The sequence below is a fragment of the Vibrio sp. Y29_XK_CS5 genome, assembly GCF_024181835.1.
GTDB classification, from domain to species: Bacteria; Pseudomonadota; Gammaproteobacteria; order Enterobacterales; family Vibrionaceae; genus Vibrio; species Vibrio harveyi.
This window is the reverse complement of record NZ_JAMZAM010000002.1, coordinates 561,243-618,913: the sequence shown is the minus strand read 5'-3', so window position 1 is coordinate 618,913 and position 57,671 is coordinate 561,243. Positions and strand designations below refer to the sequence as shown.

At 45.2% G+C, this 57,671-nt stretch carries 52 protein-coding genes (2 of these 52 cut by a window edge); 29 read left to right on the top strand and 23 right to left on the bottom strand.

The genetic code is table 11. The annotated features are described in order from the left end of the window. Positions 1-631: the 5' portion of a 16S rRNA pseudouridine(516) synthase RsuA gene (rsuA, locus tag NL647_RS13035; protein WP_009698137.1), read on the bottom strand. The gene continues 71 nt to the left of window position 1, outside the view; only the first 631 of its 702 coding nucleotides appear in the window; it begins with the start codon at positions 629-631; its stop codon lies off the left edge, out of view. Between the two features lie 74 nt (positions 632-705). On the opposite strand from rsuA, the gene NL647_RS13030 reads away from it, so the two are divergent. The 4 genes from NL647_RS13030 (at position 706) to NL647_RS13015 (ending at position 4,984) form a co-directional block, all read left to right on the top strand. Next, positions 706-2,457 carry a DEAD/DEAH box helicase gene (locus NL647_RS13030; RefSeq protein ID WP_009698138.1) on the top strand — a complete coding sequence of 584 codons (1,752 nt, stop codon included), beginning with the start codon at positions 706-708 and terminating at the stop codon, positions 2,455-2,457. Between the two features lie 77 nt (positions 2,458-2,534). Beyond that, positions 2,535-2,954 carry a PepSY domain-containing protein gene (locus NL647_RS13025; protein WP_005450617.1) on the top strand — a complete coding sequence of 140 codons (420 nt, stop codon included), beginning with the start codon at positions 2,535-2,537 and terminating at the stop codon, positions 2,952-2,954. Between the two features lie 31 nt (positions 2,955-2,985). Then, a complete protein-coding gene (locus NL647_RS13020) occupies positions 2,986-3,645 on the top strand; it encodes a response regulator transcription factor (RefSeq protein ID WP_061065807.1) in 660 nt (219 codons plus the stop codon). Next, positions 3,635-4,984 (top strand): ATP-binding protein, encoded by a 1,350-nt coding sequence (locus tag NL647_RS13015; RefSeq protein WP_033008653.1) that lies wholly within the window; start codon positions 3,635-3,637, stop codon positions 4,982-4,984. Before NL647_RS13020 ends, NL647_RS13015 begins: the two co-directional genes overlap by 11 nt. 109 nt (positions 4,985-5,093) lie before the next feature. Here the strand turns inward: NL647_RS13015 and NL647_RS13010 are convergent, their stop codons facing one another. Next, positions 5,094-6,389, bottom strand: a complete 1,296-nt coding sequence (locus NL647_RS13010) for an LssY C-terminal domain-containing protein (RefSeq protein WP_061065806.1) — start codon at positions 6,387-6,389, stop codon at positions 5,094-5,096. Between the two features lie 14 nt (positions 6,390-6,403). After that, positions 6,404-7,138, bottom strand: a complete 735-nt coding sequence (locus tag NL647_RS13005; RefSeq protein ID WP_005450620.1) for a glycosyltransferase — start codon at positions 7,136-7,138, stop codon at positions 6,404-6,406. A 422-nt stretch (positions 7,139-7,560) separates the two neighbouring features. Between NL647_RS13005 and rplY the strand changes: the two genes are divergently transcribed. After that, positions 7,561-7,839, top strand: coding sequence for a 50S ribosomal protein L25 (gene rplY / locus NL647_RS13000; protein WP_005450622.1), 279 nt, complete (start codon positions 7,561-7,563; stop codon positions 7,837-7,839). Positions 7,840-8,063: 224 nt separating this feature from the next. Here the strand turns inward: rplY and NL647_RS12995 are convergent, their stop codons facing one another. Together NL647_RS12995 and NL647_RS12990 are read right to left on the bottom strand one after the other, a co-directional pair. Beyond that, the gene (locus NL647_RS12995) at positions 8,064-8,579 is read right to left on the bottom strand and encodes a GNAT family N-acetyltransferase (RefSeq protein ID WP_005450623.1); all 516 of its coding nucleotides are present in this window, start codon (positions 8,577-8,579) and stop codon (positions 8,064-8,066) included. 15 nt (positions 8,580-8,594) lie between these two features. Further along, the gene (locus tag NL647_RS12990; RefSeq protein ID WP_009698143.1) at positions 8,595-9,299 is read right to left on the bottom strand and encodes a GNAT family N-acetyltransferase; all 705 of its coding nucleotides are present in this window, start codon (positions 9,297-9,299) and stop codon (positions 8,595-8,597) included. Positions 9,300-9,648: 349 nt separating this feature from the next. Here NL647_RS12990 and ushA point away from each other — a divergent pair, with 349 nt between their 5' ends. Further along, entirely contained in the window at positions 9,649-11,343 is a 1,695-nt protein-coding gene (ushA, locus tag NL647_RS12985; protein ID WP_017188176.1) for a bifunctional UDP-sugar hydrolase/5'-nucleotidase UshA, read from the top strand. A 386-nt stretch (positions 11,344-11,729) separates the two neighbouring features. After that, positions 11,730-11,951, top strand: a complete 222-nt coding sequence (locus NL647_RS12980) for a hypothetical protein (RefSeq protein ID WP_047513633.1) — start codon at positions 11,730-11,732, stop codon at positions 11,949-11,951. A gap of 117 nt (positions 11,952-12,068) precedes the next feature. On the opposite strand, the gene NL647_RS12975 is transcribed toward NL647_RS12980, so the two are convergent. After that, positions 12,069-12,317 carry a DUF1289 domain-containing protein gene (locus NL647_RS12975; RefSeq protein ID WP_005450629.1) on the bottom strand — a complete coding sequence of 83 codons (249 nt, stop codon included), beginning with the start codon at positions 12,315-12,317 and terminating at the stop codon, positions 12,069-12,071. A gap of 220 nt (positions 12,318-12,537) precedes the next feature. Between NL647_RS12975 and NL647_RS12970 the strand changes: the two genes are divergently transcribed. Continuing rightward, positions 12,538-12,981, top strand: a complete 444-nt coding sequence (locus tag NL647_RS12970; RefSeq protein ID WP_005450631.1) for an META domain-containing protein — start codon at positions 12,538-12,540, stop codon at positions 12,979-12,981. A gap of 77 nt (positions 12,982-13,058) precedes the next feature. Here the strand turns inward: NL647_RS12970 and NL647_RS12965 are convergent, their stop codons facing one another. The 4 genes from NL647_RS12965 to NL647_RS12950 form a co-directional block, all read right to left on the bottom strand. Then, positions 13,059-14,549: a SulP family inorganic anion transporter gene (locus NL647_RS12965; protein WP_005450633.1), complete on the bottom strand. Its 1,491-nt coding sequence runs from the start codon at positions 14,547-14,549 to the stop codon at positions 13,059-13,061. Positions 14,550-14,871: 322 nt separating this feature from the next. Then, complete coding sequence (locus NL647_RS12960; RefSeq protein WP_005450635.1) at positions 14,872-15,540, bottom strand: hypothetical protein; 669 nt, start codon at positions 15,538-15,540, stop codon at positions 14,872-14,874. A gap of 156 nt (positions 15,541-15,696) precedes the next feature. Then, entirely contained in the window at positions 15,697-16,293 is a 597-nt protein-coding gene (locus tag NL647_RS12955) for a response regulator transcription factor (RefSeq protein WP_009698147.1), read from the bottom strand. Continuing rightward, positions 16,283-18,088: a sensor histidine kinase gene (locus NL647_RS12950; RefSeq protein ID WP_005450639.1), complete on the bottom strand. Its 1,806-nt coding sequence runs from the start codon at positions 18,086-18,088 to the stop codon at positions 16,283-16,285. The genes NL647_RS12955 and NL647_RS12950 overlap by 11 nt, the downstream gene beginning before the upstream one ends. Positions 18,089-18,389: 301 nt before the next feature. On the opposite strand from NL647_RS12950, the gene NL647_RS12945 reads away from it, so the two are divergent. The 8 genes from NL647_RS12945 (at position 18,390) to NL647_RS12910 (ending at position 27,118) form a co-directional block, all read left to right on the top strand. After that, complete coding sequence (locus NL647_RS12945; protein ID WP_050938054.1) at positions 18,390-19,373, top strand: sulfurtransferase; 984 nt, start codon at positions 18,390-18,392, stop codon at positions 19,371-19,373. A 21-nt stretch (positions 19,374-19,394) separates the two neighbouring features. Then, the gene (locus NL647_RS12940) at positions 19,395-21,191 is read left to right on the top strand and encodes an FAD-dependent oxidoreductase (protein ID WP_061065804.1); all 1,797 of its coding nucleotides are present in this window, start codon (positions 19,395-19,397) and stop codon (positions 21,189-21,191) included. Next, the gene (locus tag NL647_RS12935; protein ID WP_009698151.1) at positions 21,188-21,958 is read left to right on the top strand and encodes a (Fe-S)-binding protein; all 771 of its coding nucleotides are present in this window, start codon (positions 21,188-21,190) and stop codon (positions 21,956-21,958) included. Before NL647_RS12940 ends, NL647_RS12935 begins: the two co-directional genes overlap by 4 nt. Before the next feature lie 56 nt (positions 21,959-22,014). Continuing rightward, positions 22,015-22,692, top strand: coding sequence for a TVP38/TMEM64 family protein (locus tag NL647_RS12930; RefSeq protein WP_038898842.1), 678 nt, complete (start codon positions 22,015-22,017; stop codon positions 22,690-22,692). A gap of 335 nt (positions 22,693-23,027) precedes the next feature. Next, complete coding sequence (locus NL647_RS12925) at positions 23,028-24,185, top strand: ABC transporter substrate-binding protein (RefSeq protein WP_253650240.1); 1,158 nt, start codon at positions 23,028-23,030, stop codon at positions 24,183-24,185. 9 nt (positions 24,186-24,194) lie between these two features. After that, positions 24,195-25,904: an ABC transporter permease gene (locus NL647_RS12920; RefSeq protein WP_239923807.1), complete on the top strand. Its 1,710-nt coding sequence runs from the start codon at positions 24,195-24,197 to the stop codon at positions 25,902-25,904. Further along, the gene (locus NL647_RS12915) at positions 25,870-26,517 is read left to right on the top strand and encodes an ATP-binding cassette domain-containing protein (RefSeq protein WP_005450651.1); all 648 of its coding nucleotides are present in this window, start codon (positions 25,870-25,872) and stop codon (positions 26,515-26,517) included. Before NL647_RS12920 ends, NL647_RS12915 begins: the two co-directional genes overlap by 35 nt. Then, positions 26,510-27,118 (top strand): CDP-alcohol phosphatidyltransferase family protein, encoded by a 609-nt coding sequence (locus NL647_RS12910; RefSeq protein WP_239923808.1) that lies wholly within the window; start codon positions 26,510-26,512, stop codon positions 27,116-27,118. The genes NL647_RS12915 and NL647_RS12910 overlap by 8 nt, the downstream gene beginning before the upstream one ends. A gap of 70 nt (positions 27,119-27,188) precedes the next feature. Here the strand turns inward: NL647_RS12910 and NL647_RS12905 are convergent, their stop codons facing one another. Further along, positions 27,189-27,341, bottom strand: a complete 153-nt coding sequence (locus NL647_RS12905) for a hypothetical protein (RefSeq protein WP_017188183.1) — start codon at positions 27,339-27,341, stop codon at positions 27,189-27,191. Positions 27,342-27,611: 270 nt separating this feature from the next. Between NL647_RS12905 and norR the strand changes: the two genes are divergently transcribed. The 3 genes from norR (at position 27,612) to NL647_RS12890 (ending at position 32,485) form a co-directional block, all read left to right on the top strand. Continuing rightward, the gene (norR, locus tag NL647_RS12900; RefSeq protein ID WP_053050192.1) at positions 27,612-29,141 is read left to right on the top strand and encodes a nitric oxide reductase transcriptional regulator NorR; all 1,530 of its coding nucleotides are present in this window, start codon (positions 27,612-27,614) and stop codon (positions 29,139-29,141) included. Between the two features lie 562 nt (positions 29,142-29,703). After that, positions 29,704-31,365, top strand: coding sequence for a hydroxylamine reductase (gene hcp / locus NL647_RS12895; RefSeq protein WP_253650239.1), 1,662 nt, complete (start codon positions 29,704-29,706; stop codon positions 31,363-31,365). A 76-nt stretch (positions 31,366-31,441) separates the two neighbouring features. Beyond that, on the top strand, positions 31,442-32,485 hold the full coding sequence (locus tag NL647_RS12890; RefSeq protein WP_009701607.1) for a hybrid-cluster NAD(P)-dependent oxidoreductase: 1,044 nt from the start codon (positions 31,442-31,444) through the stop codon (positions 32,483-32,485). A gap of 140 nt (positions 32,486-32,625) precedes the next feature. Here the strand turns inward: NL647_RS12890 and NL647_RS12885 are convergent, their stop codons facing one another. From NL647_RS12885 to NL647_RS12870, 4 genes are all read right to left on the bottom strand, one after another. Further along, positions 32,626-33,558, bottom strand: a complete 933-nt coding sequence (locus tag NL647_RS12885; RefSeq protein ID WP_005450667.1) for a class I SAM-dependent methyltransferase — start codon at positions 33,556-33,558, stop codon at positions 32,626-32,628. Positions 33,559-33,589: 31 nt separating this feature from the next. Further along, positions 33,590-34,282: a TIGR01621 family pseudouridine synthase gene (locus NL647_RS12880; RefSeq protein WP_253650238.1), complete on the bottom strand. Its 693-nt coding sequence runs from the start codon at positions 34,280-34,282 to the stop codon at positions 33,590-33,592. Positions 34,283-34,331: 49 nt separating this feature from the next. Continuing rightward, positions 34,332-35,945 (bottom strand): methyl-accepting chemotaxis protein, encoded by a 1,614-nt coding sequence (locus NL647_RS12875; RefSeq protein WP_009701605.1) that lies wholly within the window; start codon positions 35,943-35,945, stop codon positions 34,332-34,334. Between the two features lie 261 nt (positions 35,946-36,206). Then, on the bottom strand, positions 36,207-37,634 hold the full coding sequence (locus NL647_RS12870; RefSeq protein WP_005450673.1) for a sodium-dependent transporter: 1,428 nt from the start codon (positions 37,632-37,634) through the stop codon (positions 36,207-36,209). A gap of 372 nt (positions 37,635-38,006) precedes the next feature. Here NL647_RS12870 and cls point away from each other — a divergent pair, with 372 nt between their 5' ends. The 4 genes from cls (at position 38,007) to NL647_RS12850 (ending at position 43,184) form a co-directional block, all read left to right on the top strand. Then, positions 38,007-39,464: a cardiolipin synthase gene (gene cls / locus NL647_RS12865; RefSeq protein WP_005450675.1), complete on the top strand. Its 1,458-nt coding sequence runs from the start codon at positions 38,007-38,009 to the stop codon at positions 39,462-39,464. A 457-nt stretch (positions 39,465-39,921) separates the two neighbouring features. After that, the gene (locus tag NL647_RS12860; protein ID WP_253650237.1) at positions 39,922-41,127 is read left to right on the top strand and encodes a cystathionine beta-lyase; all 1,206 of its coding nucleotides are present in this window, start codon (positions 39,922-39,924) and stop codon (positions 41,125-41,127) included. Positions 41,128-41,407: 280 nt separating this feature from the next. After that, the gene (locus NL647_RS12855) at positions 41,408-42,310 is read left to right on the top strand and encodes a triacylglycerol lipase (RefSeq protein ID WP_009698161.1); all 903 of its coding nucleotides are present in this window, start codon (positions 41,408-41,410) and stop codon (positions 42,308-42,310) included. A 13-nt stretch (positions 42,311-42,323) separates the two neighbouring features. Beyond that, positions 42,324-43,184 (top strand): lipase secretion chaperone, encoded by an 861-nt coding sequence (locus NL647_RS12850; protein ID WP_253650236.1) that lies wholly within the window; start codon positions 42,324-42,326, stop codon positions 43,182-43,184. On the opposite strand, the gene NL647_RS12845 is transcribed toward NL647_RS12850, so the two are convergent. The 7 genes from NL647_RS12845 to pspA all read right to left on the bottom strand — a co-directional run bounded on the left by NL647_RS12845 (position 43,181) and on the right by pspA (position 50,491). Next, entirely contained in the window at positions 43,181-43,741 is a 561-nt protein-coding gene (locus NL647_RS12845) for a DNA-3-methyladenine glycosylase I (RefSeq protein ID WP_009698163.1), read from the bottom strand. The genes NL647_RS12850 and NL647_RS12845 overlap by 4 nt on opposite strands. Positions 43,742-43,810: 69 nt before the next feature. Then, on the bottom strand, positions 43,811-46,918 hold the full coding sequence (vmeI, locus tag NL647_RS12840; RefSeq protein ID WP_253650235.1) for an efflux RND transporter permease subunit VmeI: 3,108 nt from the start codon (positions 46,916-46,918) through the stop codon (positions 43,811-43,813). Continuing rightward, entirely contained in the window at positions 46,915-48,000 is a 1,086-nt protein-coding gene (locus NL647_RS12835) for an efflux RND transporter periplasmic adaptor subunit (RefSeq protein WP_009698164.1), read from the bottom strand. Before NL647_RS12835 ends, vmeI begins: the two co-directional genes overlap by 4 nt. 1 nt (position 48,001) lies before the next feature. Then, complete coding sequence (locus tag NL647_RS12830; protein WP_005450692.1) at positions 48,002-49,033, bottom strand: efflux RND transporter periplasmic adaptor subunit; 1,032 nt, start codon at positions 49,031-49,033, stop codon at positions 48,002-48,004. Positions 49,034-49,189: 156 nt separating this feature from the next. Then, complete coding sequence (pspC, locus tag NL647_RS12825; RefSeq protein WP_005450693.1) at positions 49,190-49,579, bottom strand: envelope stress response membrane protein PspC; 390 nt, start codon at positions 49,577-49,579, stop codon at positions 49,190-49,192. Next, positions 49,572-49,805, bottom strand: coding sequence for an envelope stress response membrane protein PspB (pspB, locus tag NL647_RS12820; protein ID WP_005450695.1), 234 nt, complete (start codon positions 49,803-49,805; stop codon positions 49,572-49,574). The genes pspC and pspB overlap by 8 nt, the downstream gene beginning before the upstream one ends. A gap of 14 nt (positions 49,806-49,819) precedes the next feature. Beyond that, on the bottom strand, positions 49,820-50,491 hold the full coding sequence (pspA, locus tag NL647_RS12815) for a phage shock protein PspA (protein WP_005450697.1): 672 nt from the start codon (positions 50,489-50,491) through the stop codon (positions 49,820-49,822). Between the two features lie 233 nt (positions 50,492-50,724). Here pspA and pspF point away from each other — a divergent pair, with 233 nt between their 5' ends. The 6 genes from pspF (at position 50,725) to NL647_RS12785 (ending at position 57,442) form a co-directional block, all read left to right on the top strand. Next, on the top strand, positions 50,725-51,735 hold the full coding sequence (gene pspF / locus NL647_RS12810) for a phage shock protein operon transcriptional activator (RefSeq protein ID WP_253650234.1): 1,011 nt from the start codon (positions 50,725-50,727) through the stop codon (positions 51,733-51,735). Positions 51,736-52,212: 477 nt separating this feature from the next. Beyond that, positions 52,213-53,832 (top strand): ABC transporter substrate-binding protein SapA, encoded by a 1,620-nt coding sequence (sapA, locus tag NL647_RS12805; RefSeq protein WP_253650233.1) that lies wholly within the window; start codon positions 52,213-52,215, stop codon positions 53,830-53,832. After that, positions 53,832-54,794: an ABC transporter permease subunit gene (locus NL647_RS12800; RefSeq protein ID WP_005450705.1), complete on the top strand. Its 963-nt coding sequence runs from the start codon at positions 53,832-53,834 to the stop codon at positions 54,792-54,794. The genes sapA and NL647_RS12800 overlap by 1 nt, the downstream gene beginning before the upstream one ends. Continuing rightward, the gene (locus tag NL647_RS12795) at positions 54,781-55,668 is read left to right on the top strand and encodes an ABC transporter permease subunit (protein ID WP_005450707.1); all 888 of its coding nucleotides are present in this window, start codon (positions 54,781-54,783) and stop codon (positions 55,666-55,668) included. Before NL647_RS12800 ends, NL647_RS12795 begins: the two co-directional genes overlap by 14 nt. Then, positions 55,668-56,663: an oligopeptide/dipeptide ABC transporter ATP-binding protein gene (locus tag NL647_RS12790; RefSeq protein ID WP_005450708.1), complete on the top strand. Its 996-nt coding sequence runs from the start codon at positions 55,668-55,670 to the stop codon at positions 56,661-56,663. The genes NL647_RS12795 and NL647_RS12790 overlap by 1 nt, the downstream gene beginning before the upstream one ends. Further along, entirely contained in the window at positions 56,660-57,442 is a 783-nt protein-coding gene (locus NL647_RS12785) for an ABC transporter ATP-binding protein (RefSeq protein WP_005450710.1), read from the top strand. The genes NL647_RS12790 and NL647_RS12785 overlap by 4 nt, the downstream gene beginning before the upstream one ends. A gap of 103 nt (positions 57,443-57,545) precedes the next feature. Here NL647_RS12785 and NL647_RS12780 read toward each other — a convergent pair whose 3' ends face one another. Beyond that, on the bottom strand, positions 57,546-57,671 hold the 3' end of the coding sequence (locus NL647_RS12780; RefSeq protein WP_005437260.1) for a DUF2750 domain-containing protein. 264 nt of this gene lie beyond the right edge of the window; 126 of the gene's 390 nt are visible here — the last part of the coding sequence; the start codon falls outside the window, past its right edge; the stop codon is at positions 57,546-57,548.

The following is a 57,671-nucleotide window of genomic DNA, read 5'->3' as shown; positions in this document are numbered from 1 at the left end:
GCACAATTGAACCAATACGCTCACGGTGAAGGTGTTCAACCTTGTTGCCGAGCGCAGCAAACATACGCTTCACTTGGTGGTATTTACCTTCCACAATCGTTAACAGCACTTCGTTTTCAGCTTCGTTTACAATTTCAAGGTGGGCAGGCAATGTTGGTTCGCGTTCATTACGTAACTCAATACCTTCGGCAAACTTTTCAACGTAATCAGGTTGAATCGCATCCACAAGCCATACGCGGTACGTCTTTTCACATTTGTGTTTTGGCGACGTAATACGGTGGGACCATTGACCATCGTCAGTGATCAACACAAGACCAGTAGTGTCCACATCCAAGCGACCAGCAAAGTGTAGGTTTTCTACCTTTGGCTCATCAAGCAACACGAATGCGGTTGGGTTATGCCCATCTTCATGTGAACACACAAAGTCCGCAGGCTTGTACAACATAATGTAACGAGGACCAGGTGCACCAACTTCGCGCCCTTCCCACTCAACCACGCCACCTTCTGGCACTTTGAAAGCACCACTCTTTTGTACTTCGCCATCAACGGTCACTTCGCCACTTTTGATGATCTTCGTTGCCTGCTTGCGAGTCGCACCCAGCCCATCACACAAATATTTATCTAAACGCATGAATACCTCTAATGTTTAAGGTCGGGTATTATAGCGATCCTAATTCGAATAGTTGAGCAATTTCACAGATTTTCATGTACACCCTTCGACCATACCAAGCCGACTCTGTTAAAGCGGTGATTCACTATTTTCGTAAACACACCACACCAGCAGTCATTGTGCTGCCTACAGGTGCAGGTAAAAGCTTGGTCATTGCAGAGCTAGCAAGACTTGCCAAAGGGCGCGTCCTAGTACTTGCTCATGTAAAAGAGCTGGTGGAACAGAACCACGCTAAGTACGAAGGCTATGGACTGAAAGGCTCAATATTCTCAGCGGGTCTTGGACGTAAAGAAACCGATCAGCAAGTGGTGTTTGCTTCTGTACAATCAGTAGTGCGCAATCTGGACTCTTTCAAGAATCAATTTTCCTTGTTAGTGATTGATGAATGCCATCGCGTGCCAGACGAAAAAACCAGTAGCTACCAAAAAGTAATCACGCACCTAAGAGAACTCAACCCAGGCATTAAAGTTTTGGGGTTAACCGCAACCCCATACCGCTTAGGCATGGGCTGGATCTATCAGTATCACACCCGTGGACAAGTTCGCACGGAAGAGTCACGCTTTTTCCGTGACTGTATCTTCGAACTCCCTATCCGTTACTTACTGGATGAAAACTTCTTAACACCAGCTCGCATGATGGACGCGCCAGTCCTATCTTATGACTTCTCACAACTCAAACCAGCAAACACAGGTCGATACAAAGAAGCTGAGATGGACATGGTGATCGACAAAGCTAAGCGAGCGACACCACAGATCGTTGAACAAATCATTCAATACGCCAAAGAACGCAAAGGCGTAATGGTATTTGCAGCTACAGTTCGCCATGCACAAGAAATCCATGGTTTATTGCCTGAAGGCGAAACCGCGATTGTGATTGGTGACACGCCAACACCAGAGCGCGATGCCATTATTCAGTCGTTCAAGAATCGTGAGATAAAGTACTTGGTTAACGTGTCCGTTTTAACCACGGGCTTCGATGCACCACATGTGGATTTAATCGCGATTCTGCGCCCAACCGAGTCGGTCAGCTTGTATCAGCAAATTGTTGGTCGTGGTTTGCGTCTGTCGGAAGGCAAATCAGAATGTCTCGTACTGGATTACGCTGGCAACAGCTATGATTTATATCAGCCTGAAGTGGGCGATCCGAAGCCAGATTCCACTAGCGAAATCATCACCATCCCTTGCCCCGCTTGCGGCTTTAATAACAACTTCTGGGGAAAACTGGATAGCAATGGCTTTTTGCTGGAGCACTTTGGTCGTCGTTGCCAAGGATATTTTGAGGACGATGAGACCGGAGAACGTGAGCATTGCGGTTATCGATTTAGAGCTAAATATTGCGGCGAGTGTGGCGCTGATAACGACATTGCAGCGCGTATTTGTCATGAGTGTGATGCCACGCTGGTTGATCCAGACAAAAAGCTCAAGGAAGCATTGAACCTAAAAGATGCGCTGATCTTTGAATGTACCGAAATGGACTTGTCAGTATTTAAGTCCAGTGATGGCAAATCACAGTTGAAAGTGACGTATTCCGGTGAAACCTATCAAGGAGAAGGAAATGCATTGGTTCACGAATTCTGGTCACTGAATACCAAAAAACAGAAGCAAATCTTCAAAGACCAGTTTGTACGCCCTCACCTTGCTGACAAACATCGTCCATTTGAAGAGGCGTCGCCAACCAGAGTCGTGGCAAACCAGCATCGTTTCCGTCTGCCACAATTCGTGATTGCTAGAAAGTCAGGGCGTTTTTGGAAACTGCGCGATAAGATCTTTGACGACGAACTAAGATAAGCGAATGCTCACGAATTCACTTTCTGTTCATGTACAGCACGATATAATCGTCGTAACTCATTGAAAAAGGCTTTGCTATGTCTACCTCCTTCACTCCGCGCAAACTTCCCGTGCTGCTAGGCTTAGTGCCACTTTTATTGTCAGCACCAAGTTTTGCATCTCACCATGATCATCATGATGAAAAAGACGGTCATGCCATCGTTCGTGACGTTGAGAAACCGGGAACTCGAATTGAATTCGATGAAGATCAAGATGAAGTCTATCGTGCCGTTCAAAAAGGTTACATTCGCCCATTCTCCGATATGTACGCAGCAGTGGAGAATGATTTGTATGGGCGTATTATTAAAGTTGAACTCGAAGAAGACGATGACGAATGGGTTTACGAGCTGAAAATCTTGTTCAATGACAGTGTGATAAAAGTGGAATACGACGCTGCCACACTAGAGATGCTCGAGATCAAAGGGCGTAACTTCAATAAAGCTCTTAAGCCGCAGTAATCGATATCCAAACATAATTAGAAGAAAGAATATGAAAATACTTGTTGTCGAAGATGAACCTCGCCTAGGCGAACAGATTTTAGAAACGTTGGAAAACAATGGCTGGGTGCCAGAGATTTCTCAAGACGGTATCGACGCGCTTTACCGTGCGACCTCTGAAGAATGGGATGCGATTGTGCTCGACTTGGGTTTGCCAAAGCTCGATGGTCTGACGGTCTTGAAAGGCATTCGAGACGAGAACATTAATACACCTGTGGTAATTCTGAGTGCCCGTGACACATTATCTCAACGTGTTGAGGGTTTGAATGCCGGAGCCGACGATTATCTAACCAAGCCATTTGAAATGGTTGAGCTAACGGCTCGCCTTCGCGCTCAATTACGCCGTGCTTCAGGTAACGCCTCACCTGTCATGCAGATTGGTGATTTAAGTTTAGATACGCGCTCATCAAAAGTGCTGTGGCAAGGGCAAGCAGTAAGCTTAACCGCGTTAGAATATAAAGTGGTCGCGTACTTCATGCACAATCCAGAAAAAGTCATTTCTCGTACCGAGTTGGTAGAACACATCTACAAGCAAGACTTCGACCGTGACTCAAACACCATCGAAGTGTTTATCGGTCGTATTCGCAAGAAGATCGCCCCAAAAATCATCAAAACCGTCCGCGGTTTAGGGTATCAATTGAATGCGGAATAGAAGCAAACTTCCCATGCACATTCTTAAGCGGCTGAGCATCAAAAGCCGCTTAGTGCTAGCGGCGGTCGTTTGGCTCACAGCGATGATCCTCGCGGCGGGCGTCACGATCCCAACCCAAGTTTACAGCTATATGGTGGACGACACTCGCTCCCAATTGAATGTCTACATGGACGAGATTGCCGCCCAGCTCGAAGTCGACAGTAAAGGTCAACTCACCCTTCCTACTCAACTTTCCGACCCAAGATTTAATCGTCCATACAGTGGTCTTTACTGGAGCGCATCAACGGACACAAGCCTAGAACGTTCGCGTTCACTATGGGATAAGAAAATTGAGTACAAAGGATTGGATAAAGACGCCTTTGGCGCACGTGATGAAAAACTTATCACGTTGAAAAAGACCCTTTATCTACCGGACTACGATGGTCCTATTGATGTCATCATTGGCATTGACGAAGATCCAATTGAAGGCACGATTCAGTCTTTAACTGGACAGCTTTGGATCATTTTAGGATTGCTCTTTGCTGGTGTTCTTGCGGTTATCTTGCTGCAAATCGCCTGGTCATTGAGTCCGCTAACCAAGCTGCAAAGAGAGTTAGCCGAACTGAAATCAGGCAACAAGAAAGGCTTGGAAGAAGAGTACCCGAAAGAAATCTCACCTTTGATTTCTGACCTTAATGCCCTGCTCTTTCACTATCAAGAGCTACTTGAACGTGCACGCAATCATGCAGGAAACTTATCTCACGCGCTGAAAACACCACTTTCGGTTTTAAAAAACGAAGTACAAAACTTCACGCCTGAAGAACAAGAACGCTTGAACGCGCCAATCGCACAGATCCAACAACACATCGATTACCACTTAGGTCGCGCTCGTATGGCTGGTTCAATGAACATTCTTTCGGTGAAATCGAACCCTTCAGAGCGCGTTGATGCCATATCCATGGCGTTTGACAAGGTCTACGCACATCGTGACGTCACACTGATTAACGAGCTTGATTCTGAATTGAACGTCGCCGTAGAGAAAACCGATCTGGATGAAATGGTGGGAAACTTACTGGAAAATGGCTACAAATGGGCGAACAGCATCATTCGTGTTCATTCAACGTTAGATAAAGACAACATTCATATCATTGTTGAAGACGATGGTCCGGGTATTCCTCCTGAGCAATTATGCCAAGTAATAAAGCGTGGCTACCGTCTGGATGAAACAACGCCAGGATCCGGTTTAGGTTTAAACATTGTCAGTGAAATGGCGCACAGTTACCGCGGTCAACTTGAATTATCAGAGAGTAAAATGGGAGGGTTAAAAGCCACCTTGATTCTGCAAAAGAGCCGCGCTTAAGTCAGCTTACATCAGTCACTCACAGTATTACTTTAAAATGGCACTTATCGATTTATTCGCTAGGTGCCATTTTTATATACCCAAGTAACCTCAAGATGCTTGGGTATATCTAAATAGCGCTTTGATTGGGTAAGTTTAATGCTAGCGATGGTTCACTAATCAACAGCACATTCCCATCCGAATAATAGTCGTGCTTACTATCCATTGCGACAGGTTGCGCTAACGAATGTAACTCTCCGACTAGCGCTAAATGACTGACTTCAATTTGATTCGCTAGACGGTCTCTTTCGCTGTCCACATTAGGATCTATTCGATGCAACACCGTCACAATACCCGAGTAATGCGCCAACTTGAGACCGTCATCGTAACTAATCGCTCCGACCCAAATCGGTTGACCAGACTTTGATTCTAACCCTGCTCGCCACCAGCGAACATGAGAGCGTTTTAACAAACTTCCGGGCTCTTGGAATGCCATCGACTGTGGCTTGCCATTCCAAAACAAATCAGAAACGGGCGGCAGCTTCTGCTTCAATAAGCTCACATAGTCTGCCAATTCAATGTCGTTTCTTGAAAAGGTTTGATTCTCTAGCCAGCCGAGCTCTTGCATTAGGCTTCGCGGGGATTCTCCGACGTACACCAAGTTGACTGCCTGAGCGTCAAACACATTCGAGCGCCCCGGATAAACCTTAAAGCCGATATCATTAAGGACTATCGATTGATTTTCAGTAACGCCGGGTTGTTCAATATTGTCATCTGCTAGATAGAAAAAGTGTCCATAATTCGCAGCAACTAAACATAACACTAAAGCCGTTAGGGATTTTGTCCATTTACGTGACCAGTTTTTCTTCCAAGCCACAAGAGCGAATACAGAAGCGATGAGTACTGAGGCAATAAGAAGCTTATGCTCAACAAGGATGAACTTTATGGAATCAAGTGGAATCCATGTGTTAAGACCCGCAGCAAGCAAATACCCAGCAACGACAAATTGCCCAACACCAAGTATCAATCCAATTGATGAACAGACAGTAAAACGCTTCCAACTAACATTCGCAGTACCCGCCATAAATGGCACGACCCAAGCAACAGGTCCGAGTAAGCGTGCAAAGATCAAAATGGCATTGCCGCGTTTTTTCATCAACAAACGACAACGAGCGATTGGACGCCTTGTCTTGGCTTGCCAACGAATCAGCTTCTTCTGTGCTTTAGAGCCAGAACGCTTACCAATAAAGTAACTGAGTTGATCGCCAACCCAACCGCCCAACAAAACGGCGACAACGCCCCAAATCACACCTTGGTGCAATTGATAGCCCGCAGCGAGCAAAAACGGCTCGCCCGGGACAAAGAGATTAGGTCCAATCGTCGCATCCAGAAATGCTCCGAAAAACAGACTGATTGCTTCCAGCATGCAGCCTCCGACGATTACGAATGTTGATCTTTGTAGTGACCGAATTTGTATTCCATTTCGTTGTTACGCATCTCGCCAAAGAAGAATCGACGTACATTGGCTTTGAAATAGGTCATGCCCATCTTAAAGAAGCCGTCTTGCTCAAGGCGGCGCGGATCGAATTCAAACGTCATCGGTAAGAAGCGGAAACGCCATGTTTTAGAAGCGCGTTTTACGTAATCACAATCTTCGCAAAGTGTAATAGACTCATCAAAGCCGTTGATCTCTTTGTGTGCGCGTTTGGTAGAGAAAATACAAGCACCTACCGCCGTTGGGAATGTGTACTGAGTAATAAACAATCCCGCGTTAAACATGCCATAACCCAACTTATGTGCCATTGGCAGATTTTTTGAGCCCATGTAAACACCAGCAACTTCCAACTTCGCATCCTCAAGCTTACTCATTGCACGGCTCAGAAAATCACTTGGTAAGCGCACGTCCGCATCTAAGAAAAGAATACGTTCATACTTCGCCAGTTCTGCACCTGTATTACGACCTAAGCTGACACCACGCGTATCCATGCGGTGCACTGTCAGTTCTGGCAATGAGCTTTCGTAAGCTTGTGCAACTTCACGTGTCGAATCTTCACTGTTCGAATCCACCACGATCACTTCAAAGTTCTGGTGAGTTTGTTTGGTTAAGTCTTCAAGTAGTCGACCAATACGTTTTTCTTCATTGAGGGTAATAATCACGATACTGATAGGATTCATAATGTGCTCCATTGAGGTTGTCCGTTTATGTACGATGGAGAATAGAACCGACTGACTTAACGGTTACTGAGGTCAACATTCATTTTGCGTTCATTTTGTGAATAACAGATGTCGTTAATGAATGAATTAACTTGGAAAGAGGATTGAGTCCTAGGCAAATAAAAACGTACTGACAAAAAGCCAAATAGGTTAAAATCAGCGCAATGCGGACAAAGTTTTGCCGACACCACAAAACAGACACTCTTCTTGACGAAGAATTACTGGCTTTTTGGTGAATTAGGTACAATTTTGGTTGCTGAATGTAGAGCAGGATGATAGTATCCGCGCTCGCTTGAACAGTTCCTGTTTCAAGCTTTACTACGAACACAAGGTCGCATTGTGTTTGTAAAGTTTTATTTTTTACTAATTTGAGAGTAAATACTATGAAATTCGAAGCAGTAGTACGTACTGAACTAGGTAAAGGTGCGAGCCGCCGCCTACGTCACGCTGGCAAATTCCCTGCAGTTGTATACGGCGGTGAAGAAGCAGCAGTTGCTATCGTTCTTAACCACGACGACATCGTTAACCAAATGGACAAGCCTGAGTTCTACGAAGGTATCGTTCTAGTGATCGACGGCGCTGAAGTTAAAGTTAAGCCACAAGACGTTCAACGTCACGCTTACAAGCCAAAAGTTGAGCACATGGACTTCATCCGTATCTAATTCCCTACCAAGGAATTAACGGATAAAATCCAAACCTTTTGCATAAAGATTATCGGACTTACCAACCGAGACATCTAAAAAATTTCAAAACCCCGGAGACTTACCACCTCCGGGGTTTTACTATTTAGGACAGAAGTAAATCTCCCCTACTCTTTTCTCAATTCTCTTTTCATTACCGATAGTGCTTTTCTGCAAACACCGCATTAAACACTCTCACCAGTAAGTTATGTTCGTGCTATGTACTTCACCAGCGTCACGTCGTTGAGCGTCATATCATCGATAACCTCCGACTCTTCCTCTCCAGATCGCACAAAGCCACACTTCTTATAGAAATTAAGCCCTTGTTTATTGGTGTCTAACGCCTTAAGGCTAATTTGCATCACTGGTGTCGAGAGTAAACGAGTTTCTAATTCATCAATCAAAGCACTGCCAGCGCCCTGCCCGAAGTATAAAGGCGAAACATAGCAACAAGTAACCGTTGCCGTCTTGTCTTCGCTGGTGTGATCAGGCAGTTCATAACTTAGAAAGCCAACGATCTCTTTCTGTTTCTCAACAACAATGAGATTGGCCAGTTGCTCCGTCATTACTCGCGTCCACATGCGCTCTCGACGTTCTCGAGTAAATTGGTCAATGTAACTCTGCGGCATTAATCCTCGGTAAGCGACTTGCCATGAATCAACGTGTATTTTGGCGATCTGATCTGCTTCATCTCTCACTGCATTTCTAACTGTATATCCCATTGCTTGCCTTTCTCATTACTCCGGAGTAAACACTCTTTGACGACTGTACGCTTCAAACCCCAAAGACTGGCAGAGCCTTATTGAAGGCGTATTTTCACTATTTACTCGATACCTAATTTTGCGCTGCCTCGACTTCACTTCATTGATTAAATGACTGAGCAGGCGTTTTCCATACCCTTTTCCTCTTGCTTCAGGAGAAACCAATATGGATAAAGACTCAAACGGCTCTTTCCCTTTATAACAATAAGAAGCAAGCACAGCGACCAGCTCATTTTTGTCAAATATGCCGTAGAAAAAATGGCTATCGAGGTCAAAGTCCGCTTTAAGAATATCTTCTTCGCTCATTCGGCTGACAAAAGATTCAAGTAATTCGAGATCAGATTCGATCGAGAGAGGAATTATCCCATCGTCTTTGTTGACGTTGTCGTCATTAAATAAATAGTAGTCGACATCATCATATTCACAGAACATTTGTTTATTATTGAGTTTTCTCTCCAGCTCACTTGGCTGAAAATGTTTAATTCGTTCCCATAATTTAGGGGGACAAGATATAAACGTAACGGCGTCTGATTGATATAAAAATACAGCGCAAAGATCGGAGAACTTTTGCCAATAGTGAGGGTCATAAGAATAGCCATTGTACAAATTACAGCTCACACTGAACTGCTTTTGCCATGAGCAATCGATTTCCGCGGCAAGTGCGGTTGTTTTTTTGAGCATCCTTACTCCTCAACACAGCGTACAGAAAAATCTTAACTATTTGTTTCGTAGAGAGTAAGAAGACATTAATCTGGCAAAATAATCACCAAAGTTTGCTCCATATCTCACCAAAATGCGTATTGATTCACATTAGAAAATTGAAATCAATTAAGCGACTCACAAATTTAATTAGTAAAAACATTAAATCCTTTCTAAATACGGTTTCTGTTTATTTGTCGACGCGGTTTGCAGCCCTGTTATTTCCTGTATTCAACAAAACTGTAAATAAGATATAGATCACTAAAGTTTCACATTATTTCCGTATATTTCACGCCGTAATAAAATCAAAATCACAAAGAAAGGATCCCTTATGAAGTTTTACAAATCCCTTTTGGTACTTTCAGTCGGCGCTGCGCTAGCAGGATGTGGCTCAGACAGCGACAACTCTCCAGTCACTTGTGACACTGCAGATTCATGTACCAAGTTCACAATTCTACATACCAATGACAACCACGGTCGCTTCTGGCATAACGAAGACGGCGAGTATGGTATGGCTGCGCGTAAAACACTGATTGATCAAATGCGCCAAGAAGTTGCAGCAAATGGCGGCTCATCCCTACTACTCTCTGGTGGTGACATCAACACTGGTGTTCCTGAATCAGACCTACAAGATGCAGAGCCTGACTTCTTAGGTATGAGCGATATTGGCTATGATGCTATGGCAGTTGGTAACCACGAATTTGATAACCCTCTTAGCGTTCTTGAAAAGCAACGTGTTTGGGCAAACTTCCCAATGCTTGCTGCAAACATTTATGATAAAAATGGCGACCGCTACTTCAAACCTTACAAAATCTTTGAGCTTGGTGACCTTCGTGTAGCTGTTGTAGGTATGACAACAGAAGATACAGCAAAAATCGGTAACCCTGAGTTTATCTCTGACCTGACATTTACCAAACCAACAGAAGAAATGCCGAAGGTAATTGCAGAAATCAAAGAAACCTACAAAGATGACCCTGTCGATTTCATTTTCGCTACGACACATATGGGTCACTATGAAAATGGCCAGCACGGTTCAAATGCACCTGGCGATGTAGCGATGGCGAAAGCAGTCGAAGAAGGACAGCTTGCAGCTATCTTCGGTGGTCACTCGCAAAACCCTGTTTGTATGGAACCAGATGGTTCAGGATACGCTGACTTCGAACCTGGTGATGACTGCAAACCAGACCAACAAAACGGTACTTACATCATGCAAGCGCACGAGTGGGGTAAGTACGTTGGTAAAGCAGACTTCGAATACTACGACGGTAAACTTCACCTTGCTGGTTATGAGCTAGTTCCTGTAAACCTAAAACGCAAAAACGAAGCTGGTGAGCTAGAATTCATTGGCACAGAAATCAAGCCAGACCTTGCTCTTCAAGGACGTCTTCAATACTTCCAAGATAAAGGACAAGATGAGCTAGATAAGGTAATTGCTACCTCTGATGACAAGCTGGAAGGTGACCGCGCAGTAGTTCGCTACCAACAAACTAACTTAGGTCGTTTGATCGCAACTGCTCACCAAGAAAATCAAAAAGCCGATTTTGCGGTTATGAACTCAGGTGGCGTTCGTGCATCAATTGAAGCAGGTCCGATTGCTTACCGCCATGTACTAACAGTTCAACCATTTGGCAATATGGTAACTGTAGCCACGATGACTGGCGCTCAAGTAGTCGATTACTTGAACGTGGTTGCTACAATGCAACGTGGATCGGGTGCGTACGCACAACTGGCAGGTCTAAATATGACTGTAGACTGTACTGCCAAGAAAGTTGAAATCAGCAAGATCAATGGCAAAGATTTCGACACAGCGGCAACTTATAAGTTTACCGTACCAAGCTTCAACGCGGCGGGTGGTGATGGTTACCCTGCACTTAACGTAATTAACACTGGTAACGTTGACGCAGAAGTAATGTACAGCTATCTAGAGACTCTTGGTACAGTACAAGTAAGCAACTACGAGCCACAAGGCGAAATCGTCTACACTAACTCAGACAGCCCACTTGGTTGTGAAATCGCAGCTGAGTAAATAAAGGCGTGTCAGACTGACTCTAAGACCAACCGGAGCCCAAGTGGCTCCGGTTTTTTTATTTGCGCTAAATCTCTGATAAAACGCCACCTTCACAAATCGTTCAAAAAATGTTCATTTACGTTGTTGACGACCATGTGTAGGGCTTCTATGTTTGATAAGGTCTTTCGAATATGAAGATTCATCAACTGTGTTTGAGCAATTAACTTTTATTCACACAGTCAATGATTCTGAGAAAGATGCAAATGGCGTTACAAACACTGCTCTCAAACAATTTGTCTCTCAGACTTCAAACGAAGGCGATGGGCTTCTACGCTCCCGCCAATGAGCAGCGATCTGAACGCCAATGTGTTCAAACTGCTGCCATCGAGTTCTGGAGGTCAAAAATGAAACGAGCCAGCAACAGCTATAGACTGCAGATAATTAAAGAAGTGGTCACTCGCAGAGAGCGTGAAGCATGTACTGATCCAATGGCAAGATACATTCATCAAATGATGGATGAATTACCCACCAGTAAATTAGACGTGGAACAAAATCACCGCTTTTCCGGTAGTCACTTCGACGAACAAGCAGGAGGCTGGGTAAGCGACCAATGGTCTTTAAAGTAACGCCAAGTGCTCATCACTTTGAGCACGAAAATGGATAGGAGCTTCCCGGCTCTTATGGATAAGTAGTTCAGACTGGGCCGGGAATAGTTAGTCATAAGTAATAAAGCGTAAACAACACTAAAACAAATCCTGTTGCGGGGATGAGTCATCTTGAGGCAGTTCTGCTTTCCCCTTCCCTGCTAGCACCTTTCTTCTGTACCTCTGACGACACAGCTTAATCACGTGCAACTGTTGTGCAGGAGTAAAACTCAGCCAATTAAACCGCTCTTCTCGTTTACGCATGCATCCCTTGCAATAGCCCTTTTCGTCAGAAGTGCACACTCCGACACAAGGACTTGGGACGGTAAAAAACTCCAGTTGCTCCATGCTCAACCCGTTCTTTGGTTATCTCATCAAGACCCGATTCACTTATAGTCGAATAACTGTAAGAAATTTCGAAGTTTTCGCTGAATTTTAGTACCTGGAATGGGATCTCTGTTATAAAATACGCCGTGTTTAAAAACATACGAAACCATAACCGTATGCTGACAAAAACACTGTTTTATTACCTATACTTACCACGTTTTCTAAAAACGGAGTCAATAAAATGAAGCTTAGCCTAAAAACGTTAGTAGCAGCAATCTCACTTCCAGTTCTAATGACTGCATGCGCTAGCAACGGTGACAATGTGAAAGAAATTACGGCTCAAGATCTACAGCACCACAACTGGCAGCTGGTTCAAATCGATGGCAAAAACATCGCAGCAGAAGAACGCCAAGCACCTCGCTTAGAAATTGGTGAAAACCTAACAGCGAACGGTAATGCAGGTTGTAACAACTTCTTCGGTCAAGCTGAACTAAAAGATAACCAACTACGCATCGAGAAAATGGGCATGACCATGAAGATGTGTATGGAAGACCAAATGAAGATTGAAAAAGTAATGTCTGAAACGCTTTCTGATTGGAGCGACATTACTCTGACTAACGATGGCCTAGTGCTGAAAAACGCAGATCACGAACTAACGTTCACACTGCGTGACTGGGTAAACTAATCCCACATTTGTTTCTGAGACAATAAGTCTCTGAAAGAATCTCTAAAAAAGCAGCCCTTTGGCTGCTTTTTTTGTTTCTAATGCCCCATACCTTGCTTAGCCAGCTTTTCAGGATCATCATAAACCGCGTGGCGATCTATCATATCCAAGGTTGCTTCATTCATTCCGGTTACAGCAACAATAGAGCCGCCTTTACGAAACTTAATGATGGCTTTATCCAAAGCTGATATTGCTGTGATATCCCAAAAATGCGCATCGGATAAATCAATTGTGATGTATCGCGTCGCATTATCGAAATCAAACATATCAGTGAAACTATAAGCGGAAGCGAAAAAGATTTGCCCATGAACTTTGTGAATCGTATGGTCGTTATCAACAATGACTTCATCCGAAACCTTCATTAAAGTCCGGCTCTGATTCACATAAAAGACACACGCTAATAAAACGCCCACCAGCACACCAATAGCAAGATTGTGGGTGGCAACAACCGCAATCACCGTCGATAGCATGATAAGGTTTGTCGATAAACTGTGTTTACGCATTTCTGCAATGGAGTGCCACGAGAAAGTACTTATCGCAACCATGATCATCACTGCAACGAGCGCCGCCATTGGGATTTGTTTGAGGTAATCCCCCAAAAATACCACCATGATCAGCAAAAACACACCCGAGCAAAGCGTCGATAAACGTGTTCGACCGCCAGACTGGATATTGATCATCGACTGACCAATCATTGCGCATCCTGCCATACCGCCAAACAGCGATGCGACCATATTCGCAATGCCCTGTCCTTTGCACTCGTCGTTTTTCTCACTCTCTGTATCCGTCAACTCATCGACGATAGATGCGGTCATCAGTGATTCAAGGACACCGACAATGGCGAGAGCTAATGAATAAGGGAAAATGATTTGGAGTGTTTCAATGTTGAAGGGAATATCGGGAATCATGAATACGGGAAGCGAATCGGGTAGCTGCCCCATATCACCAACAGTACGAATATCGATATCAAACATCAACGCAACCACTGTCACCGTGATAATGCATACCAAAGGGGACGGTAGCATTTTTCCGATTTTCGGCACATATGGAAACAAATAGATGATGGCTAGTCCTAAAACGGTCAATGCATAAACGGACCAAGAAACGTTCGTCAGTTCAGGCAGTTGCGCCAAAAAGATTAAAATTGCCAACGCATTTACAAATCCAGTCATAATGGATTTAGACACAAAACGCATTAAATCCCCTAGCCTTAAGTAGCCAATCAATAACTGCAGTACACCAGCGAAAAACGACGCGGCGAGCAAATATTGCAGACCATAATCTTTAACTAAGGTGGTCATCAATAGCGCCATAGCTCCGGTTGCCGCGGAAATCATTCCGGACCTTGAGCCAGTAAACGCAATCACGACACAGATGGAAAACGAGGCATACAAACCCACTTTGGGGTCGAGTCCTGCGATGATAGAGAATGCAATAGCTTCTGGAATAAGTGCCAGTGCTACAACAACTCCTGATAAACAATCTCCTTTAACGTTGTTAAACCAAGTATCTTTTGTAAATTTAAACATAAATCTCTCATAAACGTATTGCCTTAGTTGGTGCATTGCGCACGGTGAAGGGAGTGATGCAAACGCATCTGAGAGATCGTTCTAGGGCGGACTAATGAGCAAAAAGCACCTTCCTTATTCGTCAATTGAAACGTCACGGTTTTTCTCGATAAGAGCCAGTCAAAAACAAAACCAGCCTCATCGAAGGTGTGCTTTATATCACTTTAAAAATGCAATTTGTAATAAATTCTTACAAAACCAAGTAAATTTGCCTACAAGTAACCATAAAAAAGCACCTCTAAAAGGAGGCGCTTCTTCATTCATAACATCTACTTAAGTGACTTCAAAATGACTGCTGAGAATAAGATTGTCCATCAAAACCACTTAATTGCTCGTACGCTTTAGACAAAATAGCAATCCCGATGATGGTCACTAGAAAGCTTAATAAACTCATTAGGATTGGCAGTTGTAAATACGCCAGAGGTGATATTGCGATACCACACAGAAGCGGTACCAAGATCACCACACCCATCATGTACCACGTGTACCCTTTGGTTAAGTTCCATGCATAAGGGAATGACACACCTTTACCAATAGCAATGGCGGGAAACACCAACACCAATCGACAACAGATCACACCAAGTGCGAACAGTACGATTGCGGCAAGCGCAACGTTAATCATCGCAAAGATGGCGGCAACGGCGACTACTGCAACTGTCATCACCAAGTAATGACCGATGAACCACATTTCGATCTTACCAAGGGTGAAACGCCCCCACTGAGGGACAGATTGAGGACCTTTAAGGATAATACTGTGCACATTAATCGCGACGATCGCAGACAATAGCGCCATCAAGATTTGTACGAAGATAGCAGCACCATCGCCTTCACTTGCACCTAAAAGGAGATCAAGAATAACAGAAAAGAGAATCGGTAAAGCGGTCGCTTTCGCAATCGCTTGTTTATGCGTGTTTAGTGAAGCAAAGGCACTTTTAACGGTATCGACAAACATAGTTAGGTTCTAGCCAAGATTAAGATTCATTTCATTTTGGGTACTGATGTTATCTTCCTGATACCGGTTGAGCAAACCTTTCCCAAAATATCATTAGGTTACAGTGGTTAATTCGACCTAAATAGCTCAGTTCGTTGCCCCAAAAACATAAATCAATTAGATCAAATGCCCGACTTTGCGAATCAATACTGCAAGGCTTTCTGCTTCAAGTTTTTTCATCACATTAGAGCGATGTACCTCAATTGTTCTTAGAGAAACACACAACGAATCGGCCATCTCTTGGTTTTTCATCCCCTTGACTACCAATCCAAGTACTTCTTTCTCGCGCTTGGTGAGATTCTGTAATACCTGTTTCGCACTCAACTTTTCACCGTTTTTTAATGACTGTGCCATAGCATTATCCACTGCAACCACAAGCGCGTTTCCATCAACAGGCTTTTGAAAGAAATCTAATGCGCCATCTTTTAATGCATCGACAGCCATAGGTATGTCGCCATGACCAGTTAGGTAAATCACGCTGATCGGGCTGAATTTCTCATTCATTACATGATGGACATCTTGTCCCCGCATCTCAGGCATACGGCTATCAAGCAAAACACAACCCGGAGCGGACAATTCAGCGTTGTTGAGAAAATCTATCCCACTAGAAAAAGCTTCAACCTCGTAACCATAACTTTCCAACATAAACGCCATGGATTCTAATACTGGCTCTTCATCATCAACGATGTAGAGTGGACAAAGGTTACGACTCATAACAAGCCTCCTGATACGGTAAAACAATGGTCACCTGACACCCAGTGGGCTCTATGGACCTAAATTGCATGCTGCCTTGGTGCGCATCGAGTACATCACGACATATTGCCAGACCTAGCCCTAATCCATTTTCCTTCGTGGTGTAGAAAGCTTGGTCTAATGGCGTACTTTCTTCTTCAATTCCAATGCCGTTGTCCGTCACGTCAATGATGACCATCTCATCACAGAAACTCACGTGCAGATCCACGTACAAATCTCTACGTTTCGGCGAATGGCTCAAACACGCATCTTTGGCGTTATTTAAAACATTGAGAATAACCTGCTGCAAACCTGTCACATCTGCAAAGACTTTTTGCGGCTCACCAGAGTAAAGCACGCCAAGTTGGATTCGATGACGTTGGAATTCGTAATCCACCAGCTTCATCGCTTCTTCAATCAAACAAGGTAGATCCACCCAGTTTTTTTCAATCGGTGTTTTGTTTATCAAGCTACGAAGGCGCTGAATGATGTCGCTTGCAGAAGTCACCTGTTGCTGGATTTTATCGAGGATTGGCGCCATTTCTTCGGCAGTCGCGCCATGTTCCATGCGCATTTTCGCCCCTTGACTGTAGTTTTTGATTGCTGCCAATGGTTGATTAATTTCATGCGCAATACTGCTACCAAGTTCACCGACAATGGTGATACGTTGGGCATGCTCCAACATTGAGCTCTTACGGCGTAAGTCGTTCATGGTGGTTTTTAACGTTTCACGACTACGTTGAAACTTCCATTCCAACCAGAAGTGATATCCCGTCAATAGCAGCAAAGTCAGTAACGACGCCATTGCGATCGCTTGGTTCTTATGCAGCCATTCTTGTGCTTTTTGTCCCCAAGACTTTTGCAACGGATGCATGTCTAAGTGCTTGTAGACTTTATCAACGTTGATGCTCGGCGCAGGCAACATCCAGCCAACGTTGTTCGCCGCAACAGCTGCTGGATGATCTTCTGGCATTGCGAAAAGGGTTTGCGCCACCATTTGCCCCACATCCGTCGGCGCTCGCTCTGTCATAGCCATGGTCCAGTTTGGATACAGTGGCGTGCTCACCGCACAAACAGAATCAGCAGGGCGCTTCTCATTCAATACACGCAAGCTGTGCAGTTGAATACGCCCCTCCTTCGCCATGTTCTCCAGAGTACATGCAGGGACGATCGCGACATCGAGATCGTTCTTGATCACGTCCAATATCAACTGGTCAGTTGGTGGACCAGTAAAATGAATTTTTTCGAAGAAAGAGGAATTGAAATAGCCGAGCTTATCGAGCTCATAACGCAGCGCGAGAAAGCCGCCAAAGGCTTTTTCCGATACCGCCGCGACATTAGCTTTATTGATGTCACGCAGCGTTTTATAAGGCGACTCTTCACGCACCACTACCACCGAAGCAATCGACTTATTTGGTAAGTTGCTATAGGCAGTTTTTTGCGTTGCTAACCAGTTGATTGGGTATTCACGTGCCAACTTAGTCGCCTGCCCTGGACTAGTCAGAATGAAGTCAAGCCAACCGTGCAAAAATGCATCTTCAAGTTGGTCGAAATCGTAAGTATGTAGGTTGAATTGATAGCCAGGATTCTGAGTCTCCAACCAATCCAAAGTTGGTTGCCACGCTTCACGAGCATGTGCGTGTCCACGCAGCGCTAAAACGCCAACATCGTAGTCTTTTCTCGGTACTTTTTGATCATTAGCAGAGGCAAAAGAGGTAAAGAAAAAGGAGAGAGCAAAAATGAAAAGAATTAACTTTTGAGAATAATTATCAATCACTTATGAAATACTACCAAAACTCGGTTGTGGCACATTTTAGCACCACTTCCCCCTTCTACTTTGTTGCTTTAGATCAATCCCACATCATTATTGTGGGAAACCACAATATCGTCATTTAAACGATTTCCTCAGAATGCCTTACCCATAAAGGGGTAGAGCGCATTTCCGCTTATTTTAAGCCATGAACACCAAAAATGATTAAGAAACGTTCATGTCAGCACTGCCCCATCAAAAGCATTCTATCTGTCGAAACATCGAGGATTCGGCAGCAAAACTTTAAATTAAAATATGGAAGCAACTCATGAAAAAATCAACGATTGCGTTGGGTGTGTTAGCAGCTGTCACAGCGGTTGGCTACTCAGCTTACAATACGATGTTCTCAGCTGAGGCTGTGATTGTGGATGCCGCTGCTCAAGAGCAGAAATTCGCAGAATACGCTCATCCTGAGCACTTCATTTCGGCACAACAACTTAAGTCGCTGATGGACGGCGACAAAGATGTGGTTGTGATCGGTGCGCTAAACCCTATCAAACCAGATAGTCCTATTTCTGGCTCTTACACTATGTGGCGTAACGATTACTCGGCGGCTGATGGTCAATACGACTTCGGTGGTATGAGCAATAACACCGAAGAAATGGAGACCATTCTGGGCAGCTTCGGCGCAACAGCTGACAGCACAATCGTGGTTTACGCAGCAGGCTCTCACCACGATGCCGCTCGCCTTTACTGGCAAATCCATAACCTTGGTCATCAAGACGTTCGTTACCTAGACGGTGGCTTGAACGCTTGGATGGGCGCTGGTTACCCAACTGGCTCTGCAAACCCAAGCGTTGCCGCAGTTGAATACAAAGCACCGAACACAAAACAAGACAACAACACGCTAGCGACACTGGATATGGTTATCGCAGCGCAAAACAACCCTGATTGGGTGATCCTAGATACTCGCGGCAACGACGAGTTCAACGGCGACGTTGCGGTTTCTGGTGCGTACGGTCCGGGTACTATCCCAAGCAGTGTTCACATTAACTGGACCAAAGCGTTAAACGCAGACACAACGCTGAAATCTGCACAAGAACTGCAAGCTCTTTATGGCGACATCATCAAAGGCAAAAAAGTGATCGCTTATTGCCAATCCGGTGTTCGTTCTGCCCACACCACCATGATTCTTACTGAAGTACTTGGCGCAGAAGGCGTCTACAACTATGACGGTTCATGGATCGAGTATAGCCATGCTCACTATGAGCAGAAAAACCCTGAAGTGAACGTTATCAACGGCAAGAGCTAATCAACACGGAAATAGCAGTTAATGAACAATGTAATTTTTAGTCAAAAGCTATTCGACACCGCTCAAATGATTGTCGATGGCTGTATGGGTGATGCCGATCCGGCATGTCAAACCGCGTGCCCAATGCACACAGACGTAAAGCAATACGTTCGCATGGCGGGTGAAGGTGATTTTCAAGGTGCTCTGGATCTGATCCGTAGCAAACTATTCCTTCCTCAAACACTAGGTCGCATCTGCGCACATCCGTGTGAAGCGTCTTGTCGCCGTAATTCTGAGTTTGGTCAGCCAATCAGCGTAGCTGGGATTAAACGTTTCGTCGCAGAGAAAATGGATAACCAAGATCACTGGGATCTAAACATTGCCCCCCTAACTAACAAGCACATCGCGATCGTAGGTGCAGGTCCTGCTGGCGCTCAAGCGGCAATCGAACTACGTCGTCAGGGTCATGAAGTCACCATCTATGAAAAGCTGGACGTTTACGGCGGTATGATGCGTGTTGGTATCCCTGAATACCGCCTGCCACGCGATGTTATCGATTTCGAATACAGCTACTTAGCGATGCTGGGAATCAAAACTCAGTTTGGCGTTGAGATCGGCAAAGACATCAGTTTCGAAACACTACGCAACGAGCATGATGCGGTGGTACTTGCACATGGTGCGCACGTAGGTTCGATCATCCCTCTGCCGGGTCATGACAACGATGGCGTTTTCTCTGCGGTTGAATACCTAAAAGAGATTTCTGAAACTCGCCAATTCCCACGAGCAGGTAAGCGCGTAATGGTTATCGGCGGTGGTGACGTAGCCATGGACTGCGCACGCTCTTCATGGCGTATCGGCGCAAGTGAAGTTTACCAATGTTCACTTGAGAGCCTTGAGAACCTGCCTGCAAGCCAAATCGAAATCGATGAGTCACTAGAAGAAGGCGTTGAATTCCATGCGGGTTGGGGACCTGTCGCTATCGAGCACGAGAGCGGCAAAGTAACAGGCATTACTATCAAGAAAGTGCTGTCGATCTTTGATGAGCAAGGCAACTTTGCACCTCAGTACAGCGAAGAAAGCAAAACTATCTCTGTGGATACCGTTGTTTTCGCTACGGGTCAAATCGTGGCAGATATTACTGACGGTGCACTAGAGCAAACTCGCGGTGGCCGTTACGTTGTCGATAAACAAACACTAGCATCTAGTCTAGAAGACGTATTCGTAGCTGGTGATGCGTGTGGCGGGAACATCGTAATTGAAGCGATGGCATTAGGTCGTAAAGCAGCAATGAGCGTTGAACGCTTCCTAACGACTCGTCCACTAACTGAAGACCGCGACTTCGAGCAAGAATACAGCTACTCATCTCGTCTAGACGTACCACTACCAAAAGGTACGGTAGATACCCCTCGCCTACACGGTGAATTGCGTGACGCTGAAGAGCGTAAGCAGGATTTTGCACAAGTGGATTTAGGCTTTACTGAAGCGCAAATCAAGCTAGAAGCTTCTCGCTGCCTGCAATGCAGCTGCAAGCTATGTATGACCGAGTGCATCATGATGAATGACTTCAGCGACTGTCCGAAAACCATTTTCTCCGACTTTGTGAACAACAAGTCGATGGCTCCTCTGATGGCTTACTCATGCAACGCGTGTGACCAATGCACCATCGTGTGTCCGAAAGACTTCCCAATGAAAGAGATGTTCCTAGGGGCACGTGCTGACTTTGTTAAAGCAAACAACGGTGAATCTCCAATGCCGGGTCATAAAGCGATCAACATGCACCAGAAGCTTGGCTTCTCAAAAATCTTCACTATGGCAAAACGAGCGGTATCGACAAAATGAGTAATAAAGTATTTATGCCAGGATGCAGCTTGCCATCCTATTCACCTGAAGGTGTAGCTGCCATTGCTAGCTACCTAAAGCAAGTATTTCCAGACATGGGCGCAGTTCAAAAATGCTGTGGCAAACCGACTGCAGCTATCGGTCAAACGGAGAAGTTTAAAGAGCGTTACGGTCAGCTACAGGCTGATTTTGACAAGCTAGACGCACAAGAAGTGATTGTGGCGTGTCAAAGCTGCTACGGCATGATCAAAAAATCTGGTGGCACACAAAAACCAGTGTCTTTGTGGAAGCTACTTCCTGAAATTGGTTTACCGGAAGAACTGCGCGGCAAAGCCAAAAACAGCGACGTGGTGTTTACCATTCACGACTCTTGTTCAACTCGCTACGAGAAAGAGCTGCAAGACGGTATCCGTTGGATATTAAACGAACTTGGTTACAAAACCTCTGAGCCAGAACACACACGAGAAAACACCCGCTGCTGTGGCTTCGGCGGCATGGTTGTACCTGCAAACCCAGATGTGGCAACGCGCGTAATTAAGCGCCGTGTTGAAGAGTTTGAAACCGACTACGTAGTGGTTTATTGCTCGGCATGTCGTGCATCCATGATGGGTGTTGGTACAAAGTCTTGGCACATTCTGGATCTGATGTTCGGTCCTGTGATCATGCAAGGTGATGAGCCGCCAGTAAACGTACTTGCGAGCCCTGTAAAAGCTTGGTTCAACCGCTACAAGTCAAAAGCGGGCCTGATCAAGTGTATGTCAGTGTAACTGTCTCTGTGTCGCTATCTCTTTTTTAATTATTAGGTTTAAGTGAAGTTGAACTTATGAAATTCGTAAAAATCGCTCTTATCGTCGCTGTTGTAGCTCTCGCTCTGTTTGCGGCAAAACAAACTGGCATTCTTGAAATCATCACTGACATCAAGAGCCTACAAGATTGGATCGCAAGCTTTGGTGTGTGGGGTTACGCCGTATTCGTAGCAGCATTCGTATTTGCGTGTGTTTTCCTACTACCGGGCAGCGCATTTACCATTGTGGCAGGTATCGTATTTGGTCCTATCAAAGGTGGCGTATTGGCGCTCTTTTCTGCAACGCTTGGTGCAGTAGCAGCCTTTATCGTGGCGCGCTTCCTACTGCGTAACACCATCATGAAGAAGTTTGGCGACAACCCAATCTTCAAGAAAATCGATGACGGTGTAGCAGCAAACGGCACCAGCTTCTTGATTCTGACTCGTCTTGTGCCTGTATTCCCATTCAGCCTACAAAACTACGCTTACGGTCTAACCAGCCTAAACCTTGGCACTTACGCTCTGGTTTCTCTGTTGACCATGGCACCAGGTGCTTTCATTTTTGCTTACATGGCTGGTGACATCGCAACAAACGGTGTGTCTGCAATGTTGTTGGTAAAATTTGCGGTTGCGGGTCTTGTGCTGTTTGGCATGTCTTTGATTCCAAAATACATCGCAAAGAAAAAAGGCATCAACATGGAAGAATTAGCGAAGTAATCCGGTCTATCCATTATTGAAGCCAAAATAGTGCGACTTATCGAGAGTCGCACTATTTTCATTGCTACTGATTTGCTCACACTTTGTCCTTAAATTGGTGACTTTTAAGACCAAAAACTGACGTGGATTGGTATCACCTCACAAGGCGAGTAATTCTCTGAATCTATTATCAAATTCGCGTTGATAATAGAGCAAGATAGATTACTATCCATCTAGAGGGAACGGAGCTTCCAGCGTGGTTTATCCCCAATTCAGAGTACCAAAACAGCCGTTTGTACCTCATGGGAATATAAAGCTCCAAAATGAAAACAAAGATAAAGAAACACGGATTACGTATGAAAAAGCTACTTAGCACCATTGGCATTTTAGCCACCACATTCGCGACCTCCTCTTTTGCATCTTCGACCGCTGAAGAATGGCAAAAAATAGAACAGCAAGCCGACGGTCAGACCGTTTATTTTCATGCTTGGGGTGGTAGCCAAGAAATTAACCGCTACATCCAATGGGCAGGCAAAGAGCTTAAATCTCGCTACAACGTGACACTTAACCACGTCAAGGTCACCGATATTTCTGAAACCACCACTCGTCTTATTGCTGAAAAAGCCGCAGGGAAAAACAGCGGTGGCAGTGTTGATATGGTTTGGATTAATGGCGAAAACTTTAAATCGATGAAAGACAACCAACTATTGTTTGGTCCTTTCGTTGAAGGTTTACCAAGCTGGCAGTATGTCGATAAAACCCTGCCTGTTGATGTCGATTTCTCTGAACCAACAGATGGTCTAGAAGCGCCTTGGGGCGTAGGTCAATTGGTGTTTATCTACGATGAAGAAACCCTGCACAACCCGCCAAGCTCATATGCTGAAATGCTGAGCTACACAAAAGCGTTTCCAAATCGTCTGACATACCCTCGCCCACCGGAGTTTCATGGCACCAGTTTCATCAAATCTCTACTGATCGAACTGAGCAATAACGATCCTGCACTGCAAAAGCCAGTGACAGACGAATCATTCAAAACTATCACGCAACCTCTATGGGCTTACCTAGATGAATTTCACAAAGTCGCATGGCGTGGCGGTAAGCAGTTTCCGGGTGGCACAGCGGAAACGGTACAACTACTAGATGATGGTCAGATTGACTTAGCCGTCACTTTTAACCCAAATGCGGTTTATTCAGCACAATCTAGCGGCAACCTTGCAGATAGCACCAAAGCGTATGCGATGGATGCGGGTGCACTTTCTAACATTCACTTCTTAGCTATCCCTTGGAACGCAAACGCCAGTGCAGGGGCTCAAGTTGCTATAAACTTTTTATTAAGTCCTGAAGCGCAATCTCGTAAAGGTGATATCAACATCTGGGGTGATCCTTCAGTGCTAAGCAGCCAATACCTGACTGGTACGGCTAAAAATACTCAACAATTCAAGTCTATTGCAGAGCCACATCCAAGCTGGCAAGCCGCACTAGAAAAAGAATGGTTGAAACGCTACGGGAATTAATAATCACCCATGTTAAGAGCGCTGTATCTAGTTATTATCGCAGTTTGTATATTACCAACCATCCCGGGTCTACTCGGGGTGGTGGTCTCTGCGCTCGGCTATGTTCCCCCTATCGGCTTACATCATTTTTCACTTGATGGCTTTGATGCTGTGTTTGACTGGGAAGGCGTGTGGACATCTATTGGTCTAACGTTCTACTCTGCCATTTTCAGTAGCTACCTTGCTTGTTTGATGACGTTTGCGATTCTGCAAGCTTCTTGGGGAAGTAAATTCTGGCGTAAAATCGAAGTCAGTCTTTCTCCACTTCTTGCCATGCCACACGTGGCATTCGCCATTGGTTTTGCTTTCCTATTTGCACCAACAGGTATGGGCGTTCGCGTACTCAACCAAATGTTTGGTTACGATCCAAATGCGCAAACGGTGAATGACTTAGCGTTGCTGATCAAAGACCCACACGCACTGGGTTTGATCATCATGCTAGCCATCAAAGAAGTCCCGTTCCTTTTGTTGATGAGTATTCCGATTCTTCAACAATTGAAGGTCGAGAAGATAGAAAAAGTCAGTCATTCGATGGGGTATAGCTCGGCTCAAGCTTGGTGGAAATGCGTTTTCCCACAATGGTTAGCAAAACTGCGCTTCCCAATGCTAGCCGTGCTGGCTTACAGCTTATCCGTTGTCGATGTCGCGCTAATTATCGGTCCAACCAACCCTCCTACCTTTGCAGTATTGGTATGGCAGTGGTTTAACGATCCTGATTTATCCCTCCTACCAAGAGCGGCGGCGGGTGCGGTGGTGCTGTTTACTATTGCAAGCCTTTTGATTGGCTTTGCTCGACTCGTAGAGTGGAGCGTTACTAAAGGCTTTAAACGCTGGCAATACTCCGGTCGTAGCGGTTTCCGCTTACCAGGAAAGACCTTGTTCTCTATGATTGCTCTACTCGCACTGTTGATGGTGCCGTTGATGGTGGTGTGGAGCTTTGCACAACGTTGGCGTTTCCCTGACTTATTACCAAGCCGTTACAGCTTACGTTTTTGGGAATACGAGTGGCAAAGCATTCTTGGCACGCTAGAGCAAAGCATGTTGATTGCGGTGATCAGCGCATCAATTGCTCTGGTACTTGCTCTGATTGCTCACGAATACCGACTGCGTTACCGCTGGCAAGTCCCAGGGTACATCATTGCCGTGCCAATGTTGATTCCGCAGCTTTCCGTTTTGTTTGGAATGCAAGTCGTCACGCTGTACCTCGACAGCAGCGCGTACTTGTTCTGGGTATGTTGGGCACACGTCTTCTTTGCTTTCCCGTTTGTTTACCTATCACTCGACGGTCCATGGCGCAGCTTCGACAATGGTTTGACTCGTGTCGCCTTAAGCCTTGGTAAATCACCGATGCAGGCTTGGTTAAAAGTCAAACTGCCCATTCTTTTGCCTGCGATTGCTTTTGCTTGGGCAGTTGGCATTAGTGTCAGCTTAGCGCAGTACCTACCAACACTCGTGCTGGGAGCTGGTCGCATCAGCACAATAACAACAGAAGCGGTCGCCCTATCAAGTGGCTTTGACCGTCGTGTCACTGCGATTTACGCAATTTGGCAAGCTCTCTTGCCGTTAATGTTCTTCTCTTTTGCGATTTTACTTAGCCGCTTACACGTTAAGTATCGCCGGTTGTCTATTAAAGGTTTACTACCGAATGAGTCTCTGTCTCGAAAACCTCGCCATCCATAAAACCAATGGCGACACGCTTTTCTCTGCCTTCAATATGACGGTAGAGAAAGGTGAAATTGTTACCCTGATGGGTCCAAGCGGCTGTGGCAAATCCACTTTATTGGATGCCATTGCTGGTCACCTATCTTCCGAGTTCGACTATTCAGGCTCAATCACTCTCGATAATGAAAAGTTGGATGCTTTGCCTGCGCATAAGCGTCAGGTAGGTATTTTGTTCCAAGACGATTTGCTCTTTCCACACCTCACCGTATGGGAAAACCTTGCCTTCGCTCTGCCTGATTCAATCAAAGGGGCTGAGCGTAAAGAACGTGCGATGCAAGCATTGAAACACATCTCGTTAACCAAGCTCGCGGAATCTTTCCCAGATCAAATATCAGGTGGTCAGCGCGCCCGTATCGCTCTGACTCGTATGTTGTTGGCGAAACCAAAAGTTGCCCTACTCGACGAACCATACAGCAAACTCGATAAAGATTTGCGCGTGCAGTTTCGTAACTGGGTCGTGGAACAGCTTCAACTTGCTAATATCCCCGCGTTGATGGTGACGCACGATGAAGACGATATCCCTGCAGGCAGTCGTTGCCTAAACTGGCCGTGGGAGACAAGTCATGCTTGATAGCCTAAGCATCAAAATCATTAAGTGGCCACTGGCACAAAGCGCAAAGCTGATCGACAAATGTGGCGTGACGGCTAACCAAACCACACTGTTCGGTTTTGCCCTTGGTTGCTTTGCCCTACCAGCATTGATGGCAGAGCAATACACACTCGCATTAGCGTTTATCCTGCTGAACCGAATTTGTGATGGATTAGATGGTGCGTTGGCAAGAATCCAAGGCATTACCGATGCCGGAGGCTTTCTCGATATTAGCTTGGACTTCTTGTTCTATTCTTTGATTCCATTTGGTTTTGTGTTGGCAAATCCAGAACAAAACGCCGTCGCGGGTGCATTCTTGATCTTCTCGTTTATTGGCACGGGGAGCAGCTTCTTAGCTTTCGCGATCATGGCAGGTAAACGCGGTATCGATAACCCTGTCTACAAACACAAATCTCTGTACTACATGAGTGGTCTAACAGAAGGCACCGAGACCATTGGTTGTTTCGTGTTGTTCTGTTTGTTCCCACAACATTTTGCCGAGATTGCGTATATCTTTGGTGCGGCGTGTTGGTTTACCACGTTTACGCGTATTTACTCTGGGTTTCATACGCTGAAACCGTAAACAAAACTTAAAGGGAGATTCCTGATTGCTACGAAGGAATGCAGCCGGGAATCTCTTTTCAATCAACCTTTCAATAAAGCATCCCACTCACCACCAGCGTCACCACAATCCCAGAGACAAAACTCGGCACATGCCACTTCTGCTGCTTAGCTCGAAAATACTCTTTTTGTCGCTCTTCTTGATAGCTCTTCACCGCTAGTTCTTTAATGTAATCGTTTTGCATAATCTACCCTCCTGACGTTTTTCAAATCGAGGATAGAAGCTCAAGTTAACTTGAGGTCAATGCTGAAGTTCCAATTTAGGATATATTCCTTAGAAGTGGAGCGATCCTTGTTTTCAATTCATTAAACTCAACCAGTTGCATTTATCTATATCACAGTTCTGGCGTGTCACTTGATCGTCGTCAATGGAACATCAATCTATTTCACCTTTCGATGTTCAAATGACATCAAGTTGCTAGCATGAGCCCATTCAAGATAACTCTGGGCTTGTTATGACTCCTACTGTTGACCATGTACTCCTCAATATCGCACTCAATTTGAGCTCAAATCGCTCTCATGAGCAGCAGTACCAAAACCTGATTGATGGGGTCGCACAAGTCTTCCCTTGTGATGCGAGTTGCTTGTTCATATTCGATGAGGATGGCTTTCTAACGCCGGTTGCAGTAAAAGGCTTGTCAAACTCAGTACTCGGTCGCCGTTATTTTCCTAAAGCCCATCCGCGCTTAGACGCTATTATCCACAGCCGTGAGCCTGTTCGCTTCGATGCCGACTGTGCCCTGCCCGACCCATTTGACGGGACATTATTGACCGAAGACCAATGCATTGATGTCCATGACTGCATGGGTTTTAGCTTATATGTTGAAGGGCAACTTGTCGGGGCATTAACCATGGATGCACTTGCGGTTGGCGCGTTTGATCATATCGACCCAGTAGCTATCGAAACCTTCGCGGCACTAACGGCGGCAACACTGCGCAACATTGCACAATTAAAAGCCCTCAAAGCACAAAACCAAAAGCAAAAAAGCGTTACACAAACCCTGATTCAACAAGCGCGATCACAACACGGTGACATGGTTGGCTTAAGTCCACAGATCAATCAGTTACGAAATAACATAGCAACCGTTGCACAATCGGATTACGCGGTATTGGTATCTGGAGAAACCGGTACAGGTAAAGAACTTGTCGCTCATTCAGTTCACGCTCAATCTCATCGCAACGATAAGCCGATGATCTACGTGAACTGTGCCGCTCTGCCCGAGGGCCTGGCGGAGAGCGAACTGTTTGGCCATGTGAAGGGAGCTTTCACCGGAGCCAATAGTCACCGTGCAGGTAAGTTCGAGCTAGCTGATGGCGGCACAATCTTCCTAGATGAAGTGGGTGAATTGCCTTTGGTTTTACAAGCAAAACTACTGCGCGTTATTCAGCAAGGCGAGCTGCAACGTGTGGGCAGCGATCAGCATTTGATGGTGAACGTACGCATCATCGCAGCCACTAACCGACAGTTAGAAAAAGAGGTGGAAACTGGCACATTCCGCGCTGATTTGTTCCATCGATTGAACGTGTTTCCCATCAAAGTGCCACCACTGCGCGCGCGTGACGGCGACATTCCAGTTCTTGCGGGATACTTACTGGAAAAAGTGCGCCAGCAATTTAACGCACCAAACCTTCATGTTCACCCTAAGGTACTGACTCAATTAGAGTATCTGCCTTGGTACGGTAATGTTCGAGAGCTTGAACATACCTTAACGCGAGCGGCATTACATGCCATTCAGCAAGGCGATAGCACCATCATGCTCAATCACTTTGACACTTCACTCGCGTTAGATGATGTAAAAAGCACATCACATTACTTGCCTAGAGAGAGCCAGCCGATGCGCGAGTTGGTGGAGCGTTATCAACATGACTTGATTGAGCACGCATTGAGCCAATCTGGCGGTGTTTGGGCAAAAGCAGCGGAGTTTTTACAGATGGATCGGGGTAACTTATATCGCATGGGTAAAAAGCTCGGCATTAATAAATAGAGGCTCCCGCTTCGCCCTTATGAAACAACGATTTACTTTTATCGATAGCAAACATATCGATAACAAACAAAGAGATTCCGGATGACTCACTCTGGCTCGTCCGGAATGACACCCAACACCAATGTACTTGGGCTAACTGTCCCATCTGGTTTCTCGTATTTCACTTACTCTTCCTCATTCGTAATAATTAAACCGCTCAAGTCTCAGCTTTCTTGTAACTCTTTAAACTCATCAAGTTTTCAGTTGCCTTATTGCGTCATTCCCGACAGCGACGAAGGAGCGCAATCGGGAATCTCTTGCCTTCACAAAACCGCAATAACTTATCTCCTGTTTAACAAGCACTTCTACTATCGCCCATTAAAACGTTTCTCGCGCGTCGCTTTTATCACCAATTCAAATACACCGTTGTTATTTACACATCAGTTACGTTGTAAAAATCACATCAGCGACATACTCAAAAACACATAAAGCCATTAAAAATCAAAGAGATAATTATTGGCACGCATTCTGCTCTATTGGAGAAAACAAAACGACTATTACTACAATCACTGGAGAACCCAATATGTTCTGTATTCAATGTGAACAGACAATCCAAACCCCGGCTGTAACAGGCTGTTCTTTCGCACAAGGTATGTGTGGCAAAACTTCAGAGGTATCCGATCTACAAGACGTGTTGGTTTACACTTTGCAAGGGGTTTCTTTTTGGGCAGCACGCGCGCTTGAATTCAATATCATCAATGATGAAATCAACCAGTGGGCTCCAAGAGCATTCTTCTCTACGTTGACCAACGTAAACTTTGACCCAGAACGTATCCTTGAACTGACTTCTCAAGCAGCCACTTACAAAGCGCTGCTAAAAGACCAAGCGATGACAGCAGCAGCTCTTACAGATGAAGTGCTAGTGAACATTCCTGATGTAGCAAACTTCGAGTTGCCAAACAGCGCAGAGGAAATTTTGGCGTTTGCTCCTCAAGTTGCGGTAAACCGCGGTAAAGACCAAGTACACGAAGACGTTATCGGTCTACGTCTGCTTTGCTTATACGGTCTAAAAGGTGCAGCTGCGTACATGGAACACGCACGCGTACTTGAGCAAACCAACAATGACATCTTCGCCGAATACCACGAAATCATGGCTTGGTTGGGTACTGACCCTGAAGATCTAGGCGAACTGTTAGATTGCTCAATGCGTATTGGTCTTATGAACTACAAAGTGATGGAAATGCTGGATCACGGTGAAACAGCAACGTTCGGTCACCCAGAGCCAACAACCGTTAACGTTAAGCCAGTCAAAGGCAAATGTATTCTTGTTTCTGGTCATGACCTTCACGACCTAGAAAAAATCTTGCAACAGACCGAAGGCAAAGGCATTAACGTTTACACTAACGGTGAGATGCTGCCTGCACACGGCTACCCAGAGCTGAAGAAATACCCTCATCTAGTAGGTAACTACGGCAGCGCGTGGCAGAACCAACAGAAAGAATTCGCCAACTTCCCTGGCGCGATTGTGATGACCTCAAACTGCCTATTGAACCCGAATGTGGGTCAGTACGCAGACCGTCTATTCACTCGCAGCATTGTAGGTTGGCCAGGTGTCGCTCACCTAGAAGGTGATGATTTTAGCCAAGTAGTCGAGTGTGCATTGGCACAAGAAGGCTTCCAACACGATGAAATCGAGCACAACATCACGGTTGGTTTTGGACGTAACGCACTGATGAACGCAGCTCCTGCGGTTATCGACCAAGTGAAACAAGGCAACATCAAACACTTCTTCCTAGTAGGTGGTTGTGATGGCGACAAAGCAGAGCGTAGCTACTACACAGACTTCACTGCAGAAGCACCAGAAGATACGCTAATCCTAACGCTGGCTTGTGGTAAATACCGCTTCAACAAGAATACATTTGGCGACATTAATGGCATCCCTCGCCTATTGGATGTGGGTCAATGTAACGATGCATACTCAGCAATTCAGCTGGCATTAGCCCTTGCGAAAGAATTCGACTGCGACATCAACGAGCTTCCTCTTACGCTTGTTCTTTCTTGGTTCGAACAAAAAGCGATTGTGATCCTACTTACGCTATTCGCACTAGGCGTGAAAGGCATCTACACAGGTCCAACAGCGCCTGCATTCTTGACGCCAAACCTGATTGCAATTATCCAAGAGAAGTTCGATATGCGCAGCATTGGTAATGTTCAAGATGACCTTAAAACTATCCTAGCAGCGTAATCACCTTGCTTATCACGCGCCTCCTTAATTGGGGGCGCTTTTATCTATTGAGTACTCGACAACCAAAGAGATTGTTATGTTTTTTGAATGGCAAGGCAGTCAACCTGTCACCTTACGCTGTGTAGATAAATATCACGAGACTGCCGATGCAGTGAGCCTCAAGCTGGCAGACTTATCTGAATCGCTTTTGTTTGAATTTAAAGCGGGTCAGTTCATAAATCTTGGCATTGAAATCGATGGCAAGATGGAATTCCGTGCCTATTCACTCAGTTCCCTTTCCGGCGATGATTGCTTACAACTGACCATTAAACGCGTCGACGGCGGGAAGGTATCAAACTACATCATCGATAAACTGTTGATTGGAGATACAGTTCAAGCTCTTCCACCAACGGGTGATTTCAACTGTGTTGACCATCCACCAATCACGCTAGAAGGTAAAAAGAAAGCCCTGCTGATCAGTGCTGGATGCGGCATCACTCCCGTATTCGCGATGACAAAACAATGGCTGAGCAATGATCAAGAAGTGGATATCGAATTTCTGCATATCGCTCGCTCTCAACCAGAAACGATTTACTTTGATTTGCTAGAGACTTACCACTCGGTTTACCCAGATTTTAACTTGAAGCTGTTACTAAAAAATCGCGGTGAGACACAGTACCCTGAAGGTCGACTCAGTAAGGAATGGCTTCAGGAGTTGGTCCCAGATTTTAATCAGCGCACGGTTTATCTATGTGGTCCAAACCAGTTCATGCTCGATGTTCAAGGTTATTTGACCGAGCTTGGCTTTGATATGGCTAACTTCTTCCAAGAAAGCTTTACACCAGCAGCAAGTGAAGAAGCTGAAGTGTCAGATGAAACGGCAAGTGTGTCAGTCCCCGATTTTGCTCAAACGATTGATGCACAAAAAGGTCAAGTCCTTGCTGATGTGTTGGAAGGCGCAGGGTTACCGTTGATCGTCGCTTGTCGAAGTGGCATTTGTGGCTCTTGTAAGTGTAAGGTTCGCAAAGGCAGTGTTTCTTCAACCAGCCTTGAAACATTAACACCGGAAGAAATTGAACAAGGCTATGTACTCGCCTGTTCTTCGACGATTGAATCCGACCTCGAAGTTCAGATTGGTTAAAGCGGTTGGTACAAACATTAAAAAAGCGCCGTGCTCGGCGCTTTTTGTTTATCGCAGACTGTAATTCTACCAAGACGCAAAGCATTTGATAGAGATTCTCTATAAGGAAAAACGACTGAGCTGGGAACCTCGCTTTAAACTCAGCTAAACAGCAGAACCTTCAGTGCAGCTTCGCTATCTACATCCATAAACTCTGGTGGATTGTCCAAACGCTCACGGAATGTCAGCTCAGGCGCTTCTTCCTTCATGCTTTCAATCAAGAAATCGCTGGTCACCGATGGCGAGTTTACACACGCGAGAACTTGCCCACCTTCTGCTAGCAAATCTGGCAAACGGCGTAGAATCTTTTTGTAGTCTTTCGTTAACGCGAAGCTGCCTTTTTGGAATGATGGTGGATCAATGATGATCATATCGTACTGACCTGACTTCTTGATCTTCCCCCACGACTTAAAGATGTCGTGCCCCATAAAGCTCACTTGGTTGATGTTATGACCATTCAGTTTATGGTTCTCACGACCTTTCGAAAGCGACGCTTTTGCCATATCCACGTTTACGACTTTATCGGCACCACCAGCAATAGCCGCCACAGAAAAGCCGCAAGTATAAGCGAACAGGTTAAGTACATTTTTGTACTTGGCATTTTCACGAACCCAATCACGACCGTAGCGCATATCAAGGAACAGACCGAAGTTCTGGTTACGACCGATATCTAGCTGGTACTTCAAGCCACTTTCTTCAACCACAGGTCGAGCATCTAGCTCACCCAACAGAATTTCTGAAGGTGCGCCGTCAGCATAACGGTGTTGAATCACGATAGTGCGACCCTGTTTCTCTGCCCACAGAGCAGATTCAGAAAGCGTATTTAAACCAGCTTTTAATTCAGAAACAAACGTCTCATCGACTTCTTTAAATAGGTTAATGATCAACTGACCTTGTAACCAATCACATGTGATTTGCTCTAAACCTTCGAAGCGGCGACCGCGACCGTGAAACAGTCGGCGGATTTCATTGGGAGCTTGTGTTAGCTCCGCTTCTAGATGCTGGAAAAACAGCGGAAGTTGTGATGCTTGCATCGAATTCTCTTATTCGTTTTCTTTGTAATGGTTATTTGATCGTAGGCCAGTTCAGTTCCCACGGAGAAAGCCAAGTGTCGATACCTTGGGATACAATTTCATTGTGCCATTTACTGCCAAGCGCTTTATGCTCGCGTGGATCGCAAACAAAGCAGTGTGTTTCATCTTGATACGGGAAACACAATGAAAATGCATGCAAGTAACCACGGTCAGCGTCATTACCTGCATTATAAATAGGATCACCAACAATACCCGAACCAACGGATTTTAATGCCACACGAATTTGGTGTGTTTTGCCAGTATGCGGCTTGCATAAAAACAGGCGCTCTCCCGGCTCTGCAGCGAGAGAAAAGAATTGGGTAATCGCTGGATTCGTTTTGCTGTTGACCAGTTTCCATGAAGAACGACGAGAGCGTTCCATGTCCCCCACTACCAGCCCTTGCTTCTTCTTAGGCTTTTTCGAACCAATCGCAAGATAGAACTTCTCGACTTGACGATCTGCAAATGCTTGCGACAACGCGCTTGCTACTTTTACGTTGCGACCCAAAAGCAAAATTCCAGACGTCATTTTGTCGAGGCGGTGAATAAGATACAACTGCTCATCACCACTTTGTTTCGCTACTTCTTGCAGCAACATAGTTTCACCATCGTCCTTATGTACTGAGACGTTGGGATGTTTATTGATGATCAGAAAATCTGGATGGGTGTGTAGAATGTCGAACATAAAAAACTGGCTCCACGTTTGGAGCCAGAAGTATACCGATTCTAAGCAATTAGGCGAGCTTAAACTTACCCACCAGCGCTTCCAATTCTTGAACTTTACGGTTCAGACCTTCTACGCTTTGCGAGCTGTCATTCGCTAATTGTAATGAACGGTTTGAGATGTCGCTGATCGATGTAATATCGGCAGCAATTTCTTTCGTCACTGCGGTTTGCTCTTCCGCTGCTGTCGCGATTGAGTTAACCATGCTTTGAACATGAGCCGCACCAGAAACGATTTCTTCCAGTGAGTTCACCGCTCCCGAGCTTTGACTCACGCCAATTTCAACCAAACGACAGCCATCTTCCGTGTAAGTCACTGCCTCTTGAGTGCCGACTTGAATCGCTTGGATGATCTCACCGACCTCTTGTGTTGCCTTCGTTGTGCGTTCAGCCAGAGCGCGTACTTCATCGGCAACCACAGCAAAGCCACGACCAAACTCACCTGCACGTGCCGCTTCGATTGCCGCGTTCAATGCCAGCAGGTTCGTCTGCTCGGCAATGTCTTCAATCACTTTGATAACCGCGCCGATTTTCTCACCATGAGAACCTAGGCTGTTCATCTGCACCGACATATCCGACATTTGCTGTGATACCTGTTGAATGCTCTCCACCATCTCAACAATCACGGTGCGACCTTGTTCAGCGGTTGATTCCGACTTGCGTGCTTCTTCAAACGTCGCAGCACCTTGCTCTGCAACTTGAGAAATGGTCAAGCTCAACTCTTCTGCCGCAGTCGCAATCAAGTTAGCTTTATCAGATTGGCTACTTGCACCCGACACAATATCTTGGCTCACAACTGACAGCTCGCCGGTAACCGATTTCACTTCTTCCGATACGAGCGAAATCGAACCAATAAGGCTAGTCAATGATGCTTGCATCTTATTTAGAGAAGTCGCTAGGTTAGCCAGCTCGTCACCCGATTTATCTTCAATCGGTTCTACCGTTAAATCGCCTTCCGCGACACGTTGCGCTAACTCATCGAGCTTACTCAAACGGTGAGTAATTGAATTGGACAATAAGTACGCAATAACGGCTGTTGCAATCAGCGCAATCGAACCAAGCACATAAATCGTCAGTTCAATGCTATTAAACGAATCCGAAAGGTCCAGTAGCGCTTCACTGGTACTTTGGCGACCGTCCGTTGATGCTGCATCAAGGATAGATTCAATCGGTGCTAGGTTAGCGTTATAAAGAGAGCGAAGGCGCGCAACGTTCTCTTCAACGTTTTCTAGACCAAGATTAGTCAAAATTTGCGACTCAAAGTCACGAGTGAAATTACTCATATAACGTTCAACTTTTTCAACATTACGGTAATCTTCGCCACCAACCGTTTCCAAAAGTTTGACTTCAGCAATCGCTGCTGCAAATTCTTGTTTATTTACTTGGTACTCCGCCTGAGCACCCGATACACCTACGATGCTACCTAATGCATCACGATAAACATCACCAGCTTCATCGATCAAAATTAAGTACTGAACAGTTTCAGGAACATCGTCCGTTCTCACCTCGTCAGCCACTTCGTGCGAGTTCAATACTTCTAATGTGATAATTCCAATCATCACCAGCATGATTGCTAAGATTGCACCAAAACTCGCGTACAGTTTTTTACGAACAGACATTGTCACTAATAACCTACCTTACCCTTGTCTTCTATTTTCTAACTTAGTTCATCCACATATTTACACATGCTTTGTAAGGCTTATCGGAACGTTCAACTGCAACTTTAACACTTATTTTTGTGATCCAGCTCTCTTTGCGAGTCGTCTCACAATTAATACCCATTATTAATATGAATTCACTCAATCCTATAAATAATGAATATAAAAAACGGGAGCCTGTGAAGACTCCCGTTTATTAATTTTTGAATTTAGCTGAATGCTTTTCGCTTATAGCTTCTTAGAGAAGATACCTGCGAGGGCAATGATACCAATACCAAGTAGCATGATTTCGCCTTTACCGCTGTCGAAACCAGACTTGATGCCCATGAAAGCTACGATTGCGATAGCGACTGGGATTACGTATTTAACTAGGTTGTACCAAAGACCAAATAGAGGGAAAGAAACTTTACCGTCGTTAGTGATCTCTTTTTCAAGGTCAGCACGGTTTAGACGCCAGCCTGCAAAGATACATACCAACATACCGCCAACCGCTAGGAAGATCTTATCTGTTAGTAGGTCGAAGATATCAAATGCGCCCGTACCGAATAGGGTTGGACCAACACCACCAAGTGATAGTGACGCGAACACACATAGTGTTGCCATTACGACACTCGCAGACAGTACTGCTGTTGAACGCTTCAGACCTTTCTCATCGATTAGGTAAGAAACAACTACCTCTAGTAGAGATACAGAAGACGTCAGTGCCGCAACAGTAAGACCAATGAAGAACATCAGAGCAAATAGAAGACCAATTACGCCGCCCATTTCAGCAAACAGTTGAGGTACAACTACGAAGACTAGACCTGGACCTGCTGCTGGCTCCATACCAAATGCGAACATTGCAGGGAACATAGCTACACCCGCTAGGATTGCAACACCTGTGTCCATTGCCGTAACCATACCAGTTGTTTGAACTAGGTTCTCTTTCTTCTTCAGGTAAGAACCGTATGTCATCATACAACCCATACCCAGACTTAGAGAGAAGAATGCCTGACCTAGCGCCGCTAGAACGACATTGCTGTCTACTTTTGAGAAGTCTGGCATGAACAGGAACTCAAGACCTGCCATTGCGCCCGGTAGCATCAGACCTTTCACTGATACAACGATCAGGATAAGGAATAGAAGAGGCATTAGGATTTTACCCGCTTTCTCGATACCGCCAGAAATACCTTTCATTACGATAACGATGTTTAGGAACAGGTAAACACCCATCCACATTAGCGGTTGAACTGGATCAGAAATGAAGCCGCCGAAGCTGTCACCAATTGCTTCAGGAGCACTTAGTAGACCACCGCCTACTTTAAAGATGTACGCTAACGCCCAGCCACCTACTACAGGGTAGAAACCCATGATCAATAGACCACTCAGTACGCCGATAACACCCGTAAAGGTCCAACGACGATCAGTCGATTTGAAAGCACCTACTGCTGAAAGACCTGTCTTACGACCAATAGCGAACTCAGTAAGCATGACGCTAAAGCCGATAAAAATAACAAACAAAAGGTAAATTGCAACGAACGCACCGCCGCCGCTCTCACCAGCTGTGTAAGGGAATTTCCATATATTGCCTAAACCGACAGCGGAACCCGCTGCTGCCATTACGAAGCCTAGTTTAGACCCCCACGTATCACGTGGTGCTGCTGTATTTGTAGCCACGCTTTTTCTCCAAAATGTTTTGTTGTGTTTGCATAGAGATAGGCGTCTAGAATATGTTCGTGTAAATATTAATGTACACTTTATAAGATGTTTGTGTGACGCTCTATGTATGGCAAGTAAAGCAGTTTAACTTTAAAATTGGAACCCCGAATAGCACATTTATCGCGCAAATGTATCATTGTTCACGCTAAATGCTGTTTTTTTGCGCAAAAGTTAAAGTTTCATCCAACTTTTCACACCTAAGTAACACATTACCCCGTTATAAAATCTATTTCACAACATAAAATCACCTAACCGTGTTGGTATGAAAATAGTTTCCCGTTACGTCATTTCCGCTTAATATCCATATTGGGCTTATTACTTTTGGCGTATATGGACAAGTTCTATCACTTTCTCACCCTAGCTAGCATCGGGCTTTATTGGTTCCTAGTGGCTGGTGTTACTATTCGTGTCGTATTAAAACGTCGCGCTGTTAGCGTCTCTCTTGCATGGCTGATGATCATCTACATCCTGCCAGTGCTTGGTGTTGCTTGTTATTTCTTATTTGGTGAGCTTAACCTTGGTCGAAAACGTGCAGAACGGGCTAAAGTGATGTTCACACCGTTCCAACAATGGTTCACTCAGTTAAATGATTGTAACGCGCATGTTCCAGAAGCAATGGGGCGTCATATCTATCGCATTGATGAGCTATGTAACAACCGTTTGGGTCTTCCTGCATTAAGTGGTAACACACTTTCACTTCAGCAATCACCGGATGAGATCCTTCATTCCATCATTGAAGATATCGAAAACGCACAGCACAGCATTCGAATGGTGTTCTACATTTGGCACCCAGGAGGCTTAGCCGATTCAGTCGCTTCTGCACTGATTCAAGCGGCAAAACGTGGCGTAGACGTAAAACTGCTTCTTGACTCTGCTGGTAGTCCGCGCTTCTTCCGCAGTCATTGGTATAAGATGATGAAGGATGCGGGCATCGATGTAGTACAAGCATTGGAAGTTAAAATGTGGCGTATCTTCCTGCGCCGTTTGGACTTGCGTCAGCATCGTAAGATCATCGTGATTGATGACGAAATTGCTTATACAGGCTCAATGAACTTGGTCGACCCTGCTTTCTTTAAACAAAGCAGTGGTGTTGGTCAGTGGATTGACATCATGGTGCGAATTACCGGTCCTACGGTCAACGTGCTAAGTGCCATTCACTGCTGGGATTGGGAAGTAGAAACAGGTGAACGTCAGTTACCTAAACACCCAGAGTGCCGCATTGACAACAGCGATGAGTTTCAACATCCAATTCAGGTGGTTCCATCTGGTCCGGGGATGCCGGAGTACTTGATTTACCAAGTACTGACTTTGGCGATCAACCAAGCGAATCGCTCGGTGAGGATCACCACACCTTACTTCGTACCAAGCTCTGATTTACTCGAAACATTAAAAATGACCGCACAACGTGGCATCGATGTTGAGCTGATCATCCCGCACAAAAACGATTCCATGATGGTGCAATGGGCATCGCGAGCTTTCTACAGTGAGTTGATGGCTGCTGGTGTGAAAATCTACGAATTCTATGGCGGTTTATTGCACACTAAATCGGTGGTGATTGATGATCAATTCTGTCTGGTCGGCACGGTAAACATGGATATGCGCAGCTTGTGGCTCAACTTTGAAGTGACTCTGGCAGTAGATGACGAAGAGTTCACCAAGCAAATGTCGTGGCTGCAGGACACCTACATCCAACAATCACACACTGTTGATAAAGAAGAATGGGAGAAGCGCAGTATCTTCTCTCGTTTCTTGGAACGTGTTTTCTATCTATTTAACCCATTGCTATAACAAATGAGTTATACCCAAGTAACCTCGAGATGCTAGGTTCAGCGAGAATGACTTGGTTTGTAGACGCGGCGGCGATTTAAAGGTCTAGTGGGTCTAAATCAAGAATCGACAACAAAGTATACAAACCAAGACAACTCGCCCTTTGGGAGCGTGTCATTGACTCGACTTCTGCGTCAAACAACTTGGAAAGAGCTGGCTATTACGCTGCGTTGTTTTCCTTGACCTCGAATCAATGACTACGCTCTGAATCCTGCATCTTGAAGTCACTTGGGTATAAAGCTAATAAATCTCTACAAAACCGACAGTTCTATGCTGTCGGTTTTCTTTATCTGTTGCACTTTCTCACTGTTTTTCGCTCTATGCTCTGACGAGTCGTTTCATTTCTACTTTTCCCTTGCAAACCACCCTTGGTCCATGTTTTAAATATTGAAAATCGTAATTTAGACAGGGAATTTTTATGTCAGAAGGCAAAAAGACCAAACTCGTTACCGCAGGTCGTGATAAGAAGTGGACAAATGGCGTGGTAAACCCACCAGTGCAGCGCGCTTCTACTATAGTGTTTGATACCGTCGCAGAAAAAAACCAAGCGATGATCAATCGTACGAATAAAACCCTGTTTTACGGACGCCGTGGTACAAACACACACTTTGCCTTTCAAGATGCCATGGTAGAGGTCGAAGGCGGCGCAGGGTGTGCCCTTTACCCATGTGGCACGGCGGCGATTTCTAATGCCATCTTGTCTTTTGTCGAAACGGGCGACCATATCTTAATGGTGGATACCTGCTACGAACCTACTCGCGATTTCTGTGACACCATCATGAAGAAGATGGGTGTAGAGACAACTTACTTCGATCCTATGATCGGCGCAGGCATTCGTGACCTTATTCAGCCGAATACTAAAGTGCTTTTCCTTGAGTCTCCTGGTTCCATTACCATGGAAGTGATGGATGTCCCTACCCTAGCAAGCACTGCACACGAACAAGACATCATTGTAATGTTGGATAACACATGGGGCGCGGGGGTGAACTTCTCACCATTCGAGCACGGCGTGGATATCTCTATCCAAGCAGCAACCAAATACATTGTTGGTCACTCAGATGTAATGCTGGGTACGGCGGTTGCTTCTGAGAAGTACTGGGATCAGCTACGCGAGCAGAGCTACCTAATGGGTCAATGTGTTTCTCCTGATGATGCATATCTAGGTCTGCGTGGTATTCGCACACTTGATGTACGCTTACGCCAACACGCGGAAAACAGTCTAAAAGTCGCGCAATGGTTAGCAGCTCGTCCTGAAGTTGACCACGTTCGTCACCCTGCTCTAGAGAGTTGTCCGGGTCACGAATTCTATAAACGCGATTTTACTGGCGGTAACGGTCTGTTCTCATTCGTGTTGAAAAGCTCGTACCCGAAAGCCACCACAGCATTGTTGGATGGTATGAAGCACTTCAGCATGGGTTATTCATGGGGTGGGTTTGAGAGTTTGATTTTAGCTAACGAGCCAAAGAGCTTTAATAGCTTGCGCACAGTGGCGAATCCAAATTTCGAAGGTACATTGGTACGTCTACACATTGGTTTAGAAGATGTAGAAGACTTAATCGCCGATCTTGAAGCTGGCTTTGCTCGATACAATGCATTAGTGCTAGAAAAAGAAGCCTCTTTATAAGCATTCAGAACAATTATTAAATAGCCTCGTACTGCGAGGCTATTTTTTTACCTCTCATTATAGAGTTACTAACTCATTGTCTTAATTAGAATTAACTAACATTCTAATATTCATCAATCCAATGTTAATTGAATCTGTTGATTTTCTTTTGAGTAATCACAGATTAAAACAATGTGCCACAAACGAACTTCTCAACCGCAAAACTTATCTCCTATTTTATAAAACTCATAAGAGGTCATACCACAAGGAGATAGTTTTGAAACTCAGATTCATAACAACAATGCTTTTCGTTTTAAGCACCCTACCTTTTGCATCTGCCAACGCCAGTGGTTACACAGAAACCAAATACCCCATCGTACTTGTCCATGGTTTATTTGGTTTTGATTCCCTTGCCGGAGTCGATTACTTCTATGGCATCCCACATGCTCTAACGAAAGATGGCGCGACGGTTTATGTCGCTCAAGTCTCCGCAACCAACAGCAGTGAAGCACGTGGAGAGCAGCTCTTGGCTCAAGTAGAAACGTTGCTTGCTGCTACAGGCGCGGAAAAGGTCAATTTGATTGGGCACAGCCATGGTGGACCAACAACACGTTATGTTGCTTCTGTACGCCCAGATTTAGTGGCGTCCGTTACCAGTATTGGAGGGGTGAACAAAGGATCAAAAGTAGCTGATATTGTGCGTGGAACGGTTCCTGAAGGCTCCATCAGTGAAGGTGTCGCGGTGAAGCTAGCAGAAGGGCTAGTGACTCTCATTAATCTACTTTCCGGTGGCACTGATCTCGACCAAGACCCACTAGCTTCCTTAGCGGCACTAACCACCGAAGGTTCTTTGGCGTTCAACCAGCATTACCCTGAAGGCATTCCAACCAGTGAATGTGGAGATGGAGACCTATTGGCGTCTAACGGTGTGCATTACTACTCATGGACTGGCTCTTCCAACTTTACCAACCTGTTTGATCCAACAGACGGCGCAATGGTGGTTTTAGGTTTGGCGTTTGATAGTCCAAATGATGGTCTCGTGGGCACGTGCAGCACTCACTTGGGGAAAGTGATTCGTGATGATTACAAGATGAATCATCTGGATGAAATCAACGGGCTGCTAGGTATCCATCATTTGTTCGAAACGGATCCAGTCACATTGTATCGCCAACATGCAAACCGCCTAAAACAGCAAGGTCTATAAGAAGGAAGCCATTATGAAGAAAGTCGCTCTCATCACCTTATTCATCGTATCACTCATTGGTGTAGGAGCGGCTTATCTGTTTCCATCGTCTCCACCTTCACAACTTATAAAAGCTCAGTCACAACAGGACACCAGTATTGATCTCTCTTCTCAAAAAGACTTCTTTGAATACACTCTGAGCGGTCTAGGAGAACAAAGCCTTGAAGAAATCAAAGCCAACGTAAAAACTGGTGAATCACAACTAGATTCACTGGGTATCAGCGCAGAACTGTTCGAGACCTATCTTGCATACAAAAAAGCACTATCCAAGCTAGAACCGTTCGAAGGAAATTCGTTGTCATTAAACGAACTGAAGCAGCTAAATGACGCAATCTTAGCGATGCAAAGCGCGTTTTTTACTGACGAACAAATTGCTCAACTTTTCGATGAAGAAAATCGCTTACGCCAGTTAGCAATAGATAAACTCGCCATTCGAGAAACCGAATTAGACGCGGATTCTCAACAACAAATGCTTGAAGAAAACCTCGCCTCTCAACCTAAGTACATTCAACAAAGTGAGCGCAACAACGCGCTAGTGATTGAACTAAATCAGACCTCAGAAATGTCTGCACAGGAGAAGTATTTGGCTCGTGTTGATTTGGTGGGTGAAGAAGGCGCCGAACGACTACAAGCTCTGGATGAACAACGAGCTTCGTTTAACGTATCACTCAACGATTATTTAGAGAAACGTGCGGAGATCATCAACAATGATTTCCTCGGCGAAGAAGAAAAGAAAACAGAAATCACCGGATTAAGAGAACAAAGCTTCGAGCAAAACCAATGGCGTCGCATAGAAGCTTTGGAAAGGATTCATGATAGTAAATCTAAAAACTAATTCAGTTTTTTAGGACAACCAACAATGTGGTCATCGACCATACCTACTGCTTGCATGAAGGCGTAGCAAATGGTCTCACCAACAAACTTAAAGCCTTTCTTTTTGAGGAACTTACTCATCGCTTTGGATTGTTCTGTCGATACTGGCACTTGGCTCATGTCTGTCCAGTGATTCACGATTGGTTTGCCATCAACAAATTGCCATAGCGCCGCGGAAAGGCTTCCGTATTCTTCTATCAGTTGCTTTGCCGCTTTAGCATTGCTGAATACCGAATTAATTTTGCCGCGATGCTTAACCACGTCGAAGCTTTCAACGATGAATTCGGTACGCACTTCATCGCGTTGAATCAGCTTATCTAAGTCATAGTTTTCAAACGCTTCTCGATAACCTTCACGCTTTTTCAAAATCGTAATCCAGCTTAAACCGGCTTGCGCACCTTCTAGCGTGATGAATTCGAACAATACCGTATCGTCGTGTACCGGCACACCCCATTCAGTATCGTGATATTCGCGTTCAAGTGGATGGTTCATCGCCCATGCACACGTATTCTGTTCCATATTTAATCCTTATAAAAACGCCCCTGACGTTAGCCAGAGGCGCTCTAGAACGTTACTTAAACTAAGTCGTTACTTCGGCACTGCCACCTTGTGGAATAGACGATACAACACTGGCACGACAATTAGTGTCAGTACGGTCGCAAAACCTAAACCAAACATGATGGTTACAGCCATTGGTTTAAAGAAGATATCCGGTAGTAGAGGAATCATACCTAGAATGGTTGTGATTGCAGCCATGCATACTGGACGCACACGACTTACTGCGGCATCCACCACTGCGTCGTACGCTTCTTTACCCGACTTCATTTCAATCTCAATCTGATCAAGCAGTACGATACCATTTTTCAGTACCATCCCCGACAGACTCAAGAAACCCAGTAATGCCATAAAGCCAAACGGCGTATTCAACACCAATAGACCGGTTGTCACACCAATTAATGCCAAAGGTACTGTTAACCAAACAATAAGAGGCTCTTTGATTGAGTTAAACAAGAAGATGGTGATCAAGAACATAAACAAGTAACCCATAGGCATCGTGGTAAACAACGACGCTTTTGCATCACCTGATGACTCATACTCACCACCCCACTCTAGTGAGTAACCTGGTGGCATTTCGATCGCTTCAATCTGCGGCTGTAGACGTGCTTGCAATGTTGCCGCTGTCTCTTCACCTAGGATATCTGGATCTGCCATTACCGTTAGCATGCGCTTACGGTTCTTACGCACAATGATTGGGTCTTCCCAACGCATGTCGTAACCCATAGTTACTTGTTGTAGAGGAATAAATTCACTCTGCGCTGGGCTCCAAATTTTCATGCCTTCGATGTTACGAATGTCGATACGCTCATCTTCCGGAAGACGCGCAACAATCGGCATCAGAGTTGTACCATCGCGGTATAAACCAATATTCATACCAGAGAAGGACATCGATAAGAAATCATCCACATCCGATTTAGTAATGCCGTAACGACGAGCTTGGCTTTCATTAAACTGAGGCTCAAGCACTTGTGTACGTTCACGCCAGTCGTGACGAATGTTCGTTGCTCCCGGGTCGGCGTACATCACATCCATCACTTGTGCAGCAATAGTACGCAGCACCGTTGGGTCAGAACCAATAATGCGCGCTTCAATCTTCGCACCGCCACCAGGACCCAATTCAATTTGCTTCAATTTGTAATTGATTTCTGGGTAGTTGGATTTGATGTGCTCTCTAAAGCGCTCCATAAGTGGTGCTAACGCTTCGTAGTTCTCGACACGCGTAGTGATCTCACCATAAGCCGCGTAGCTTTTCTCTGGGGCATAAGTCAGCATGAAGCGCTGCAAACCCTTACCTGCGGTGGTAGTGATATGTTCAACGTGATCTTGCTCAGCAAGCCAGCCTTCCAGTTCTTTCAGCGTATCATTCGTAGCTCGAATATCCGTACCCTCTGGCAACCAAACATCCAACTGGAAAATAGGGGTGGTTGAAGATGGGAAGAAGGCTTGTTTCACATAGGTGAAGCCGTAAACACTCGCCGCTAGACCTGCCACCAAGACAACAACAGTAAACCACGCTCGGCGCATACAGAAGCTTAAGAACTTCTTATACATAACGAAGATGATGCCATTGTATGGATCATTGTCTTCGCCTTCACCACTCTTAATTTTCTGACCTTTGAAGAAAATATCAGCGAAGAAAGGCGTCAACGAAATAGCGGTAAACCAGCTCAGCATTAACGAGATAAGCAGTACGGTAAACAAGGTACCACAGTACTCACCCGTCGAGTCTTCTGATAGACCGATTGGTGCAAAAGCAGTAACAGCGATAACCGTCGCGCCTAAAAGCGGCCATTTGGTTTGCGTGACGATATCCGTCGCAGCTTGAAGTCTCGTTCGTCCTTTTTGAGTCCCGATGAGTATCCCTTCCACGACGACGATGGCGTTATCCACCAGCATACCCAGAGCAATAACCAATGCCCCAAGAGAGATACGTTGTAAATCGATGGCTAAGTACTTCATAAAAATGAAGGTACCTAGTACAGTCAGTAGCAAGATCAGACCAATAAGCAGACCGGAGCGTAAACCCATAAAGAACAATAGAACGATGATTACGATACCAACGGCTTGAGCCAAACTGATAACAAAGCCACTCACCGACTTATCTACTTCTTTTGGCTGATTGTAGATTTCTGAAATTTGAACGCCTACTGGCTGTTGGTACTTCAGTTCTGCAACTCGACGATCAAATGCCTTGCCAACTTCAACAACGTTGACCCCTTTAGCAAATGAAATCCCCAAGTTCAGCGCCAACTCACCATTGTAGTTAATGATGTTGGTTGGAACTTCTACATAACCTCGTTTAATTTCGGCAACGTCTTTTAAGAAAATCAGACCTTGTGCACCAGACTCGGTGATCAATAAGTCACCTAGCTCATCTACGCTTTGAAACTCACCGGTAGGTTGAATACGAATGTACTCATCACCGATACGGATCGCACCTGCATCAGAAACTACGTTTTGGGTCGAAAGTAAGTTAAAAACGGTTGTCGGAGATAGCCCCAAACTGCTCAGCTTTTTCATCGAGATTTCGATGAACACTTGCTCTTGCTGTTGACCAGATACCGAGACCTTACTTACCCCATCAACCAGTTCAAGTTCACGCCTTAAATAATCAACGTAATCGAGCAACTCTTTATAACTGTATCCGTCACCAGTTACCGCAAGCAAAATCCCGTATACATCGCCGAAGTCATCAATCACCGATGGGTCATTGACACCCGGTGGTAATGTACCTTTTAGGTCATTAACCTTACGACGTAGTTCATCCCAAATCTGTGGTAAATCATCCGGACCATAGTTGTTTTTCATGGTCACTGTAATTTGAGATAGACCACGACTGGAAATGGAGTTCACTTCATCCACGTAGGTTAATTGCTGAATCGCTTTCTCTATCGGATAAGTAACTTCTTCTTCCACTTGTTGTGGCGTTGCCCCCGGATAAGAGGTCACTACCATTGCGTCTTTAATAGTAAAGGCTGGATCTTCAAGACGCCCTAATCCAAAGAACGCCGCAACACCACCAATCAAGAAGATCAGCGACACCATCCAACTGATTACGCGGTTTCTAATGAAATACGCCGCAATACCCGTTACGTTTTCATCATCTTGTTGAGGCGCAACGTTATTTTGTTCACTCATTGAGTTGCCTCCTGCTTAACCACTTCCACTTTCATGCCTTCTCTCAATCGAGCCACACCTGCGACAACGACTTTGTCATCAAGCTCTAGACCATCAAGAATTTGAACCGATGTTTTTGATGCTTTGCCCGCTCGTACTTGCTTGCGAGTGACGGTATTGTCGTCATTTAGCACCCAAACAAATTTGTTTTCTCGGCTTAAATCATCGCCATCAGCATTGAAAATCGCTTCAATCGGAACATTGATACCAACATTCAATTCCAAGCCAACATTCTCATCTTTAGACGTCACATCAACAGCCATACCGTCAAGAATGTACTCTTGGTCTGGCATAGGCAGTGATAAGGTGACGGTAAATGTGCCAGTATCTGGATCTGGTTCGGTCGTGAATTCTTTGATGTGGGCTTTGTATTCATTACCACTTGGTACACGAACTACCGCATCAATTTTGGCAAGATTTTCCGACGTCGGCGGCTGTTTGACATAGAGGCGATCCGGAAGTTGGATCAGCACTTCAACACGATCAACACTATGAATGTTCACGATGTACTGCCCAACTTGAATATTTTCAAACTGGTCAACGTTGACGCGTGAGATGATGCCGTCAACAGGCGCTTTAAGTTGAGTAAAAGACAGTCGAAGTTTGGCTAACTCCAATTCAGCAAGTGCGATTTGACGTTGTGCTGCAATCTCATCGAATTGAGATTTCGCTAATAAACCTTTTTTCACCAAAGGTGCAGAGCGACGATACTGGCTATCGACGACGGAAAAACGTGCCGAAGCATTATCAACATCAAGCTGATAATCCGTAGGATCCAGTGTGGCAATGACATCGCCTTTAATGACCTTATCACCCTCTTTCACCAACACTCGGCTCACCTCACCCGCAACACGGAAACTCAAATGCGAACGGTCAGCCGCATTGGCAATAGCAGGGAAATAAAGATTATCATCGACTCGCTTTCCTTCCAGAGAAGCGACTCTCACACGAGGTGTTTCTAGTTCTCTTTCAGGTCCTTTGTCACCACAACCAGCGAGCAATACCGTAGAGCAAAGCGTCGTTAAAGCTAAGATTCCTTTCATGTTACAGCCCTCGCTCCTTAACCCATTCTCGAACCTTAATACCCGGTTCGATCACGTTCACGCCAGAGATAATGATTTGATCACCATCTTGCAGTCCTTCCTCGATTTGCTGCTTATCGTTTAACGCGACAGACACTTTCTCAACAATACCTTGGTCATTGACACGCCAAACACAGGTTTTGCCATCTTCAGTAAATATCGCGGAGCTTGGAATTCGGGTGGCACCTGCATTTTCAGAAACTAAATGCACGTTACCGGACATACCCGGCAATATCCCCACCCCTTCTGGTCGTTCCATTACCATGGTGACTTTGTAACTACCAGTTTTAGGGTCTGCTTCAGTATCAATTTCTTGGAAGGTTAACTCGAAAGAACGCTCTGGGAATGCATCAAACGTCATGGAGGCGTACGCATTTGCACCTTGAGTAAATTTACTTAACAAGTGATCAGGCAGTTGGAACAGTACCTTCATTACTTGGTTAGTCTGAATATTCATGACGCCTTCTTTTGCCGCCACATACTCATGGTTTTCTGCTGGGAGATAAGAAATCGTGCCGTCATAAGGGGCAACAAGTTTGGTGTATCTTAGGTTTGCTTTTGCCTGATTCCACTGGGCTTTGGCCGAGTTGTGATTGGCTTTTGCTGCATCAAAATCTTGTTCCGAGACCACTTGTTCTTTACGAAGCTTTTTCGAACGCTCGTATTGAACGTCAGCAAGGGTGTAATTTGCACGGGCTTGTTTTTCGAGTAGTGAATACTCATCGGGGTTGAGCACGGCAAGCACATCGCCTTTATTGACCATTTGACCTGCGTTTACTTCTATCGATTGAAGCAAACCAGGGACACGAAATGCGAGTACTGCTCGATCACCAGCTTCTGTAGTGGCAGGAAAATGTCTTTCAAACTGAGCATTGCCTACAGAAACAGTGAAGAGTTTGGCGGGCCGAGATTCGGGTTCAGGGACTGGTGGCAGCTCTTTACCACACCCCGAAAGAACCGTCATGACAGCGATTGGAATGAGCGCTTTTCTCATGTGAATTCATCCATTTAACATCCATTCTTTTTAAGGTAGATGAATTTATGACATTCTTCTAGAGCATCTGAATCTAATTTTTCTTTAAAATGAGCTATTTGAGACAAAAATAAAGCAGACCGAGGTCTGCTTTATCAATAAATTCATAATTAATTATCAGAGCTTATTAAATTCTCTGTTTACGCGATAGGCATCAGAGGTGACATACGCTTCCATACTTCGAATCTTATTATCAAGACGACTGAAGTCGTTTTCTAGCACACTGAGCAACTGATCTGGGCTTTGCCCTTTTTGCCACGGTTTGCTCTTCAATGTATGTTCCTGTTGCGACTTAATGTTTTCGGTATAAGTCATTGGCTGCTTTTCTAACATGAAGGTCATCGCAATGTATGCCAACAAGACAAGGAAAGTACCACCAAGCAAGGCTGCGGAAATCACAACGATACGAATCAACCAAACTTCTGCACCAAAGTAGTTTGCCACTCCGGCACACACGCCGGAGATTTTACCGTTTACAGGGTCACGATACAGTTCTCGTTTACTCATACTTGCGTCTCCACGTTGGGGATTCTGCATCTAGGATACGCTCCAATGTATCAACTCGAGACTGCATCGCTTCCGCTTTCTCAGACAGCACCTGAAGACGCTCTAGATCTTGGCTCGACAGTGCACTATCTGCTTTGCGTTTGCTACGATAGTGTAAGAAGAGCCATAGTGGAGCGACAAAGATTAAAAAGACAATCAATGGTCCAGTAATAAAAAATGTCGACATAAATGGCTCCTTTCTTATTTATTGTTTGATGACATCTGTTCTTTCAGTTTTGCCAACTCTTTTTCGATTTCATCTTGTGCTTGTAGCTCGGCAAACTCTTGGTCTAAAGATTTTGCGTTGCCAGTTTTTGCGTAAAGATCTGCTTCTGCTTCCATCTCGTCAATTTTACGAGAGTACTGTTCGAACTTTGCCATCGCTTCGTTTGTGCGACCTGCATGCAGTTGTTTTTGAACATCACGACGGTTAGATGCCGTTTGGTTGCGAATTGCTAATGCTTGTTGCTTAGCGCGCGTTTCAGCAATTTTGTTTTCTAGTTTACCGATTTCACCGGTTAGCTTCTCGATGGTTTCTTCAACCAACGTTTGCTCAGTATGAAGACCTTTAATGACTTGCTCTAACTTTTGCTTTTCAATCAGAGCTGCGCGAGCCAAATCTTCACGCTCTTTCACTAAAGCTAGGCTTGCTTTTTGCCCCCACTCAGTGATTTGCTCTTCTAGAGCTTCGACTTTGCGAGCCAACTCTTTTTTATCTGCAATCGCTTTAGCCGAGTTAGTACGCACTTCTACAAGTGTGTCTTCCATTTCTTGGATGATAAGACGGATCATTTTTTCAGGATCTTCCGCCTTGTCTAGCAATGCACTGATGTTTGAGTTAACGATATCTGCAAAACGAGAAAAAATACCCATAACGGAACTCCTCTTTTTTCCTATTAAAACTCGACAAGGCGGTTATTCACCTTGTGTCTCCATTTAGATATTACAAGTAGCGTGCCAACTTTTATTTCCCTTAATAAACAGCAAGTTAAGCATTTTGTTGTTGTTGCATACCGTTATGCTATGATGGTTTTTACCAACTGTTGGTAAATTTCACCAACTCCAATACTGTAAATCATGGCAAGATAGAAAATAAGAAGGATTTTATGAAGCAAAACCTCATCGGTGAATCGCCTGCTTTTCTCGCCGTATTAGATAAAGTATCACAACTTGCGCCAATTGAGCGCCCTGTCCTCATAATTGGAGAACGAGGCACAGGTAAAGAACTCATCGCGCAACGTTTACACTATTTATCAAAGCGTTGGGATAAACCACTGCTTTCCCTAAACTGTGCGACATTAAGCGAAGGTTTGATTGATTCTGAGCTTTTTGGTCATGAGTCCGGCTCATTTACTGGCTCTAAAGGCAAGCACAAAGGACGTTTTGAACGCGCAGAGGGTGGCACACTATTTCTCGATGAATTGGCGACCGCTCCTCTCCTCGTTCAAGAAAAACTTTTGCGTGTGATTGAATATGGGGAATACGAGCGCGTTGGTGGGCATACTGCATTAAACGCTGATGTACGTTTGGTGTGTGCAACCAATGCAGACTTACCAAAGTTGGCGGAACAAGGCGATTTCCGAGCGGATTTACTCGATCGCTTGGCGTTTGACGTCATCATGCTTCCTCCTTTACGTGAAAGAAAAGAAGACATTCTCTCTCTTGCCGAGCATTACGCGATCAAAATGTGTCGTGAACTCCAACTTGAATACTTCGTCGGTTTTACGGAGCAAGCGCAGCAATCGCTCCTAGACTACGAATGGCCAGGTAACGTACGTGAACTTAAGAATGTCATTGAGCGTGCCATATACCGTCATGGATTGAACTCAGATCCGATTGAACACTTGATCTTTAACCCATTTGAAACGGGTTGGGAGAACGCATTGGGTCACTCTGCGAGTCAAGAAGAACCAGAAACACCACAAGCCGCACAAAAAGCAGAAATACACTTCCCGTTGGATTACAAGCAGTGGCAAGAAGACCAAGATATTGAATTGCTCAACCGTGCGTTGGAAGAAGCCAAGTTTAACCAGCGTCAAGCCGCAGAGCTGTTAGGTCTGAGCTACCATCAACTAAGAGGCATGGTGAGAAAATATGGCTTAGTTGGTCAAGGATAAACGTCCTTGCACCAAGTTAACTATCATTGCTCTCTAGCGATGTCTCACTCTATCAATTGATCACTATACCCAAGTGACTTCAAGATGCAGGATTCAGAGCGTTATCTCTGGTTCCCTGTTTAATGAAAGCAAGCAAGGAAGACAACGCTGGATAATAATCGGCTCTTTCCTAGCGGTTTGACACAGCAGCCAGGTCAATAGCACGCTCTCGAAGGGCGAGTTGACTTGGGTATATAATGATAAAACGAACCGCGGTGCGAAAGGCGCTATTGCACGTACGTTGTGAGCAATTTCAAGAGGCAAAACAGGTCAACGACCAGAAATGATACGGTAATTTGATCTAACACCCTGCAGCTCAACGATTTTATGTTTGGAGCGAGTTGGCAAAAGTGATAAATTAGCGAGATCATTTTCGCTTGTCATACCCGGTGCTATAACGCGCTGGGAGCAAGCAAAGTCCAATGACCATTTCATATTATGAATGCTTTTATAAGACTATCGCTGAGCCTAATTGGTATTAGCTTACTCACCGCCTGTGGTGACGAAATCGATCACAATGATATTCGAGAGAATGGCTTTGTGTTTTGTGGGCAAGGTAAGCCAACCACATTCAACCCTCAGCTAATTGACAGCGGCATTACAGCCGAAGCATTAAGTCCTCAGCTTTATGACACGCTGCTCACGCTCGATCCTAAATCTCATCAACCCATCGCGAACCTTGCTGAGAGCTGGTCGGTGAATGAAGAAGGCACCGAATATACGTTTAATCTTAAGCGTGGTGTTCAGTTCCAAAAGACTTCATGGTTCACACCAACTCGACCATTCAACGCGCAAGACGTGGTATTTAGCTTTAAGCGAATCATTGATGTAGACCATCCGTTTCACGACGTCGGTGGTGGTTTTTATCCATGGTTTGCAGGTTTAGATTTCCAAAACCTAGTTAAAGATGTGATTGTGCTGGATGACCACACGGTTAAATTTGTTCTGACTCAACCTAACTTTGCTTTTTTGGCAAACATTGCCACCAGCCATGCTGTGCTTCTCTCTGCAGAATATGGTCAGCAGTTAACAGCAAAGGATGAGAAAGCACAAATTGATATGCTGCCTATCGGTACCGGTCCATATCAACTAAAAGAGTATCAAGTGAACGACTTGATTCGTTTAGAGCGCCATCCTAAATACTGGAAATCGCCGGCAAAAATGGAGCAAGTCGTATTCGATATTTCCCACCGTGGTACGGGCACACTCGCTAAGCTACTGAGAAATGAGTGCGATGTCTTGGCTTCACCGATCTCTAGCCAAATCCCGATCATCCAAGAAACAGAAGAGCTGGAATTAACCGCAACACCTGCTAACAACGTGTCCTTTATTGCGATTAATACTGAGCACCCTGCTCTGCGCGATGCTCGAGTTCGCCAAGCCTTGAATCTGGCGATCAACCGCCAGAACATTCTTGACTCGGTTTATTACGGTACGGGGACTCAAGCTTATACACTGCTTCCACCAAACTCTTGGGCTTACCAAAAAGACAGCGTGAAAATACGTTATGACCGTAATTATGCTTTAGCCCTACTTCGAGAAGCAGGTTACGAGAAAGGTCTGCAACTGACGATGTGGGTCCCATTAGAGCCTCGCGCTTTCAACCCTAGCCCGCGTAAAACCGCAGAACTTATCCAAGCTAACTTTGCCGATATCGGTGTTGAGTTACGCCTACTGACCGATGATCGCTTTGAGCGCACACAGCTCGAAACCATCAACGATGTTGATTTGCTCTTAACTGGCTGGATTGGTGATACTGGCGATCCTGACAACTTCTTCCGTCCGCTGCTTTCTTGTGAATCTGAGCGGGTGGGTTTAAACGTTTCAATGTGGTGTAACGATGATTTTGACTTCCTGCTCGATCTCGCATTAGAGACACAGCAGCAGCGTTACCGCTTGAACCTATACCGCCAAGCGCAGAATATTCTGAATGAAGAGTTTCCAGTTATCCCATTAGCTCACGGCGTTCAGTTCCGTGTTCACGATAAATCGCTGAAAGGTTTTAAATCGAGCCCTTTCAATGCGCAACCTTTTGATAGAGTTGAGAGAATTCATTAATGTTTTGGTACGCCGTAAGACGTCTTAATCTATTTGTCATCACTTTGATGATTCTCACTTTGGTGGGCTTTTCACTCTTGCGTTTAGATCCAACATCTCATTGGGCAAATGTAGAGTTTTGGTCGGGCTGGCAAAGCTACCTAGTTGAGTTGTCTCAGCTCAATTTCGGTATCAGCAAAAATGGCAACCCAATCTATGAAGAGTTAGCGGTGGTGTTCCCTGCAACGCTAGAGCTGTGCTTTTTCGCCTTTGTTGTGTCACTGCTGATCGGTATTCCACTCGGTACAATAGCGGGCATGAAACAAGGAAAATGGTTAGATACCAGCATCTCGTTCGTTTCTATGTCTGGTTATTCCGCCCCTATTTTCTGGGTTGCGCTGATGTTGATTATGGTCTTTTCACTTCAATATCATGTCTTCCCTGTCGCGGGACGCTATGACCTTCTTTACGAAATTGACCATGTGACAGGCTTCGCCATTATCGATGCATTTATGGCAAAAGGTGAATACCGAGCTCATGCGCTACAAAGCGTTATTGAGCATATGGTTCTTCCTTGTTTGGTTCTAGCTCTAACACCAACCACACAGGTCATCGGTTTGATGCGTGCATCAGTGGCAGAAGTGATGAGCCAAAACTACATCCGTGCGGCACGAATCAAAGGTTTATCAAACCGTGAGATCGTGACACAACACGTATTACGCAATGCGATTCCACCCATCATTCCAAAGGTTGGGGTTCAGCTTTCAAGCATGATTACGTTAGCTATCATTACTGAGTCTATCTTCAACTGGCCAGGCATTGGGCGCTGGTTGTTGGACGCTCTTTCGAATCAAGACTATGCGTCAATTCAAGCTGGTGTCATGGTTCTGGCGACCCTTGTTTTAACTGCCAACATCCTTTCGGATTTGATTGGTGCCATGATCAACCCTCTGGTGAGAAAGGAATGGTATGCTAACAAATAACGTCTATCAGGAAGAGCGCATTCCGACTCAGTTCGAACGATTCTGGCGTAGCTACCGCGCGAACAGCTTGGCAATGTTTGGCTTGTGGTGCTTGATCTTCATTGTGCTGATCACCATTTTTGCACCTTTAATTGCCCCTTATGATCCTCAAGCTCAATCTGGCGAATTGCTTGTGCCGCCATCATGGGCACCAGCTGGCACGGTTGATTACTTCCTGGGGACTGACGATTTAGGTCGTGACATTCTTTCGCGCCTTATTATGGGCTCTCAACTGACGTTCGGTGCTGCAGTTGCAATTACGGCGATAGCAGCGTTGATCGGTTGTTTCATTGGTGTTTTAGCGGGCATGACTAAAGGCCTGCTCTCCAGTACCTTAAACCACTTGCTCGACACCGTGATGTCTATTCCATCACTACTGCTCGCGATCATTTTCGTGGCATTCTTAGGCTTTGGTGAGTTCAATATTCTTCTGGCCATCTGCTTAGCTCTGATCCCACGTTTTATCCGTTCGGTCTATATTGCCGTGCATACCGAGGTTGAAAAAGATTACATCATGGCAGCACGTCTGGATGGTGCGAACGATTTTTATCTGCTGTGGAACTCTATTCTACCTAACGTATTAACGGTTATCGCCGCAGAAATTACCCTTGCACTCTCAGTTGCTATTCTAGATATCACTGCGCTTGGTTTCCTCGGCTTAGGTGCCCAAGCACCAAGTACTGAATGGGGAGCAATTCTAGGTGACTCTGTTGAGCTCATTTACATTGCACCATGGACAGTAACACTACCAGGTCTCACCATTATGTTTACCGTGGTTGTTCTAAACTTAGTGGGTGAAGGTGTACGCCAAGCTCTCAATGCGGGGATCGAATAATGCCGTTATTAGATATTCGACATTTAACCATTGAAATTGAAACGCCCTCAGGTTTGGTGAAAGCCGTAGACCGCATGAGTATTACCCTGAATGAAGGGGAAATCCGGGGTTTAGTAGGCGAATCAGGCTCGGGCAAAAGCTTGGTGGCCAAAGCCATTGTAGGCGTTTGTAAAGACAACTGGAAAGTGACCGCAGACCGAATGCGTCTTGGCAATATTGACCTGCTTCAACTGACGCCAAAAGAACGCCGAAGAGTGATTGCGCGAGACATCGCCATGATATTCCAAGAGCCTTCAACGTGTTTGGACCCCTCAGAAGAAGTAGGACGTCAGTTGATAGAATCGATCCCGTCTCGCTCTTTTGAAGGTAAATGGTGGGAACGCTTTAAGTGGCGTAAAAAACAGGCCATCGCCCTACTCCATAAAGTGGGTATCAAAGATCATAAACGCTTAATGGGCAGTTACCCGTACGAGCTAACCGATGGTGAATGTCAAAAAGTCATGATCGCAATGGCTATTGCAACTAAGCCAAAAATCTTGATTGCCGATGAACCAACAAACGACCTTGATCCAATTACACAATCGCAAATCTTGCGTTTGTTGAGTCGTATGAACCAACTCAACAACACCACCATTGTGTTGATCGGGCACGACTTGACGACCATTACACAATGGGCAAATCGCATTACCGTAATGTACTGTGGTCAATCGGTGGAATCAGCAGATACCGATAAACTCATCGAAGCACCTAAACACCCTTATACTGCTGCGCTGCTAAAAGCGATGCCCGATTTCAATGATTGGATTCCTCATAAACAGAAACTGCAATCGCTGCCAGGCTCAATCCCTCCGTTGCAGCACTTACCGATTGGTTGCCGTTTAGGACCTCGTTGTCCTTATGCACAAAGACAATGTGTCGAAATTCCGCATACCAAACGAATTAAGAACCATAAATTTAACTGCCACTTCCCATTGAACACGGAGAAACATTCATGAGTGCGTTGCTTGAAGTCGATAACCTATCGAAACAGTTTGTCACGCGCTCAGGTCTGTTCAAACGCACAGTCAAAGAGGCAGTAAAGCCGGTCAGCTTCAGTTTAGAGCCGGGGCAAACTATCGGCTTTATCGGACAAAATGGGTCAGGCAAGTCGACGCTAGCACGTATGTTAGCTGGCGTTGTTGAGCCGAGTTCCGGTGAGATTCGAGTGAACGGTGAACGTCTCGAACACAAAGATTACTCGACGCGCTGTAAGCTGATTCGCATGATTTTCCAAGACCCAAACACCTCTTTGAACCCACGAATTCAGATAGGTCGAATTTTGGAAGGTCCGTTAAAGCGAAACACGAACATGCCGCCAGATGCACGTATGAAGCGTGTGAAAGAAACCTTACTTCGAGTTGGTCTGCTGCCGGAACATGCGTACTTCTACCCTCAAATGCTCGCAGCAGGTCAGAAACAACGCGTGTGCCTTGCTCGTGCATTGATCCTTCAGCCTTCGATCATTGTGGCTGACGAAGCACTCAATGGTCTCGACATGGCGATGCGCTCTCAGATCATCAACCTCTTCTTAGAGCTGCAAGAAGAGATGGGACTGTCCTTTGTTTATGTATCTCAGCATATTGGGATCGTAAAACACATTACCGACAAAGTGATGGTGATGCACGAAGGCGAAGTTGTGGAGTTTGGTGAAACTAACCAAGTACTTACCAATCCAGAGCACGCTATTACTCAACGATTGGTCGAGAGTCACTTTTACAAAGCGCCAAGCCACTAATCCTTGTCTCTCAGAAAATCGTAAATTACTGACAAAAATAACAAAGCCTGCATCAACGCAGGCTTTTTAGTATTACTGGATATCAAGACGCGACTCGACCCAATTAGCGACGGCTTTCTTGTTTGCGCAGTTCAAAATCAAATTCGTCAGGAAAAAGAACAACACCTTCTTCATTCTGGTTTGGGAAAACCACGACAGAGAGCTCATCGTCTTCTAAACCGGACGTCCA

Coding starts and splice junctions, on each gene's coding strand:
- NL647_RS13030 (WP_009698138.1), top strand. CDS start 706: ATGTACACCCTTCGACCATACCAAGCCGACTCTGTTAAAGCGGTGATT.
- NL647_RS13025 (WP_005450617.1), top strand. CDS start 2,535: ATGTCTACCTCCTTCACTCCGCGCAAACTTCCCGTGCTGCTAGGCTTA.
- NL647_RS13020 (WP_061065807.1), top strand. CDS start 2,986: ATGAAAATACTTGTTGTCGAAGATGAACCTCGCCTAGGCGAACAGATT.
- NL647_RS13015 (WP_033008653.1), top strand. CDS start 3,635: ATGCGGAATAGAAGCAAACTTCCCATGCACATTCTTAAGCGGCTGAGC.
- NL647_RS13010 (WP_061065806.1), bottom strand. CDS start 6,389: ATGCTGGAAGCAATCAGTCTGTTTTTCGGAGCATTTCTGGATGCGACG.
- NL647_RS13005 (WP_005450620.1), bottom strand. CDS start 7,138: ATGAATCCTATCAGTATCGTGATTATTACCCTCAATGAAGAAAAACGT.
- rplY (WP_005450622.1), top strand. CDS start 7,561: ATGAAATTCGAAGCAGTAGTACGTACTGAACTAGGTAAAGGTGCGAGC.
- NL647_RS12995 (WP_005450623.1), bottom strand. CDS start 8,579: ATGGGATATACAGTTAGAAATGCAGTGAGAGATGAAGCAGATCAGATC.
- NL647_RS12990 (WP_009698143.1), bottom strand. CDS start 9,299: ATGCTCAAAAAAACAACCGCACTTGCCGCGGAAATCGATTGCTCATGG.
- ushA (WP_017188176.1), top strand. CDS start 9,649: ATGAAGTTTTACAAATCCCTTTTGGTACTTTCAGTCGGCGCTGCGCTA.
- NL647_RS12980 (WP_047513633.1), top strand. CDS start 11,730: ATGAAACGAGCCAGCAACAGCTATAGACTGCAGATAATTAAAGAAGTG.
- NL647_RS12975 (WP_005450629.1), bottom strand. CDS start 12,317: ATGGAGCAACTGGAGTTTTTTACCGTCCCAAGTCCTTGTGTCGGAGTG.
- NL647_RS12970 (WP_005450631.1), top strand. CDS start 12,538: ATGAAGCTTAGCCTAAAAACGTTAGTAGCAGCAATCTCACTTCCAGTT.
- NL647_RS12965 (WP_005450633.1), bottom strand. CDS start 14,549: ATGTTTAAATTTACAAAAGATACTTGGTTTAACAACGTTAAAGGAGAT.
- NL647_RS12960 (WP_005450635.1), bottom strand. CDS start 15,540: ATGTTTGTCGATACCGTTAAAAGTGCCTTTGCTTCACTAAACACGCAT.
- NL647_RS12955 (WP_009698147.1), bottom strand. CDS start 16,293: ATGAGTCGTAACCTTTGTCCACTCTACATCGTTGATGATGAAGAGCCA.
- NL647_RS12945 (WP_050938054.1), top strand. CDS start 18,390: ATGAAAAAATCAACGATTGCGTTGGGTGTGTTAGCAGCTGTCACAGCG.
- NL647_RS12940 (WP_061065804.1), top strand. CDS start 19,395: ATGAACAATGTAATTTTTAGTCAAAAGCTATTCGACACCGCTCAAATG.
- NL647_RS12935 (WP_009698151.1), top strand. CDS start 21,188: ATGAGTAATAAAGTATTTATGCCAGGATGCAGCTTGCCATCCTATTCA.
- NL647_RS12930 (WP_038898842.1), top strand. CDS start 22,015: ATGAAATTCGTAAAAATCGCTCTTATCGTCGCTGTTGTAGCTCTCGCT.
- NL647_RS12925 (WP_253650240.1), top strand. CDS start 23,028: ATGAAAAAGCTACTTAGCACCATTGGCATTTTAGCCACCACATTCGCG.
- NL647_RS12920 (WP_239923807.1), top strand. CDS start 24,195: ATGTTAAGAGCGCTGTATCTAGTTATTATCGCAGTTTGTATATTACCA.
- NL647_RS12915 (WP_005450651.1), top strand. CDS start 25,870: ATGAGTCTCTGTCTCGAAAACCTCGCCATCCATAAAACCAATGGCGAC.
- NL647_RS12910 (WP_239923808.1), top strand. CDS start 26,510: ATGCTTGATAGCCTAAGCATCAAAATCATTAAGTGGCCACTGGCACAA.
- NL647_RS12905 (WP_017188183.1), bottom strand. CDS start 27,341: ATGCAAAACGATTACATTAAAGAACTAGCGGTGAAGAGCTATCAAGAA.
- norR (WP_053050192.1), top strand. CDS start 27,612: ATGACTCCTACTGTTGACCATGTACTCCTCAATATCGCACTCAATTTG.
- hcp (WP_253650239.1), top strand. CDS start 29,704: ATGTTCTGTATTCAATGTGAACAGACAATCCAAACCCCGGCTGTAACA.
- NL647_RS12890 (WP_009701607.1), top strand. CDS start 31,442: ATGTTTTTTGAATGGCAAGGCAGTCAACCTGTCACCTTACGCTGTGTA.
- NL647_RS12885 (WP_005450667.1), bottom strand. CDS start 33,558: ATGCAAGCATCACAACTTCCGCTGTTTTTCCAGCATCTAGAAGCGGAG.
- NL647_RS12880 (WP_253650238.1), bottom strand. CDS start 34,282: ATGTTCGACATTCTACACACCCATCCAGATTTTCTGATCATCAATAAA.
- cls (WP_005450675.1), top strand. CDS start 38,007: ATGGACAAGTTCTATCACTTTCTCACCCTAGCTAGCATCGGGCTTTAT.
- NL647_RS12860 (WP_253650237.1), top strand. CDS start 39,922: ATGTCAGAAGGCAAAAAGACCAAACTCGTTACCGCAGGTCGTGATAAG.
- NL647_RS12855 (WP_009698161.1), top strand. CDS start 41,408: ATGCTTTTCGTTTTAAGCACCCTACCTTTTGCATCTGCCAACGCCAGT.
- NL647_RS12850 (WP_253650236.1), top strand. CDS start 42,324: ATGAAGAAAGTCGCTCTCATCACCTTATTCATCGTATCACTCATTGGT.
- NL647_RS12845 (WP_009698163.1), bottom strand. CDS start 43,741: ATGGAACAGAATACGTGTGCATGGGCGATGAACCATCCACTTGAACGC.
- vmeI (WP_253650235.1), bottom strand. CDS start 46,918: ATGAGTGAACAAAATAACGTTGCGCCTCAACAAGATGATGAAAACGTA.
- NL647_RS12835 (WP_009698164.1), bottom strand. CDS start 48,000: ATGAAAGGAATCTTAGCTTTAACGACGCTTTGCTCTACGGTATTGCTC.
- NL647_RS12830 (WP_005450692.1), bottom strand. CDS start 49,033: ATGAGAAAAGCGCTCATTCCAATCGCTGTCATGACGGTTCTTTCGGGG.
- pspC (WP_005450693.1), bottom strand. CDS start 49,579: ATGAGTAAACGAGAACTGTATCGTGACCCTGTAAACGGTAAAATCTCC.
- pspB (WP_005450695.1), bottom strand. CDS start 49,805: ATGTCGACATTTTTTATTACTGGACCATTGATTGTCTTTTTAATCTTT.
- pspA (WP_005450697.1), bottom strand. CDS start 50,491: ATGGGTATTTTTTCTCGTTTTGCAGATATCGTTAACTCAAACATCAGT.
- pspF (WP_253650234.1), top strand. CDS start 50,725: ATGAAGCAAAACCTCATCGGTGAATCGCCTGCTTTTCTCGCCGTATTA.
- sapA (WP_253650233.1), top strand. CDS start 52,213: ATGAATGCTTTTATAAGACTATCGCTGAGCCTAATTGGTATTAGCTTA.
- NL647_RS12800 (WP_005450705.1), top strand. CDS start 53,832: ATGTTTTGGTACGCCGTAAGACGTCTTAATCTATTTGTCATCACTTTG.
- NL647_RS12795 (WP_005450707.1), top strand. CDS start 54,781: ATGCTAACAAATAACGTCTATCAGGAAGAGCGCATTCCGACTCAGTTC.
- NL647_RS12790 (WP_005450708.1), top strand. CDS start 55,668: ATGCCGTTATTAGATATTCGACATTTAACCATTGAAATTGAAACGCCC.
- NL647_RS12785 (WP_005450710.1), top strand. CDS start 56,660: ATGAGTGCGTTGCTTGAAGTCGATAACCTATCGAAACAGTTTGTCACG.